This is a genomic window from Paenimyroides viscosum, from assembly GCF_003858535.1.
GTDB classification, from domain to species: Bacteria; Bacteroidota; Bacteroidia; order Flavobacteriales; family Flavobacteriaceae; genus Flavobacterium; species Flavobacterium viscosum.
Genome location: NZ_RQTJ01000008.1, coordinates 1 through 56,270 on the forward strand (window position 1 = coordinate 1; position 56,270 = coordinate 56,270).

Sequence of the window (56,270 nt, forward strand, 5' to 3'; positions counted from 1 at the left end):
CAAAAAGAAATGAACCTTTTGTAAAATTAATTACTTGATTACTTGTTTTTATCTTAGAATGCTTAGTAACCACAGGCTCAGTGATCGTGTGAATGTTTGGCTAAAGCCTATTCTACATTGTTTGGTAACATCGGGCTAAAGCCCGACGCAATTTACTTTTTGACCACAGATTGCATAGATTTTAAAAGGATTGAGATTAAACGTGAGCAAACCAACATCCAACATTCAACATCTAGCATCAAACCGCAATAGGGATAGAGCGCTTGTTGGAGCTCTTTTGTTGGTCCCTGAGCCTGACGAAGGGCAACAAAAAGCGACTCGCGAAAGCCCGACCTGCAGCGTTAGCGGAGGGGATTGCCCATATAAAGTTGTTGAGTTTGAATTTGACTTGGTTAAATAACAATAAAGGTTGTAAATTAGGGCTTGATTATTTGATTATGGATAAAGCAAAAATTTTAGAGAGATGTAATAACTTAACGAGAAACACGTTAATGGAAACTTTAAACATTGAGTATGTTGATTTAGGCAATGACTTTTTGATTGCCAAAATGCCTGTTAATGAACGTGTGCATCAGCCAATGGGTTTGCTGCATGGCGGAGCATCGGTTGCTTTGGCGGAAAGTGTTGGTAGTGCAGCGTCGATGATTTTTGTAGATATTGATAAGTATGAAGTTCGTGGTATTGAAATTTCGGCTAATCATATTAAAAGTAAACGTGAAGGTTTTGTTTGTGCTAAGGCTAGTTTAATTCATAAAGGAAGTAAACTGCATTTGTGGGAAATTAGAATTACAGATGAAAACAACCAGCTTATATCGCTTTGTAAATTAACAAATATGATTTTACCTAAATAATTATGAATGATTTACTAGTAAAGGCTTTGTCTAAGAATTATCCGTTTGTAATTTATCGAAAGCCGAATGATACAACTCGGTTTGGTTGGTTTCAAAATGAAAATCATTTAAACAAAGTTACCGAGTTAACGAAGAGTTGTTTTGTTTTCGCTCCGTTTTCAAACGATGAGAAAGTTGTTTTTTATCCTGATGAATGTCAGTTGGTTCAAGAGGATCAAGATTTTAATGTTGATTTTTCTGAAAAAGAGGAATCACTTGAAAACGCAAACGTTGATAAATCATTCCATATTCTATTAGTTTCAAAAGGGATTAAAGCGATTGAAAATGGATCAGTAGAAAAAGTAGTTCTTTCAAGAAAAGAAGAAGTTTTAATCAATGAAAATTCTTACGAAATTTACTTTAAACGTTTCCTTAAAAAATATCCTACGGCTTTTGTTTATTGGTTTTATCATCCCGAAATTGGTATGTGGATGGGTGCAACGCCTGAACAATTAGTAAAGATTGAACATAATAAAGTACAATCTGTTGCTTTGGCTGGAACAATGGTTGATTCGGGTTTTAATTTAAACGATGTTGTTTGGGGCGACAAAGAACGTAACGAACAGCAAATTGTTACTCAGTTTATCGTTGATGGCTTAAAACCCTTTTCAGAGCAGGTTAAAGTTTCAAAACCATATACAACAAAAGCAGGAAGTTTGTTACATATTAAAACTGATATTCAGGCAGAATTATCAAACAATGAGAATGCTTTTAAAGTTGTAGAAGCCTTGCATCCTACGCCAGCATTATGTGGATTTCCAAAAAGGGAAGCTCAGCATTTTATTATTGCGAACGAAGGGTATAACAGAGAATATTACGGGGGATATTTGGGCGAATGGAAATTTAATAACCTAGATTATTCCGAGAACACCAATCTGTTTGTAAATTTGCGCTGCATGAAGATTGAAAAATCTAAAGCTTATTTGTTTTTGGGTGGCGGTGTGAATAAAGACAGCAATCCGGAAAATGAGTATTATGAAACGGTAAACAAAAGCAAAACAGTAAAAAATATTTTATGAAGTTAGATATATTGGCTTTTGGGGCACACCCAGATGATGTTGAGTTAGGATGTGGTGCAACAATTGCAAAAGAAATTTCGTTAGGAAAAAAAGTAGGTATTGTAGATTTAACTCGGGGTGAGTTAGGCACTCGTGGATCAGCAGAAATTAGAGATAATGAAGCTGCAAAAGCTGCGAAAATTTTAGGCGTATCTGTTAGAGAAAATCTTAATTTTCGTGATGGTTTCTTTGTGAATGATGAAACGCATCAATTAGAAATTATTAAAATGATAAGAAAATATCAACCTGAAATTGTGTTATGTAACGCAATTGATGACCGACATATAGATCATGGAAAGGGAAGTAAATTAGTTTCGGATGCTTGTTTTTTATCAGGTTTAAGAAGAATTGAAACTACTTTAGAAGGAGTGCATCAAACTGAGTGGCGACCAAAATTAGTGTATCATTACATTCAATGGAAAAATATTGAACCAGATTTTGTAGTTGATGTATCAGATTTTATGCAAATTAAAATTGATGCCGTTATGGCTTACGATTCTCAGTTTTACAATCCAAATTCAAACGAACCTATTTCGCCAATTGCTACTAAAAATTTTACCGAAAGTATAGAATATCGTGCAAAAGATTTAGGTAGATTGATTTTTGCCGAGTATGCCGAAGGTTTCACTGTAGAAAGGTATTTGGCTGTCAATAGCTTAGCAGATTTAAAATAAAAAACTAAAAAAATGTTTGCGAAGCATTGAAATATCTGTATATTTGCACTCGTTAAACAAACACGGTGATTGTAGCTCAGTTGGTTAGAGCGTCGGATTGTGGTTCCGAAGGTCGCGGGTTCGAGACCCGTCTTTCACCCAAAAGCTCAGAGTTGGCTTTTTAAATAAAACTCCTATACGGTGATTGTAGCTCAGTTGGTTAGAGCGTCGGATTGTGGTTCCGAAGGTCGCGGGTTCGAGACCCGTCTTTCACCCAAAAAAGCGGTTCGTTTTGAATCGCTTTTTGTATTTTTACAATATAATGAATGAGATTATGGGCAATATGGTAGAAGAGATTTTAAATGTAGAAATCTGTAAAGAACTTAGAAACGAGATTTTACTTGCTAGAAATGAAGAACAGCAGGTAATTGTTCATTGTTCTATTTACGCAATGGATTTTGGTGATGCCGCACGTATTTGGAAAAGTACTTATTTAATTAATAAGCAATCAGGTAAAAAATACAAATTACTTTTTGCGGAAGGTATTAGTTTTGCTCCGCAATGGACGTTGATCCCTTTTAAAAAACCTTTAGAATTTACTTTAATTTTTAAAGGATTGCCTAAAAGCTGCACTTCTTTTGATTTGGTTGAAATTATACCCGAAGAAGGTGGGTTTGAGGTTTTAAATGTACCAAGAAACGCATCGGATGTTTACTATGTAACAATATAAAAAAAACCGAAAGTTAACTTTCGGTTTTATCAATATTATTGCCTTGCTGTTCGTCTTCAATAAACAGCTGCACTTTGCTAACAATACTTCGGAGAATTTCTTCTCTCTTGTTTGCAGTTCCTATTTCTTGGATTGATAATTTATTGGGTAAAGTAGTACTATCTGTAGTAAGTTGTTTAGCCATAATGTTAACTCTTATACCAATAGTTGCATCTTCAGGAACATTTTTAAAAACCTCTGTTAAATGTGTTCGCCAATCAAATGATTTTAAATCTTGAAAACGGTCTGCGTTAACAGTCATAAAAACAGTTTTAACTTTGTCAACAATTTCAATGTCAGTCTGTACTTCTTGTGCACTAACAACTGGTGCTGCTGCTAATAAAAATGCTATTATTACAAATTTTTTCATAACTATTAATTTTTTATTAAAAATACAAAAAAATCGGTATTAAACCGATTTTTTTCTCATTTTCATATTTATAAATTCAACTGCTAATGAAAAAGCAATTGCAAAATAAAGATATCCTTTGGGAACTGCACCAATTTCTTGATCTGCTAAAACAGCTTCAGACAAGTGCATTGATTCTGTTGTTAACATAAAACCAATCAAGATTAAGAACGATAAAGCTAAAATTTGAATCGAAGGATTTTTGTTTACAAATCGTCCAACTGGTACTGCGAAAATCATCATTACCACAACCGAAACAACCACTGCGGCAATCATAACAAATAATTCAGGTCGTTGCCCCCATAGTTCAACATTTGCTGGATATAATCCATTCGTCATACCAACTGCAGTTAAAATACTATCGACAGAGAAAATCAAGTCAATCATTAAAATTTGAGTAATTACCGAAGCATAAGATACCGAACGTTTTTGTGTAGCTTCTTTAGAATCGGTAATGTGTTCTATGTGGTTTACTTTTTCATGAATTTCTTTAGTTGATTTGTAAATTAAAAAGATACCACCAGATAACAAAATTAATGCTTGCCCGTTAATGTGTGCGGTAAACCAGCCCCAATCAATAGTGAATAAAGGTTCTTTCATTTGCGTTAACCAAGTAATGGCAAATAAAAGGGCAATACGCATAAACATTGCTAAAAACAAACCAATTTGAGTTGCTTTTTTACGCTGTTCTTCGGGTAATTTACCTGTTACAATTGATATAAAAATTACGTTATCAATTCCTAAAATAATTTCAAGAAAAGTTAATGTTAAAAAAGCAATAAGTACATCGGTTGTCAATAATATTTCCATAGCTAAAAAATTTATTTAATTTTCTTTATTTCTCCTTTTTGCTTGTTTGCATCGCCAACAATATTGTATTCAAATATATAGCTATCTGCATTTGTAGTTAGTATTTTCATTTGCACCGCTTTTTTCTCTGCCATGTTTTTTGGATGTAATTTTTGTAGAATGTATTCACAATCGTTCACCCAACGTATACTGGCAGTATCTGTTTTGCCATTGTAGGTTTCAATTTCGTATTTATCTGTTCTAATAAAGGTAGATGTATGTTTTTCGCCATTAATCTCTTGCTCAAAAACGAACGTTCCTATTTTAAAATCGGTGCAATTTCGTTCTTGGTTATAACAGCTAAAAAGCACGAATGCTGTTGGTAATAAAAGTAACTTCTTCATAATTAATCGTTAAATAATCCGTTTACTATGGTTCTTAAACCCTTAAAAAATAAATACATTGAAAATAAGCATATCAAACATCCTAAAATTAAAACCGGATAATATAAAAAATGTGTTTCGTTTTTAAAAGAGGAATAAATAATAATAGGACCTACAAACATTAACGGAATGGCAATAAATATTTTTTGCAAACCTTTGTATATTCTAACTTTATCTGTTTTTGGTGTTTCCATTATTTTGTGTAATTATTAATGGCATTGCGTACATTGCCGTAGATATTTATTAGTTCTGTTGCTTTTTCTGTTGATACATTTAGTTCGTTTACCACCATTTGTACCGCTCTGTTTACTAATTTATGGTTCGATAGTTTCATATCTACCATTTTATTTCCTTTTACGTGCCCCAATTGAATCATTGTTGCAGTAGAAATCATATTTAAAACCAGTTTTTGAGCCGTACCAGCTTTCATGCGCGAGCTTCCGGTTACAAATTCTGATCCTACAACTACTACAATTGGAAAATCGGCTGCCAAAGCCAACGGACTTTCATCATTACAGGTAATTCCACCTGTAGGAATATTGTTTTTTCTACAGAAATCTAATCCGCCTAAAACGTAGGGCGTTGTTCCCGATGCTGCAATTCCGATTACAAAATCGTTTGAATTAATCTGATATTCATTTAAATCAATTTCGGCTTGATTGCTATTGTCTTCGGCATTTTCAACTGCTTTTCTAATCGCTGTATCGCCACCGGCAATTAATCCGATTACTTTATCATACGAAACTCCAAACGTTGGCGGACATTCCGAAGCATCAACAATACCTAATCTGCCCGATGTTCCCGCACCAATATAAAATAATCTACCGCCGTTTTTTAATTGCGATACAATTTTGGTCACAGCAGCTTCGATTTGTGGCATTGCTTTTTCAACGGCAAAAGGTACCGTTTGATCTTCTTTATTGATATTTGTAAGCAAATCTGAAACACTCATTTTTTCTAAATGATGGTATTTTGATTCAGATTCTGTGATTTTATCAAAAGACATAGTTTGCATTTTACACAAATTTACAGAAAATTTGATAAGCTTGTGTATTTATAAGGATAAAACAAAATTTCGCTGTACTTTTGCAAACAAGTAGACCGCCTTATCGCTGGCTTTAGTCAGAGGAAAGTCTGGGCACCATAGAGCAGAATAGCGGGTAACGCCCGTCCGCCGTGAGGTGAGGACAAGTGCAACAGAAAGTATGTACAGTTCGGCTGTAGTGAAACCAGGTAAACTCTATTCGGTGAAATGCCATGTAAACCAACGTTAAGTGCTGCTCGCGCAAGTTGGAGGGTAGGCAGATAGAACTTTTGAGTAATTGAAAGTATAGATAAATGATAAGGAAAAGATTCGTCTTTTACAGAACCCGGCTTATAGGTCTACTTTTTTATTTTAATACTTCTTTTAGAAACAATTTCACATGTTTCCATGCACGTTCGGTCATTAACGCATTATAATCTTTTGATTGCGGATTTGTAAAGGTATGTTTGCTGTTACCATAATTGAAAAATTGCCAGTCGGCACTGCTCTTGCGCATTTCGTCCATAAATAAATCAATGTCTTGGTTTGAAACCGAAGCATCTTCTGCCGGATGGATCACTAAAACTTTAGGTAAAATGGTGTTATATCTTCTATCGACTTTTTTTAACCCACCGTGAATAGAAACTACACCCGTAAAAGGCATATTCGCACGGGCTGCTTCAAGTGTTCCAGTGCCACCAAAGCAATATCCAATAACGGCTATTTTGTCTTTATTAGCCCCCAATTTTATAAGTTCATTTAATGCCAATTGAATTTTTTGTATGAATTTATCTGGATTTTCTTTATAAAAGCTCGATATTTTCTTTGCCGATTCCATATCTGTCGGAGTATCAACACTGCCGTATATATCAGCAATAAGTACATTGTATCCTTGGTTAGCTAAATCTTTAGCTGCAGTACGCGATTCGTCATCGATTCCCATCCAGGCAGGAAGAATTAAAACAGCAGGTGCATTTTGCTTTATAATAATTGTTTCAGCTTGATGCTTTACGGAGTTATCAAAATAAGATATTTTTTTAATTTCTTGAGCCATTGTAGTTAAGGTTGCTAGAAAAGTAATAATGAGCAAAGATTTTTTCATAATAAGATTTTTTCAAACCTAAAGATACAAAACAAAAAGTTGTGATTAAAGTGTTGGATAAATGGTCGCTATTTGAAGATGTTTATTTCACAATAATTTTTTGAGTATATTTTTTGGTTTGATTAGATTTAATAGTTACAAAATATATTCCGCTTTTTAAGTTAGATATATCAATAGAATTGTCAGAATTTAGTTTTTTATTCAAGATAATTCTTCCTTCTAAAGTAATAAATTCGGCAGTTAGGTTTTCTTGATTTATTCCTTCAACAAAAATTTCATCAGACGCTGGGTTAGGATAAATCTTTATTTTGTTTTGATTATCCATTTCTTCAACACTAGCATCTGGAGCTATAATCTTATAAATTGTTCCGTTTTGGGCCGATGCAACGTACAATTCATTTTGAAAATCAACTCCAAAAGATGTAAAAGAAACATTAGAAAAAGTAGAGCTCCAAGTAATAGCATCGTTAGCATCCATTGTTCCAATTTGGTCGGCACAAAAATCTGCAAAAAAGTAAAGTCCTGTTAAAAAGGGATACGTTGCACCGCGGTAAACATAACCACCAGTAATAGAACAATAAATACCAGCCAGACTATAAGTGGCAACAGGAAAAGTCATAGTGGTTGCAGCCGCACAGCCCGTAGTATTGTAAGGGTCATTACCTTCATAACATCGCCAACCGTAATTAACACCTGCTTGAGTTGCAGGAACTTTGTTTATTTCTTCGGATGTATTTTGCCCTACATCTGCAATTAGTATATTTCCTGTTATTGTATCAAACGAAAAACGCCAAGGATTACGCAATCCGTAAGCCCAAATTTCATCTAAACCTGTAGTTGATCCTACAAAAGGATTATCATTTGGAATGGTATAACCTGTAGTTGCATTTACATTAATACGTAACATTTTTCCTAAATACGAACTTAAATTTTGAGCATTGTTCTGTGGGTCACCACCGCTGCCACCATCACCGGTTCCGATCCATAAATAACCATCGGGACCAAATTTTAAACATCCTCCGTTGTGATTTGTAAATGATTTAGATATATTCATTAAAACTTCTTCGGAATTTACATCAGCAACATCGGGGTTTGTAGTGCTCACTGTATATTTTGCAATAGTGATATTACCTGTACCTACCGCATTGTAATATACATAAAATCGACCATTGGTGGCATATTGCGGGTGAAAAGCCAGACCTAAAAGTCCTTGTTCACCACTGTTTAAAACTTTTGAACTGATATTCAGGAAATTAGTAGTATTTACAGTGCCATTTGGTTGAGCAATACGTATAATTCCGTTTTGTTGAACAATAAACACCCGAGCATCACCTGCATTTGCAATATCAACAGGGCTACTAAAACCAGTGGCAAAGCTTTGTATGTTGAAATTTTGTGCAAATAAAAAGGGCGATATTGTAAAACAGATTAAAAGTATAATCTTTTTCATAGCTATAAATTTTAAAATTTACATAAATTTAGCAAAAATTAACTATAAAGCATTTTTATTTAACAAATGTGTAGTTGTTTTAGTATGTAAAAGGTTTGGTTATGAAATAAGGATAAAATAGTTCAGCGATTTTTTGACACAAAAAAAGAGGAAATCTATTCCTCTTCGTTATTGTAATCCTCTTCGTCAAAATCGTCGTCATCATCTTCATCGTTTTCTACTTGTTCGTATTCAAAAAATGAAAAGATTGATCCACCGTATTTTCTGCTGTTGCTAAAATGTTCCAAGTGTTCCATTTTTGTCTGGCTAGAATGTTCAATAATCAGCAAACCGTCTTCTTGCAATAATTCGTTTTCAAAAATCAATTCATAAATCTTATCAAACTGTTCTTGAGAAAAATGGTAAGGTGGATCGGCAAAAATAATATCGTATTTAACTTTACTGCGTTCTAAAAACTTGTAAACATCGCTTTTTATCGCAGTAATATCCATTTCAAATTCTTGTGCCGTTTTCTTAATAAAATTCACACAGCCAAAATCGGTATCAACAGAAGTAATAGGTTCGGCACCGCGCGATGCAAACTCATAACTAATATTGCCTGTTCCTGCAAAAAGATCCAAAATCTTTAATTCGTGAAACGAAAACTGGTGGTTTAATATATTAAAAAGCGCCTCTTTACTTAAATCGGTAGTAGGGCGAACGGGCAGATTTTTTGGAGCCGTTATACGTCGACCTTTAAATTTTCCGGAAACTATTCTCATGCGTTCAGTAAAATGTAATGTTGTTGTACTTGTTCGGTGGTTACAGAAAGTGTTTGCGCAATGGTTTGTAAATTGGCAATTTCTACGTTTCTAATAAATTTGTAGACAATTTGGTATAAATCACTTTCGGGCGAAATATTGCCGTACAGTTTCACAATTTGCGTTTGCGTGTTTAGCTGTAACTGTTCAAATACAAATAAAATATAGTAGATAAAATCTTCTTGGGTTTGATACTCGTAACTGTTAAAAAGCAGCAGTTTTTTGTTTTGAAGCAATACTATTTCAAAATGATTTTCAGCTACGTGCACAAAAAATTCAACCGAATTATTGTTAGCAGATTTATTTATGAAATGCTGAACCAAACTGGTGTTTATGTGCTGAAAATTAAAACTGCCAAATACATCTAAAAAGTAGTTGTTAAAGGCAACATACGGCACATAAATGTTTTCCATTTGTTGTTGCGTTAGCGAATCAAAATCAAAATAATCGGTAGGAAAAACCTTTGTGTTGTACTGCAAATAGCTTCCTAACGAAGTTTTATCGAACAAAGCTGTTGGTACAAACGTATTTAAATTATTGTCGTGTAAAACCAAAACATCCTGAAAACCGGCTTGCAGTGCTTCTTCTTTATCAAAAAAAACATCTAACTGCTGTTCAATGGTTTTGTACGGATCTAAAGCAAACGATTTAAACTGAATAACCTGATTGTTTACCTGATTTTTAACGCAGTAACTAAAATTTTGTAACGATACCTGTATGTATAATTTTTGAAACGATTCGTTCAACATAATCATCAAATGTATAAGGTTCAAAAGTACAATTTTTTTGTTGATTAATAGTATCTTTGTGAAAACCCGCTTTTATAAAAATGACCATTACCGAATTTTACCTGCAGTTAAAAACCAGCTTTCCATTTGATGTTACCTTAAAACAAGATGCCTTTTTAAAAAAAATATCGCAGTTTGTTTTAAACGATAATCAAGACGAAATTTTTGTTTTAAAAGGTTATGCCGGTACCGGTAAAACCACGTTATTGTCGGTTTTGGTGAATCAGTTGCCGCATGTAAATAAAAAGTACGTAATGCTGGCACCAACGGGTAGGGCGGCAAAAGTAATATCAAATTACGCCAAACAGCCAGCGTTTACCATTCACAAAAAAATCTACTATCCTAAAAAGGATAAAAATTCGGGCATGGCGTTTACCATGCAGGCTAACAAGCATAAAAACACGGTTTTTATTGTTGATGAATCGTCCATGATTTCCGATAATGTAACCGATGCCACCATGTACACGCACGGTTCGTTGTTAGATGATTTACTGTATTACGTATATTCTGGGCAAAACTGTAAACTGATTATTGTGGGTGATACCGCGCAGTTGCCACCTGTAGGAATGGACGAAAGTCCGGCATTGAATGAAAGTAAACTGGCGTTGAATTATCACATGAAAGTTGATTTTATTGAATTGACCGAAGTAATGCGTCAGGAAGAAGATTCTGGGATTTTATATAATGCAACCGAATTACGTGAGCAGCTTCAGCAGGAATTTTACGATTTTTTTGAATTTGACATCAAGCCGTTTAAAGATATTATTCGATTACAAGACGGATACGAAACGCTTGATGCAATTACCGATGCATTTTCAAAAAAAGGATCCGAAGAAACAATTTTTATTGTTCGATCTAATAAAAGAGCGAATCAGTACAATCAGCAAATTAGAACTCGGATTTTAGATAACGAAAGTGAAATTAGTGCGGGCGATTACATAATGGTTGTAAAAAATAATTATTTTTGGTTGAAAGATTCAAAAGTAACCGATTTTATTGCGAATGGTGATGTAATGGAAGTTATGCAGATTTACAAACATCACGAATTGTACGGTTTCAGGTTTGCATCGGTAAAAGTCCGCATGATTGATTATCCAAATATGCCTGCGTTTGATACTATTGTTTTGTTGGATACGTTGCATTCCGAATCGGCAAGTTTAACGTATGAACAATCTAACAAACTGTATCAGGAAGTTTTGTTGGATTATCAAGATGAAATAACGGCGTTTCGCAGAATGCAAAAGGTTAAGAATAACGAATATTTTAATGCCTTACAGATTAAGTTTGCGTATGCGGTAACCTGTCATAAATCGCAAGGTGGACAATGGGATACCGTTTTTATAGAACAACCTTATTTGCCAGACGGTATCAGTAAAGATTATATGCGTTGGTTGTACACGGCATTAACGCGCGCAAAAGAAAAAGTTTATTTAATAGGATTTAACGACGATTTTTTCAGTGAATAGTTTTCGTAGTTTTAATACAATAGCAATCATAGATTTATAGTTTTATCATATTCTCGTCAGTTCGAGCTTGTCGAGAACTTATAATTTAGAACTTCTCGATACGCTTCACTTTGTTGCGCTACTCGAAGTGACGATATATAAAACAAAACTATATAATCTTAAAATTGTAAACATCGTTAAGTATAATTCTAGGTAGTTAAAAAAGATAAAATGAATAATTTAAAAATAATAGCAGTAATTCCGGCAAGGTATGCATCTACACGTTTTCCTGCAAAATTGGTTCAAGATTTAGGCGGAAAACCCGTTGTGGTTCAAACATATTTGGCAACAGTTGCAACACAGTTGTTTGATGAAGTTTTAGTAGCAACCGATCATCAGATTATTTTCGATTTACTAAAAGTGCATAACGTAAATGTGGTCATGAGCAGTGATTCTCACGAAAGTGGAAGCGATCGTATTGCAGAAGTGATCGAAAATATTAATTGTGATATTGTAGTAAATGTTCAGGGCGATGAACCTTTTGTGAATAAAGAAAATCTAGAAAGCTTAATTGGTATTTTTAAGAAGGATATCGAACAAAAAATCGATTTAGCTTCACTTATGTTTGAAACTACTGATTTGGAAACAATCAATAATCCGAACAACGTAAAAGTGGTTGTAGATCAAAACTTAAAAGCATTGTATTTTTCTCGTGCAGCAATTCCTTTCCCGCGCGATGGCAAAAGTTTTGTTCCTTATTATCAGCACATTGGTGTTTATACTTACCGAAAAAATGCCCTTTTAGATTTTACACAATGGGAAATGAAAGGTTTGGAAGCGACCGAAAAATTAGAACAATTACGTTATTTAGAATACGGCAGAACCATACAAATGGTGCTTACCAACCACACCGGCGTAGGTATTGATACCAAAGAAGATTTAGATAAAGCACGATTGCTTTGGAAGTAAACAGAGCCAGCTTGGTTAACTAAAAATCCTCCGATTTAATCGGAGGATTTTTAGTTATATTTAAGCCATTGTGGTGTACACGTTTTGTACGTCATCGTCTTCTTCAATTTTTTCCAACAATTTCTCTACATCGGCAATTTGTTCTTCTGTAAGTTCTTTTGTTACTTGGGGAATACGGTCAAAACCAGATGATAAAATATCCATATTACGTTCTTCTAATTCTTTTTGAATAGATCCAAAACTACTAAACGGAGCGTAAATTAAAATTCCGTCTTCGTCTTCAAAAATTTCATCAACACCGGCATCAATCAGTTCTAATTCAAATTCTTCTAGGTCTAAACCTTCAACTTTTGCAATTCTAAAGTTACAAGTATGATCAAACATAAAATCAACAGAACCTTGTGTACCCATTGTTCCGTTACATTTATTAAAATAAGAACGAATGTTTGCAACCGTTCTGTTGTTGTTATCTGTTGCAGTTTCAATTAATACGGCAATTCCGTGAGGTGCGTATCCTTCAAATAAAACCTCTTTATAATTGGCAGTATCTTTATCTGATGCTTTTTTAATTGCACGTTCAACGTTTTCTTTAGGCATGTTAGCAGCTTTTGCATTTTGCATAACAGCACGTAAACGGGCATTTGTTTCAGGGCTAGGACCACCTTCTTTAACAGCCATAACGATATCTTTACCAATACGCGTAAACGTTTTTGCCATTGCAGACCAACGTTTCATTTTTCTAGCTTTTCTAAATTCAAATGCTCTTCCCATTTCTATTTATTTTTTTTATTTGTTGCAAAATTAACTAAATTGAGTTTTTAATAAAAAAAAAACACTTTTTTTTTGAATTTTAAATGAATGAAAAAACGAAGCCATTCAGCTTCGTTTTTAGAATCGAAAAAACCGATTATTTTTTATAAAAAGGAGTTTTAACAACTTGTGCTTTTACATCGTTTTTACGGATGCGGATAAAAATTTCGGTTCCTTCTTTTGCAAATTCTTTGTTTACATAACCTAAACCAATTCCTTTGTTTAAAGATGGAGATTGTGTTCCTGATGTTACATGACCAATTACGTTTCCGCCTGCATCAACAATTTCGTAATCGTGACGTGGAATTCCACGTTCAATCAATTCAAAACCTATTAATTTGGTTGCAACACCGTTTTCTTTGTCGGCTTTAATGTTTTCGCTGTTTACAAAATCTTTTGTGAATTTGGTAACCCAACCTAAACCTGCTGCAATTGGTGAAGTGGTATCGTTAATTTCGTTACCGTATAAACAGTATCCCATTTCTAAACGCAAGGTATCGCGCGCAGCTAAACCAATTGGTTTAATTCCGAATGATTCACCAGCTTTCAAAACTTCGTTCCAAATATGAACAATGTCTTCGTTTTTAGCATAAATTTCAATTCCGCCCGATCCTGTATAACCTGTTGCAGATACAATCACGTTTTCTTTGCCTGCAAAAGTTCCTACTTCAAACGTATAAAACTTTAAGTTTGCTAAATCAACATTTGTTATAGCTTGCATAGCTTCGTTAGCTTTTGGACCTTGAATTGCCAATAGTGAATATTGATCTGATAAGTTTTCAAACGCAGCATTCATTGAGTTGTTCGAAGCGATCCATTCAAAATCTTTATCGATGTTAGATGCATTTACAACCATTAAATACTCATTATCGCTAACTTTATAAGTAATAATATCATCGACAATTCCACCTTTATCATTAGGTAAATAGCTGTATTGTGCTTTTCCAGGAACCAAAACAGAAGCGTCGTTACTTGTTACTCTTTGAACCAAATCTAAAGCTTTATCTCCCGAAATTTTAAATAATCCCATGTGCGATACATCAAAAACACCCACGCTGTTTCTTACCGTTTCATGTTCAATATTAACGCCTTCGTATTGAACAGGCATATTGTATCCTGCAAAAGGAACCATTTTTGCTCCTAAAGCAACGTGAACGTCATTTAAAGGTACTTGTTTCATATTATTGATTGATATTATTTTTTACAAAGCGAAAATACATCAATTTTAAACGATTAACAATTTTATTGATTTTATAATTTTACATTTCGTAAACGCACCGCATTTCCAATAACCGAAACCGAACTTAAACACATTGCCAAAGCAGCAATCATAGGCGAAAGCAGCATTCCGGTTGCATAATACAGCACTCCAGCAGCAACCGCAATACCAATGATATTGTAAATAAAGGCAAAAAACAGGTTTTGCTGAATATTTTTCATAACACGTTCGCTTAAATTGTATGCTTTTTTTAGGTTGGCAAACGAACTATTTAGCAGTGTGATTTTTGCAAAATCCTGCGCCAAATCTGATCCGTTGCCCATTGCAATACCAACATGGGCTTTTGCCAATGCGGGTGCATCGTTAATTCCGTCGCCAATCATGGTAATAATTTTTCCTTCTTTTTGGATCGATTCAATCATTGCTAATTTATCTTCTGGGAGCTGTTGTGCAAAGACTTCGTCAATTCCCACTTGTTTTGCAATGGCATTTGCCGTTAGCTGATGATCGCCGGTTAACATGATGATTTTTATGTTTTTTGAATGAAGGTACGCTATAGTTTCTTTTACTTCGGGTTTTACTGCATCGTGTATAACTGCCAAACCAACCAATTCCTTATTTATAGCGATGTAAGAAACCGTTTTCCCTTGATTTTGAATTTCGGTTACTTTTGATTTAATTTCTGTTACTATTTCTAACTGATTTTGATTTAGTAATGCTTCATTACCTAAAAATACTTTTTTTCCATCGACCATTCCTTGCATACCTTTTCCTTGAATATTCGCCACCATTTTCAATGGTTTAAAGTCGATATTTCGTTCTTTTGCTTTATCGGTAAACGCTTTAGCAATCGGGTGTTCGCTACTTGCATTTAAATCGGCAGTAATTTTGATCAATTCTTCTTCTAAAAAATCTTTTAATGGAATGATCTGTTCTAACGATGGTTTTCCTTCGGTCAACGTTCCGGTTTTATCGGTAATAATTACATTGGTTTTTTGTAGCAATTCCAACGCTTCAGCTTTTTTTATCAGGATTCCGTATTCAGCTCCTTTGCCAATTCCAACCGAAATAGAAACCGGAGTTGCCAATCCCAATGCACACGGACAAGCGATGATTAATACCGAAATGGCGTTTTGCAAACCGAATAAAAGTGATGCTTCGGTTGAAACAAATCCCCAGTAAAAAAAGGTGCAAACCGCAATTAAAACAACGATAGGTACAAAATAACCCGAAATTTTATCGGCTAAACGTTGAATTGGTGCGCGCGAAAGACTCGCTTTATTTACCATTTCAATAATCTGCGCAATGGTTGTTGTTTGGCCAATTCGGGTTGCTTTCATGGTAAACGATTGATCGGTATTGATACTTCCTGCCAAAACCTCATCGTTTTCTTTTTTATTTACCGGTAAAGGTTCGCCCGTTAATAATGCTTCGTTTACCGATGTTTTTCCGGATAGAATGATACCGTCAACAGGAATTTTCTCACCGGGTTTAACCAACAATTCATCATTGATCTGAACTTTATCAATATCAATTTCTGTCGCATTTCCGTTGATTAAGATGGTGGCTTTCTGAGGAACAAGATTCAATAGATGTTCTAACGATGATTTTGTTTTCTGATGGGCTCGAGCTTCTAACCATTGTCCTAAAATCATTAGCGTAAAAATCACGGCAACGCTTTCAAAATAAATAGGTAAATGATCGTTTGCGTGAAATGTATGCGGATTTAAAAGTACGTAAACCGAGAAAACATAAGCTGCAACCGCACCTAAACCAATTAAACTGAACATGTTTAAATGCCATGTTTTAAAAGAAACATACGCGCGTTTTAAATATTTTCTGCCTAAAAATAAAACTGCGGTTGTTCCAATAAACTGCAACCAAAGTGCAACGTTAAAAGGAATTATTTTGTAGATAAAGCTATCATGACTCATACCAAACATAGCAATAAAAAACACGGGAATAGTTATGAATGCTGATTGTATCAACAGTTTTTTCAGATGATTCAGTTCATCGTTATTATTGGTTGATCCGCCAATTTGTACCAAATCCATTCCGCAAACAGGGCAACCTACATTACTGTCGTAAACCTTATCGCCTTCGCACAACATGGGGCAATAATATTTACCAGCTAGATGCTCTAACTGTTTTGGTGGTTCGTTATGATTGTTGTGATTGTGTACGGCATGATGTGCAACTTCAGAAAACGTTTCCGTTCCGTCTGCATTAACTATAATTTCCTGAATAGTGTACGGACCTTTGTTAGAAAGTGCATGCTGTAAATTTTCTAAAGTAACTGGTTTGTTCGATTCTACAACTGCTTCGGCAGGATTCAGACGGACTTCAACTTTGTCAGCAACAGTTTGTAATGCTTCGGTAACTTTGGCTTGGCAGCCGCTGCACGTCATTTCGTTTATTTTATATCGAGTTTTCATACGCTAATTATTTATGTAAAGATACTTACATTTGGCGCGTGAGGTTTTACATCTTTTCTAAAAAGGTTTGTATAATTTTGTAAACTGCTAAATAAAAAGATAAAACCTCTGTAAAAGAGGTTTTATTTAGTTTCGGTATTTTGTAAAACTTCTTCTTTAGAAATCTTTACTTCTTTAAAGTGGGTAGGAGCCAAGCCGGTAACTTTTTTAAACTGATTGCTTAAATGTCCAACCGAACTGTAATTCATTTTGTAGGCAATTTCGCTCAAGGTTAATTCATCATAGACTAGCAATTCTTTTACCTTTTCTATTTTTTGAAGAATGTAGTATTGTTCAATCGTCTGCGATTCTTGTGTTGAGAAAAGTGAACTTAACGTATGATATTCCGTTTGTAGCTTACTTGCCAAATATTCAGAAAGCGTAATGGTTAAATCGTTCATATCTTTAGAAACCAATTCAATGATTTGATTTTTAATACGTTCAACCGTCTGACTTTTCTTATCATCTAAAATTTCAAATCCAAGTGCTACTAATTTTGCTTCAATCTTAATACGGTCTTCCTGCAAAATAGGATCGTGAAATTCTACCAGTCCAAGCTCCACATCGTTCACATCATATCCCAAATCTTCAAGTGTTTTTTCAACAGCCATAATACATCGTGGGCAAACCATGTTTTTAATGCGTAGAGTTTTCATAGATTTTTACTTTTATTGTGATTTTTTCAAATATATCATAAACACCTCGGTTTTTCAAATTATTTAGGGTTTATTTCGTTCAACAGTCAAAATTACGCTTTTATTTTTCAGCAGAAATATTTGGCATAAATTTCATCTAAAATTAATATGGAAGCTGTAAATTTGAGTAAAACTAATTAAAATGAAAGTACAGATTTGGTCGGATATTATGTGTCCGTTTTGTTATATAGGAAAGAAAAATTTTGAAGCAGCTTTAGAAAAACTTCCTTTTAAAGATGAGGTAGAAGTTGAATGGAAAAGTTATCAGTTAGATCCGGAATTGAAGGAAATATCGGGTTCTAAAACAATTAACGAATACCTTGACGAACGCAAAAGAATGCCCGCTGCACAGATTGAACAAATGCAAATGCGTATAAAAGATATGGGCATACAGACGGGAATTGATTTTAATATGGAAAATGCCATTGTTGCAAGTACCTTTCCAGCACACAAACTGATCCATTTTGCTGAAAAAAGCAATAAAGCAAATGAAGCAGAAGAATTGTTGTTTAAAAGCTATTTTACTGACGGAAAAAATATTGCCAATCACGAAGTTTTGGTAAATATTGCCGAAGAATTAGGATTGGATACCGATCAGGCGCACTTTGTTTTAAATTCCGATTCGTTTGATTACGAAGTAAAGCAGGATATTTTAGAAGCACGAAATATTGGAGTTACCGGTGTTCCATTTTTTCTATTGAACAATAAATACACACTTTCGGGTGCACAACCTGTAGATTTGTTTGTGGATGCTTTAACGCAAACGTACAATGAAACCAACGCAAATAATTCAGCAGAAGGAAATTCGTGTACAATTGATGGTTGTGAGTAATTTTTAAGTTTAAAGTTTAAACCTGCAAGATTTCAATAATCTTGTAGGTTTTTTTATAAATAGACAGCCTTTTTAAATCTTTCAATTATTAAATCTTTTAATTTGATTTCAAAAAAACTACTTTTGCAAAGCTTTAAATTATACAATCATGTACAAGTCAATAATTCGTCCGCTTTTATTCAAATGTGATCCAGAAAGAGTGCATCATTTTACTTTTTCAATGATAAAAACCATGCACGCTATTCCGGGTATGAAATCGGTTTTTAAATCGATTTATCAGGTAAACGATAAAAGATTGGAACGAGAAGTTTTTGGCTTGAAATTTAAAAATCCGGTTGGTTTGGCTGCGGGATTAGATAAAGATGCAAAAATTTATAATGAATTGGATGCGTTTGGTTTCGGATTCATTGAAATTGGAACCATTACCCCAAAACCGCAAGAGGGAAATCCTAAAAAACGTTTGTTCCGTTTAAAAGAAGACTTTGGAATTATCAACAGAATGGGCTTTAACAATGGCGGAATTGATTTAGCAATTGAACGTTTAAAGCAGAATAAAGGTGTTTTAATTGGTGGAAACATCGGTAAAAATAAAGTCACTCCAAACGAAGAAGCCGTAAACGATTACATGATTTGTTTTGAAGCGTTGTATCCGTATGTTGATTATTTCGTTGTGAATGTAAGTTCGCCAAATACGCCGAATTTACGTGCGTTGCAAGACAAAGAACCGTTGACGGAATTGTTATCAGCTTTACAGAGTAAAAATCTTCAGCAACCAAAACAAAAACCAATTCTTTTAAAAATTGCGCCCGACTTAACCAATGAGCAGTTGCTGGATATTGTCGATATTATAAACGATACCAAAATTGCCGGTGTGATTGCTACAAATACCACCATTTCACGCGATGGATTACAATCTGCAAACCAAACAGAAATGGGCGGATTGTCAGGTAAACCATTAGCTAAAAGATCAACTGAAGTCATTCGTTTTCTATCAGAAAAAAGCAATAAATCGTTTCCTATAATCGGTGTGGGTGGAATACATTCCGCTGCCGATGCGCTAGAAAAATTAGATGCTGGTGCAGCATTGGTTCAAATTTATACAGGCTTTATTTACGAAGGACCGGCGTTGATTAAAGAAATTAACCAAGCGATTTTAAAGCGCAGTTAATGACGTTAGAAACCATTATATCGTTCTTTTTAACAAGTCTGGCGTTAACCATTTCGCCGGGACCCGATATAATGTATGTTTTATCGACAAGTTTAGCCAAAGGAAAACAATTTGGTATTGCAACCGCAATTGGTTTAAGTTCGGGCTTGCTGTTTCACACCACATTGTTGGCGTTTGGAATATCAACCTTAATTGTAGCTATTCCGTGGCTTTTTATTGCCATAAAAGTTTTCGGAACGTTGTATTTGCTTCGAATCATCTACCTTTTATATAAAGCTCCAATTGAACCTATTGCGGTTAGTGTTGATCACGCACCAATTTCAAGAACTAATGTATTTCAACAGGTTCAGCAAGGTTTAATAATGAACATTCTGAATCCGAAAATAATGCTGTTCTTTTTGTCGTTATTTCCTTCGTTTTTACATCCCGAATTAGGAAACATTAAAATGCAGGTTTATACTTTGGGCAGTATTTTTATGTTGCAGGCATTGATTGTATTTTGTTTGATAGCGGTTTTAAGCGGATACGTCAGCAAATTCTTAATGAAAAACAAATACGTACAAGGTTACATGAATTATTTTCAGATAGCTATCTTTATTGCACTTATCGTATTTATGTGGATTAAATAGGTAAACATTAATTGTTTATTTTTTTGCAGATATTTTATCTTTCTATTATCTTTGAAACTTATGAAGCCAGTAAAAATAATAGAATGTCCGCGCGATGCCATGCAAGGCATTAAAATGTTTATTCCTACCGAACAAAAAGTTCAATACATTCAATCGTTGTTGCGTTGTGGTTTTGATACGTTAGATTTCGGAAGTTTCGTTTCGCCTAAAGCCATTCCGCAAATGCAGGATACTGCTGAGGTTTTGGCACAGTTGGATCTATCGGAAACCAAAACAAAATTACTGGCTATAATTGCAAATACTAAAGGTGCCGAAATGGCATCGGTTCATAACGAAATTCAGTATTTAGGCTTTCCTTTTTCTATTTCAGAGAATTTTCAAATGCGTAATACGCACAAAACTATTGCAGAATCTATCGTTACCTTACAAGAAATTTTAGAAATCGCCAATAAAACCAATAAAGAAGTGGTGGCTTATCTTTCAATGGGGTTCGGAAATCCGTATGGCGATCCTTGGAATGTTGATATTGTTGGGGAATGGACAGAAAAACTGGCAAATATGGGAGTGACAATTTTATCACTTTCTGATACCGTTGGATCTTCCACTGCAGAAGATATTGATTATCTTTTTTCTAATTTGATACCGAAATATCCTAATATCGAATTTGGTGCACATTTGCATACAACTCCCGATGCTTGGTTCGAAAAAGTTGATGCTGCATACAAAGCCGGATGTATTCGTTTTGATGGAGCAATTAAAGGATTTGGAGGCTGCCCAATGGCAAAAGACGATTTAACAGGAAATATGCCAACCGAGAAAATGTTGAGTTATTTTACGGCAAACAAAGCTGCAACCAACGTTCAGATGACTTCTTTTGAAGCTGCTTATAACGAAGCCTTGAAGATATTTAATTTTTATCATTAAAATTTTATTATATCGCGAAAAATCATTAAATTCGCATGCAATTCAACTACAATTGCAACATGAAGGCACATACAACTAAAATTGTCGGACAAGGATTAACCTATGACGACGTACTTTTAATACCTGCTTACTCAGAAATATTACCGCGCGAAGTAAGCATTCAATCAAAATTTTCTAGAAACATTACCTTAAACGTTCCTGTGATTTCAGCTGCAATGGATACCGTAACAGAAAGTGCTATGGCAATTGCTATGGCTCGCGAAGGCGGAATTGGCGTTTTACACAAAAACATGACGGTGGAGCAACAGGCACAGGAAGTGCGTAAAGTAAAACGTGCAGAATCGGGGATGATCATTGATCCCGTAACGTTGCCTTTAAACGCAACTGTTGGCGATGCGAAAACGGCGATGAGAGAGAATGGTATTGGCGGAATTCCTGTGGTGGACGAAAACCAGATTTTAAAGGGAATTGTAACAAACAGAGATTTACGTTTCGAGAAAAAGAACGAACGTTCTATTTTAGAAGTAATGACTGTTAATAAATTGGTTACTGCTTTAGAAGGAACTACGCTTGCAGATGCGGAACAAATTCTTCAAGAGAACAAAATCGAAAAATTGCCAGTTGTAAACGGCGATTATAAATTGGTAGGCTTAATTACTTTTCGCGATATTACCAAACTAACCTTAAAACCAAACGCAAACAAAGACAAATTTGGTCGTTTACGCGTTGCTGCTGCTTTAGGTGTAACTGCCGATGCGGTTGATCGTGCAAAGGCGTTGGTTGCTGCAGGTGTTGATGCATTAATTATTGATACAGCGCACGGACACACAAAAGGAGTGGTAAATACTTTGAAAGAGGTTAAAGCTGCATTTCCAGAAATTGATGTAGTAGTAGGAAATATTGCTACTGCCGAAGCTGCTTTGTATTTGGCTGAAGCAGGTGCAGATGCCGTTAAAGTAGGTATTGGTCCGGGATCGATTTGTACAACTCGAGTTGTTGCAGGTGTCGGATTTCCTCAATTTTCTGCTGTAATGGAAGTTGCTGCTGCTTTAAAAGGAACAGGAGTTCCGGTTATTGCCGATGGTGGTTTACGTTATACAGGTGATATTCCTAAAGCATTAGGTGCAGGTGCAGACTGTGTTATGCTAGGATCTATGTTGGCAGGAACAAAAGAATCTCCGGGTGAAACCATTATTTTCGAAGGTCGTAAATTTAAAACATACCGTGGAATGGGTTCAGTAGAATCTATGAAACATGGTTCTAAAGACCGTTATTTCCAAGATGTGGAAGACGATGTTAAGAAACTGGTTCCAGAAGGAATTGAAGGTCGTGTTCCTTACAAAGGTGAGTTAAACGAATCAATGACGCAGTTTATTGGTGGTTTACGTGCCGGAATGGGTTATTGCGGTGCTAAAGATATTCCCACGTTGCAAGAAACGGCTCGTTTTGTGCAGTTAACAGCATCAGGTATCGGTGAATCACACCCGCATAATGTGACTATTACAAAAGAAGCTCCAAATTATTCGAGATAAATAATAAAAAAAACTGGTTTTAAAACCAGTTTTTTTTTGCAGTATTATTAAAATACTTATTCATTCATTAAAATTTTTATTCTACTTGCAGCGATGTACGAAGCAATTATACTTAAAATTAAGATAATTATAGTAACTACTGTTCCGTTTTTCCAACGGAAGACAACAGGATAAGGAAAATCCCCGTTAGCCTTAACAAAACCGAAATGCTGTTGCAGTAAAGTAATAGTAATTCCAAGTATTAATCCGATAACAACGCCACCAACAGAAAGAATCAAACCTTGATAAAGAAAAATACGTTTTAGTTTTTTTTGCGAAAAACCAATATCATACAAAGTTTTAATATGATCTTTCTTTTCAAGAATAATCATAATTAAAGCACCGGTTAAACAAAACAATGTGACAATAATAATCAACGTAAAAATAAGATAGATTGCCAAACTTTCGGTTTTTAGCATTTTGTACAGACCTTCATTTAATTGAGATCGATTTTTGATTATTTCGTTCGGAAAAATTTCTTTCAATAAAGAAGTTAATTCTCTTTCCGAAGTTCCGTTTATAAGTTTAAATTCAATTTTAGAAAATTCGTTTGCTTTAAAACTCAACAGATCTTTCCCAACATTAATATCGGCATAAATATACTTGTTATCTGTTTCAATATTGTTAAGACTGTAAATTCCGGCTGTGTAAAGTGGCAGTTTAACATAAGCATCTTCGGGCATCGTAATCATGCCCTTGCCGGGTTTCATAGCTAAAACCTCTAAAAGCTTGTCGTTAGAATACATTCCTGCCGATAGTTCGTTTGCTAAAACATCACCCATAACAGCATCATTCGTATTAGGCTGTATCCATTTTCCGTGCGGAATGTTTTCTGTAATTGCTACTGTTTTAGGATAATTACTATCAACAGCCTTTAGAATGGCAACAATCTGTTTATCGCCATAAGTGAAAATAACACGGTCTTCAATGATGTTTGAATGATTAGCGATTTTGCTTAAAGACTTTAATTTTTCCTGTTGATTCACAGTTACTGTAATACTTTTTCCTTTCGATGGAAGAACAACCAAATCAGGATCTATTACATTAGTGAAAGAAACCAACGAATTTTCCAAGCCGCTGAAAACCGACAAAACAACAAACAAAGCCATACTGCTTACAATGATTCCGATAGCCGAAATTCGCGTAATGATATTTATGGCTTTTGTTCTGCTTTTACTGAAAGCGTAACGTTTGGCTATGTAAAAAACGGTATTCAAACTTATTTTTTCTTTCTATGAGCCAATAACTCACGGTTTTCAATCGGGTTTTCATCGCCTTTTAAAGCCGTGTCTATTTTTTCAATATAATCTAAACTATCATCAATATAAAAGACCAAATTTGGAACTTTTCTTAATTGATTTTTAACCCGTTGCGATAAATCATGCTTAATTAATGGAGCGTTTGATTGAATAGCTTTTAACAATTCAGGAGCTTTATCAGTTGGAAAAACACTTAAATATACCTTTGCAATAGATAAATCGGTAGTTACACTTACTTTCGAAACTGAAATAATTAAATTAGAAATTCCGTTTTTACGAACTTCACCCTGTAATATATCAACCAGGTCGGCTTGTAGTAAAGCCCCCATTTTTTTTTGTCTGTTTGTTTCCATTGTGCAAAAATACAAAATTCATACAGATATATATTTATCTTTACAAAAACAAAATTTTTAGTTTATGATGCGTAAAATTGAACATATTGGTATAGCAGTAAAAAGTTTAAAAGAATCGAATGAATTATTTGAAAAACTATTGGGAACGCCAGCTTATAAAGAAGAAGAAGTTGCAAGCGAAGGTGTAAAAACATCTTTCTTTATGAACGGACCCAACAAAATTGAACTTTTGGAAGCAACAAATCCAGATTCGCCAATTGCAAAATTTTTAGAAAAGAAAGGCGAAGGGATACATCACATTGCTTTTGATGTAGAAGATATTGTTGTGGAGATAGAACGATTAAAAAAGGAAGGATTTACTGTTTTAAACGAAATGCCTAAGAAAGGAGCTGATAATAAATTAGTTGCATTTTTACACCCAAAAACAACAAACGGTGTTTTAATAGAACTGTGTCAAGAAATAAAATAAAATTGAAAATTATTTACTGAACGCTTGCAAATACTAAAAAAACATAGTAATATTGCACTCGTTAATAACAATTGACGCCGGTCCTATAGCTCAGTTGGTTAGAGCACCTGACTCATAATCAGGTGGTCCCTGGTTCGAGCCCAGGTGGGACCACAAAAAAAACCCTTAATACATTGTATTGAAGGGGTTTATTTTTTTTAAGGGGGTGGTTAGGGGGCTATTTTTTATTAAACATATCTAGCATTATATGTACTATTTCTAATGTATCACCATTATTTTCATGTCTTGATATTCCAACCCTCATTGCTCCAATATTATTATGTAAATCACTTTTTAGAGCAAAACCAGAATATGGGTATTTGTCTTCATAATCCATTTCTTTGATATATTTAGTATAATTAGCCCATAAATTATCCAATCTGTTGCTTTCAGCAAAAACAATAACAAACTTTCTTTTCAAATAATGAGTGTCATATTTTGATAATAATTTGTTTATATGATCAGATACAACAGTGTTCTTTTGACCACAACTATTTAATCGAAAGCATTCAAATATTGTGATAGGTATACCATTATTTCTTCTAATCATGATATCCAATTCTCCTGCACTAATACCAGAACTTGAAGATCCAGACCTAGTTTGATCTGCAACATTATGTCCTTTCGTTCTTAAAAGATCTACGATATCATCGTTAAATAGATCTTCAATTTTCTTTTGGTATTTTCTTTCTAAGATTCTAGATGAAATTTCAATTATATCTGTTAATATTTTATCCAGAGAATATATTGGGTTGTCATCATGTTCTGTATTTTCAATATGATAAAGACCTAGAAGTTTGTGAACATTAATTCCTGTATAACTTATTTCACATGGAATTGTTTTAAAAACATTACTTACACCAATTGCTCTAACGAACGAATAGTTAAACAAATGGGGTGTTTTAGAATTTATACAATCAGAACAAATACACGGAATTCTCTCAGGCACGTCATGATAGTTTAAAGATTGATGAATGTCATTTAATTCTTTACGAATTATTTCTAATAGAAAAGATGCATTATCTCCATTAATCCAAATAAATAATTTTCTAGAATATTGATCTGTAGTGATAAGGGCTCTCGTATTTTCTCTTTGAATAATCACTCCATTTTTCCAAAATGTGTTGTCATGAATTAGATTTCTTGTTCTTACAATAAATCTAGCCATAATTCCAGCAGGCATAAAATCATAATGATATTCAAAACGTAAGTTGTTATTATAATCCCAATCAAAATCAATTATTTCAGGTTTTAATAATTCAGGAATTAGAAATATGTTTTTATCAATTTCGAAGCATAACTCGAAGTTTTTCATTAATGTTACAATATAAGGTCTCTTATCAGATTCAAATTCAAATAGAACTGCATCTAAAAGTTCTGGGTCAAATTCACCATTTCTTTGGATAACTTCTTTAGAATCTAATATCTTATAAACTGCATTTGTAGCCCATTCTGGCTTTAAGAAGATAATTTGCCTAAGTAAACTATCCTCTTGGAAATGAAGGAAAACCCCTAAATCATGAAAATATTGACTTAAAAATAACGCCCGTTTATTAGACAAACCACACTGATTACATATTCCTAAATATTCAGATAATGAAATATAATTTGATTGTAGTGATTCTAAAATTTTTCTAATTTCTAACCAAACTTTTGGAAGTTTATCACCAATTAGTGGTAAAGAGTTAATTTCATTACTAATGTTTTCTGATAATAAGTCTATATTTTGACCTGTTATTGCACTAACTTTATGAAATGATACGATATTTTTAAATTTAGCTTTTAAAGATTTTTCATCTATATTAGCGATTCTTTCATCCATCTTATTAAGTACGATGATTACAGGAGAATTGTTACTCAACAATCTGATTACATTTAGCCAATAATCAAAACTTATTTGATGTTGATCGGTTCTTGCTTCCCAAACTAACAGATAAAGTGATCTATTTGTTAAAAAGAATTGGTGTGTAGAATGGTAGATTTCTTGCCCTCCAAAATCCCAAATATTTACTCTAAAATTAGGTGAGGATAGGGTTTTTATAGCCCAATTTTTTATGTCAATTCCTTCTGTTGAACAGGTTTCTGGGGTGTCGTTACTTACTAATCTATTCATTAAGAAAGTCTTGCCAACATTTCCTTGTCCTACGATCAATAATTTAGCTTCAAACAACTGTTCATTATCACCTAATGACAGATAATAATTAATAATACCAGATGCTCCTTGTGCTGAAATTTCTACAGGAACTCTCCCGATTGGATTGTTGTCGAAGTCAAGATATTCAAGAGTAGCTAAATTTTCAAATTCTACAGGTAAATGATTAATTTTATTTCCGCTTAGAATTAATCTCTTTAATTTTTTTAGTTTTCCGATACTTGTAGGAAGATAGGTTAAATTATTAAAGCTTAAATTAAGCTCTACTAAATTTTCTAAATTGTCAAAAATATTATCATCAATTTCAGAAATGTTATTTTCAGACAAATCTAACTTTTCCAAGTTATTACAATCTTTAAGAGCAATAGGGAATTGTTCTAATTTATTACCTTTTAAATTTAAGTTAGTGCATTTTGAATATGTTATTTTGTCGTCAGATATATATGATATTTGATTATAGCTTAAATCTACTTTTTCAATACGCATTAAACTTGTAAAATAATGATCTGTTATTTTTAAAATTTGATTATCAGATATGTTAAAGCAATTTAAGTTTTCTATTGTAAATACTATAATTGGTAAATCTTTGAAGTAATTATTCTTTAAACTCAAATTTTCAAGATTCTTAAATTCGTAAAACCAATCTGGTATGATATTAATAGAATTACCAAATAAATCAAGATATTTTAACTCCTTGCATATTCTAAGTTTATAAGGTATTTCTTTTAACCTACCAGAATTTAATTGAACTTTAGTTGTATTTACTTTTAAGTCTTGTATCTTATCTTTTATGTGCGGTTTCATGACTATTTTATTTTTTTTTAAATATTAAATTTACAATTATCGAATTATTTAGACTAGTATATCTTATCAATCTCTTTCATCAATCTGTCTGTTTCTGTAAGAGCAACAATTATTTTATTGTAGTGCATAATGTCATCGAAATCAAGTTCGATGTCTTTGCGGTCTTTTAACCATTTTTGAGCAGGTTGATATCCTCCGATGTAGAAATTCCAAGCTACTTGTGGAACGTTATCAAAATATTGTGTTTCGTTAATATAAACTCTACCCATTGGCTCAAATGTGTCATTATTTGAAATGCTATCTACTTCGACAACATAATTACGTTGTTCGTATTTTGGTTTACCTACAATGTTAGTACCTTCAACAGGATATGAAGAAATAAAATCTTCTACTTCTGAAGATTCTAATAGATGTATCTCTCTAATCTGTTTTCCTAAAGCTACAAGTTCCCAAAATTGTTTTTGGTCTATTGGATAAGGTACACGTGGAAAATCTATTTTAAGAAATTCCTTATAAGTTTCTCTGTATGTAGGTGAATGTAATACTGCATAGATATAATCTAAAATATCTATTGGTGCGAAAGTCCCTTCTGTAATTTCCTTTTCGTTTGTAAATATTAAGCCTAATTTATCTGCTATTTCGTTTACACTTTCTACGTTTAAATTTGGGGTGCGTTCTGGTGTTTCTTCAATGCTGGTTTGAATGGAATAGTTGTATAAATATAATGGGAAAATTGAAGTTATTTCACTTGTTTTATTTGAAACAAAAGAACTTTCTATAATTTTATCTGATATAAAAATATGTTGGTAAGTATCCCCTGATTTAAACTGTTTACATAATGTTAACCCTAAATTTTTAGCTTTCAAGAAGTTATTAGCTGTTTCTTTTCTAGGGCGTTCAATAAAAAAATCATTATAGTAAATAAATTTTTGATCGAAAAGTCTATATGAAATTGTAGTAATATATTCTGAATTAAACTCTTTAGATTTAATCTTTATATCATCTATTTTCCAAGTTGAATTTTCTTTAATTGGGTACTTATTCTTTAGTTCACCTTTATCTAATAGATAGAAATCTTTAACTCTATTCATTAATGTTTCTTTATCAGAATCAATAACAAATGAATCTCTTGCAGTTACAATACCAACATTATTTAATGGAAATAACTCATTCAATTTAAATCCATTATCATATTTTTTCTGAGCACCAAAATCTTTTTGCACCATAAAATAATTAGGTGCAATATTTTCTAAAAAATTAAAATCAATTGAATGTATATTATTTTTATTGAAAAAACTTTATTAGATAGCAAAAATAAGCAAAACGATTAAAACCTTTGCTATACAGCAGCTTATAAAATAACAGGTGAGAATTAGAAGACTCTGTACAATAGGTTTACACCTTAAATTGACAAGGTTAGGTTACTAAATCATTACTGATTTGTTTTAATTAGACAGCCTTATAACTGTCTATAATTCAAAACTTTGCGTTCTTTTTCTTATACCCTTGTAACTCAATAAAAATTAATTTTAAACATTAAAATTTGAGTTATGGAAAAGGAAAAAAGATCCACGTTCAAACTGCTATTCTATTTGAAAAAGAACGAACCAAAGAAAAATGGAAACGTACCTGTTATGGGACGCATAACCATCGATGGAACACCCAAATCCTTTAGTACAAAATTAGAAATTAATCCTAATAATTGGGATCTAAAGCACGGAAGAGTATTAGGGAAAAGTACCCAGGCACTAAGCATTAATCTTAAATTGGATAATATACGAGTGCGTATAAATAAAATTTATGATGAAATGCTTAAGGATGAAGGTTTTGCTACTGCACAAAAAGTAAAACTCTCATTCTTGGGTGTTGGTGTTATGGACGATGCCCTGTTAAAAGTTTTTAAAATCCACAATGAGGAATTTGAAAAATTAGTAGCTAAGGAAAAACGCTCTCAAAGCACCTACAATAAGTATATTACAGTCTACAATCATCTTTGCGAATTTATAAAGGAGCGTTATCATCGTGAAGATATGGCTTTCCGGGAGCTAACTTCTGATTTTATCAGGGAGTTCGACTTTTTTCTGCGATATGATAAACAGTGTGCCCATAACACGGTTTGGGTATATACGATGCCGGTTATTAGTATGGCAGAACTTGCTATTAAAAAAGGCTTGATAAGGGATAATCCTTTTGAAGATTATGAAATCTCAATGGAAGAAACTGATCGGGGTTATATTCTTAAAGAAGATGTGGAAAAGTTGATGAAATGCAAACCGGAGCATAAAAGGTATGAGCTGGTAAAAGATATTTTCATTTTTAGTTGCTTTACAGGACTTTCTTATGTTGACATTAAGAAAATGAAACAAAGTAATATACAGTCATTTTTTGACGGGCATCAATGGATTATCAGTCGAAGACAGAAGTCCGATATTGCATCCAATGTTCGATTGATGGAAATCCCTAAACGTATCATTGAGAAATATCAGGGTGTTACCCGAAATGAATTCATTTTCCCCGTTCCGACAAACGCAACCTGTAATGCTCACGTTAAGAAACTGATTGAAAAAGCAGAAATTAATACAGAGCAAAAAGTAACCTTTCACACGGCAAGACATACTTTCGGAACAATGTTTCTTACTGAAGGTGTTCCATTGGAAAGCCTCAGCAAAATGATGGGACACAAAAATATTTCTACCACACAGATTTATGCCAAGATCACAAGTCAGAAAATTAGCAAGGATATGGATTTGGTATCACCAAAATTCGCAGGAATGGAAGCCGCATTTATTGAAATGGAGCAAGAAGATTTAGCTATCTAAATTATACTAATCAGTAGTAAAGTTTAAGCAGGATTTAACGATCCTGCTTTTTTTATACCCATACTTTTTGTAGCCTAAGCACATTTACCCCCTTTCACGTTCCCCTCGCAGTAAAAGAGCTTACGACTACTCTTTGAATAGAAAATTGAAAAACACAGCCCTGCTTTTTCTTCTCTTTATATTTTTCAAATCTCTATCACAGGCTTTAAAAGCCTTGTCATTTATCCCAAAAATTTATTACAAGAATATTTCCATAATCAACCGGTAAAAAGGCAGCCAAAGTACGGCGGTCACCCACGCTCAATCCCAGCCAAAAGACTACGGCATAAACGGTTTCCTCCCTAAAGGTACCCTCCAATTATTCCGTTTCCTTTTGGCTTTTCCTCTTGACCGCCTTAATAGTCTGCTTTCTTTTTTCCGGTTTTTCTTTTGGAAAAAATTATGCGAAGCGAAGCGGAGCAAACCACAACAGGAAGCAGGGAACGAGAAAAGCGAACGTAACAAAATGTAAAACTTTTAAAACAGGAACGATTATGAACATCATCGGAAGACTGACAAGAGATGCGGAAGTACGCACAACGTCACAGGACAAACAAGTAGTAAACTTTTCAGTAGCGACAAATGACAGCTACAAAAACAAACAGGGCGAACGCATAGAGCAAACCACCTATTTCGACTGCTCTTATTGGATTTCTGCAAAGGTAGCCACATTACTCACAAAAGGCACTTTGGTAGAACTCACAGGACGAGTAAGCACAAGAGCGTGGACAGGCAATGACGGAGAGCCTAGAGCAGGACTGAATTTCCATACCTCACAAATCAAACTGTATGGAGGTGGCAAGAGAACCGAAACCGTACAGGCTACTGCACAAACAGGAAGCAACAGTACAGCAGGAAAAGGCACAGAAGACGACCTACCATTCTAACAAAGAGTATTCAATCATTTTTTAACATCAAAATTTTAGCATTATGGCACATAACATTCATTTCAACGAGAGAACAGGAAAGCACAGTTTCTTTTCAGTACAGCAAAAAGCGTGGCACGGTTTGGGGCAAATAGTCGAACAATATCCAACGAGCGAGGAAGCCATAAAACACGCAGGGTTAGATTATGAGGTGGTTAAATCCCCTCTATTTACCAAAGGTTCGGGCATTATCGAAACTGCTAATGGTATCGAGATAGGTAGTAGCGAATTGGAAGTGCCTAACTATTTCGCCAACATACGCACCGATAACAATGCTGTATTGGGCGTAGTTGGTAAGGACTACCACATTGTACAAAATAGAGAAGCCTTTAATTTCTTTGATGCCATTGTAGGCGGTGGCGAAGGTATTCTATACGAAACCGCAGGAGCATTGGGCAACGGAGAACGCATTTTTATCACAGCCAAATTGCCCGACTATATCCGTGTAGGTAATGGCGATGATGTAACGGAAAAATATATTTTCCTTACCACTTCGCACGATGGTAGCGGAAGTATCACAGCCGCTTTTACTCCCATTAGGATTGTATGCCAAAACACGCTGAATGCCTCATTACGCAGTATGACCAATGTAGTCCGTATCAAACACACTTCGGGAGCAAAGCAACGCATCGAGAACGCCCACAAGATTATGGGATTGGCTAACACATTGAGCAACCAATTAGAGGGCATTTTCAACGAGTGGACGAAAGTAAAGGTTACAGACCGAGAAGTAAGAAAGCTAATCCAATTGGCACTTTGCCCGAATAAGGAAACGCTTGACCTACTCAAAAAAGGTGCGGAAGGTGAAGTTTCCACCGTGTTCAAAAATGTGGTTGATGATGCTTTCAGCTATGCTATGATGAGCGATACCCAACAAATGAACACGACAAAAGGCACTTTGTTCGGAGCGTATAACGCCGTGACAGGCTACTATCAGAACGTAAGAAATTACAAGAACGATGAAGCCAAGCTACAGAGCATTGTACTCGGTGGTACTGCCCAACTGAAATCGCAGAAAGCATTTGAACTGTGTACCTCATTTGCTTTGGACGGTGCGGAAATCTTCAAACTTAATTAAATAACCACAGGCTACCGCCTTAAACGGTGGTAGCCTACTATAAACAACAGCTATGACAATAGAGATATATGAAGCAACGCTGAAGCACGACACAGGTACGACAATGCTAAGAGTATTTTCACTTAGCGGAAAGCAGGGAGCGATACAGCAGATAACAACCGTAGAGGGTTGTCCCGAATGTGCCATTGTGGATATAGTGAAGATTGATAACGATACAAAACAGCAGGATATGAAAGCAAAAACCATAGAGGAAGCAAAAGAATTGGCTAAAGGCAAGAGCCTTGAAAAGAAGCACAAGGACGAAACAGTACATATTATCTACTGCAATCGGACGGAGTATTTCTACATAGACACAGACGGTTTAATACGCCTTTGGGAGCAGTCATTCGGCTACTATGTAAATGGCGTTTACACCGCTGAAAAATCACATTCATAACCTTTAAACAATAAACGATTATGGCTAATTGGTGCAGTAATACGGTTGTTTTCGAGGGAGAACCCGAAGCAATCGAACAGATACAACAGCTATTCAAATCAATGGCTGAAAAACAACAGGAAGAAAATTGCGGACAACTGCCCGACTTCGTAGAGGACAGTAACGGTGGCTATTTCTTCGACATCTACCAAGACGATGATGTTACAGGCATATTTCAGTATGAAACAAAATGGTCGCCCAATATTGAGGTAGTACAAGCGATAGCAGAACACTACAACGTGAATTTCACACAGGACTATGAGGAATTAAGTAACGGTGTATGTGGCAGGGCAATGTTTTCTGACAAGCTACTCACAGATATTTATTTGGACGATGAAGAATTTGAGCAATACGAGTTTGATGAAGAAACAGACACCTATCATTTTGAGGGCAACGAATACGAAAGCGATTACGAGATATTGGAAACCCTATTGGAACGGAAAATCGCCATTTATCAATCTTAAAAGCAAACACAATGGAAACAAAAGTAATAGCCACAAAGTTTGTCCGCCACAATGTTCCCGAATTAGAAACTCTGCAAAATGCAAAGGTCTATCTGTTAAGGGAAAAACTGAACAAGGGCGAAAAGATGAACCGAGCCGAAAAGAACTGGCTTGCAGAAGCTGTAAACCGTAATGCTTTCTTCAAACGAGCCGTTCCCTTGCAGGGTTATCGCTTCGGGTTTGAAGATGTATTAAAAACCTATGTGGTAAAACAGTACGGTAGTTGGGCAGAATACAACTCCCCCGACAAAACAAGCCTTAGAAGCATTGTTTACGGCAGGATTGACCAGATAGCAGAAATCAGTAAGTAACAATTTAAAGCAATCTAAAAATGAAACTATCAGATAAACCAACAGCACATTTACTGCTAAAAGCAGGTACTAACAGCGAATGGGATAATTGCAGTTTTGCCATTGTCCACATTACCGAAGATTGGAAAAAGGAACAGCAAAAACGGCTTGAAATGGTTAAGCCGTTTGCAGAAGATTACTTCTTACAATCACTGAACTATTACGATACGGCAGTAGATTTTTATACGGCTGACGAAGACGACAATCCCGATTTATACAAATGGCTTGAAAATAAGCCTATGGTATTCGTGGAAGTGGATAAGGACGAATTAGAAACCCTTTCCGTACCCGAAAACCGATTGGACTGTTATAGGCTTGTAATGTACAAAACAGGAACAGCTATGTACAAGGCTTACGGAAAGCATACGAGCGAAGAATTTTGGACAGAAGAATTTCCATTAACCCCATTAATTCAACAATTATGACACGTTCAAACCTCCATATCAAATTGAGCAACGGCAAATCAATTATATGCGTTGCGGACAGCAGTTCAGCACCCGAACAGGGATATATCGTAGACCAACTGCTATTGCCACTTCTTTCGCTTGACGACAGCGAACAGGAAATGGCTTTACTATCTGAGCATTGCACAATGGATGAAAGACGTTGCAACGCAACCTACCGCTACACCATTGACCTAACTACCAAAGAAGTAAAGTTTTTTGAAGAGCATTACAGTTATACTAAAGACAATTTCAGAAAGGGCAAGGATATAACGAAGCGGTATAACGATTATGTAAAAACAATTAGATAACAATTAAAATTTCAGAACGATGAATACCAATTTTTTTAATCAGATACAACAGTTAGACTTTACAGGAGTATTGCAACTGAACATTTCCAAAGGAGCAGAAAACAACCTTATCGTATCGGTACTGCTCAACAACGAACAATGCGGAGATAACGCCAAAAACCTAATTCCCCCATTGACGTTTAACGCCACACCACAGGAATTTGACGAGGGATTTTTTGAGCAAATAAAAGCACCTATCAAAACCGTTTCGGGCGTTATGGTGGATATGGAGAAATTTCTCAAACAAATAGAGGAAGTCAAAAAGCAATCGGCAATGGAGAAAGAAAAAACCGAGAAAGCAAAAAAGGAAAAAGAAGCCAAAGACAAGAAGTTTAAAGACGGTATGGCAAAGGCTGACGAACTCGAAAAAGAGGGCAAATTCCGTGAAGCGTGGATAAAAGTACCCGACATCACCGAGTTTCCCGAAAAGGCGGACGAGATACGTAAACGCAAAACGGCATTGTCTGCAAAATTCGCCACACCAAGCCTTTTCGGAGAAGCGGAAGAACCGCAACCCGAACCGAGCCAAGAGGAAGAAGTTACAGCCGATTATCCTATTGACGAAGCGGAAGAAGAAACAGAGTATTAACAATAAAAACGAACATTATGTTATTAGCAACGCAATTAGAACGAGTGTTTATACTCAAAGATAAAGGACAGGACATCAGACTGACCGACCCCGAACCACGTTGGAGCGTGGAAGCCGTAATGAATTTTTACGCCAATATGTACCCGATACTCACAACGGCAAAAGCATCTGCACCGCAGATAAAAGATGATGCGGTAGAGTACAAATTCGAGAGCGTAATGGGAACGAAAGGTTAATCCAAAATTTAAAACGATGAATTATGCAACGCAACATCATATCGGGAACTATCACAATACCCGAACAGCAACGCCAACGGCAATTACACCGACAGTTGGGCGAGTTCGCCAATTGGCTACAAAGACCAAAGGATGCAAACCAAGTACGAAAAGACAAACAGAAATCCGTACCGATAGCAATGCTACCAATGGTATTCTAAAGTGTACGTTTCTGCCTAAACTGAAAATGGAACAATCCGTACAGGCTTGTAAGAAATCAGCAAAAACGGAGAGGGATTTTTATAAGTCCCTTTCCAAACTTGCCGAACATTACAACATTGAGCCGATGCAATCTAAAGAATTTACATTTCCCTACAATATCGTATTGGGTATGTGGGATATGGAAACCAAACTAAAACGTACCCATATCAATTGGGATAGTTTACGTTTGGTACAGGACAGCAAGAAAGCGTTTTTGAAAAGTGAGGAACGGTATGACACAGGTACAACCTTGTATTACATTCCTATTGTGCCACTCTTTAAAATGCTCAAAGACCCGAAACGGAAAAAGTCGGCACAGTTGCTTGTTTCGGTTTGTAGTTATCTGTACCATATAGCCGACATTCCGTATTACAGACAGGAAAACACTTATTTGTATTGGTTGTATGAAATGCACAAAGATTGGGTAGAACAGGACGATGACACGGAAGAAACCCAATACTACAAGCGAGAATTTGCCAAAGCGGAATTGATAGGCGATTGTATAGAACAAAGACTATTTAACCGCATCAATTTAGAAATGTTTGAAAAGCGTTTAAGCAGTTTTGTAAGCCGTGATGTGTTTGAAATAGAATGTTGGCAGTTGGCTTGTAACGCCTTTGCTCTTTATACGGAATATCCCAAAGCAAGCATTTTCAGAAACGCACCATTGCCCGAACAAGACCCCTATGACGATGATTACGACAAGGAAGCAATCGGAATGGAAAAGTACATTTCGTTTATCGCAGACACAAAAGGTTGGCTCTATGAAAATCTTTCGGACAGCATAAACAATGAGTTTAACGAATACGGAATAATGGAAGAACCAAGCATCAGCAAATCCTTTGACGGAAGTAAAGTAACACAGGAAAGCCTTGATTTTGAAAACCGACTTTTTGCTGTATTGGACGACTTATGTAGCCTATTGTATAACTATAAAACAACAAGACAATGAACCACACAAACGATATAACCGAGAATTTTGGAACATTGTATTATCCAAAATCCGCTTTGGTTTTCTACGAAACCATAGGAACAGATACCGCAACCTATGTGGAGCATTTTGATATGGACAAGAACGGCAATCCTATCAACGCCCACCCATTGACCGTAAGGGAAGCCAATGTATTGGCAAAATCCTTACAGACCGATGATGAAAAGAACCAAGCCTTTTTAAAGCCAAAGGGAATTTTACCGACCAATGTTTTACACATTAACCCCAATGCGGAAAAAGGTACGGTATTATGGTACACCAAAGCACAACAAAGACAACTGTATTTTGTGAATAGTTTGGAGATACCCAACGGAAAGGCACAAGTACCGCCAATGCTATGGTTAGCAGATAAAAACAGTCTTACCGTATTTGCTTTGGCAAACAACAGAAGACCAATGGCAAAAACGCTTTTGCATCACGCACCGTTCTTTAATATCTATGAAAAAGGCAATGTATGTATGGGAACGGTAAGTATAGACATTAAAAATTCCGCTTCGGTAGAAGAATTTATACAGGCTTGGGAAGACTATTTTTTTAACAGCTATTTCAGTCATTCATTGAGTGCAAATTTGACAAAAAAGAACATTGTAACCCTTTGGAAAAGCCTTGTCAATACAGATAAACCCTTTCCTACAGAGGTATTGAAAACGAATAACAAAACCCTTAAACACCTATTGTAATGGAAACGACAAAAACAGCAGTCCATTTTACGGACAATTATTTACTCAATCCGACCAACCCGATTTCGGTAAACCTTATCGGAGCAGGTGGCACAGGTTCAAAAGTATTGACCGCCTTAATGGAGATAAACGAGAGTTTGATAGCTTTAGGACACGCAGGGCTACAAGTCCGCCTTTGGGATGATGATGTTATCACAAGTGCGAATTTGGGCAGACAGCGATTTTTTGAAAGTGAAACAGGCTTGTACAAATCCGTAGCCTTGATAAACCGTATCAATCGTTGTATCGGTACAAATTGGAAAGCAGAAACCCAAAAATTTGAAAAGGATAAATTTGGCAGATTGCCCGAAAATACAAAGGCTATCATTACCATTACTTGTGTGGATAATGTAAAGGCAAGGTTTGGCGTTGCAGAGATATTGAAAGAAATAAGTTACCGCAAAAATTACAGGGACGACCCTAAATATTGGCTGGACTTCGGGAACAGCCAAGATACAGGACAAGTGATACTATCTACTATTGGAGAGATAAAGCAACCCAATTCAGAGAAATACCAAACGGTGGCAAGTCTGCCATTTGTTACCGATGAATTTGGGGAATTGCTGAAGCAATCCGAACAGGAAGACAACACGCCAAGTTGCTCACTTGCTGAAGCATTGGAAAAACAGGATTTGTTTATCAATTCATCATTGACACAAATGGGTTGTTCTTTACTTTGGAACTTGTTTCGCAGGGGAATGACCGAATACAAAGGATTTTTTCACAATCTGAAAGATTTCCGAACCCACCCGATAAAAGTTGCCTGACAGCCAAAGTCGGGCGGCGAAAAGACGCATCCTTCCGTTGGTCGGAACCGCCTATTCGCGATTAAAATCGGTGCAACCACTTTTCTAAAATGTACCATTCACACCATTCCTTCCTCTTCATTTTATCAAACAGGTTGCGACATTATTTTCGTGGGATATTCAATATCCCTATCGTTGTTTTAGCAGACTTCTTTTCTTTTCAGATTGCGACCAAGAAAAGAAGCAAAAGAACGTCGCTTATTAATTAACTAAAATTGTCTGATATTTCATTTTCACATCTGTATATTATACTTTTTTTGTAAGTTAGCTTTACAGAAAGCACATTTTTCAATGTTTGATCTAAATTCATATTTTCTTAATTTATAAGGAAGCTTAATCAGTTTGTTTTCTCAATATAAGCCATCTTAAACACGATATATTAGAAATGATAGTTGGAACAAGAATATTTAACGGACTACTTTTGACCATAATTATAATTTTAGTGATTATGTCTATAATTGCATTGGTAGCAATTCATTGTTTATTACATGACAAATACATTCTTTCATTTTCACCAGTTGGGATTAACACATATCTATCTGCTTTTGGACAATACAAAGCATTATTTACAGCAACCGTTGCAACAATCGCAGCTTATTTAGGACTTCTTCGTTTAAAAGTGGCTACAGACGCCAATAACGATAAATTAAAACAAGACAGGTTTTCTGAATGGAAAATGGTTCTTGATATTAGATTTATAGAAATTGAAAAATTAGATCCCTATATGAAAAGGGAATTTATAAGAGTTCGCTATAATCTTTTCAAGCAACTTTACGATTTACATTTTTCAATTTCAGACAAAAACCAGTTAACACAAATTTTCCAAACAAACTTTGGAAATCTTGTAAGTTTCTATGAAACCCAAAACAATAAACATATTGATATGGGTGGGGCTTATCCTGATGACAAATACTCATATTCATTTGACTCATTTCGCTTCTTGTTACTTGGGTGTGTTGATAAAACTTATCCTGATATAGTAACAGATTTAAAAGCTATGTATTTATCAGCCTTATCAACTGATAGATATATTAACCCTGAATTATATAAAGCAGCATTGACCGATAATCTAAAGAATAGACAGAAGTAATTTCTATTTTGTGTTTTACATCTTGGAAAATATCCCTTAATCCCTTTTTTTCATTAAGTTAGCTTAACGAAACCTCTTAGGTTACTCTTTTCATGAATTGTCAATTCAGATTAATTCGCCTAATGCTTCGCCAATTCGTTTTCCGTAATAGATTATAAGTCAGAATCGTTAATATTAGCTTATTCCAGAACGGTCTTTAATTGCCTGTTTGAACTTAGTAACTTTTATAACCTTATAAATTGAGAATCATGAAAACAAGAGATTTACGACTAGAAATTAAAATTTGGGGATCAATGCTTGAATGCAGAGTATTCCTTGAAACAGATGAAGTAGGACTATGGGCTTACAACGCATCAAAAAAGATTTTCTTTAAAGAACTTCCTGATTATCCGATTGAAGGAGAACTAGATGTTAGAATGTTTTGTAAAGGAAAAAATGGAGCAAGTGCAAAGCTGACTGTAAAAATTAAAGACCAGGCTGACGATTCGTTGGAATGTGTTATCAATAAAGGCAATTCCGAAACATCTAAATCAATAACCATTATCCAAACCGCTGACTTATGAAAAAAAACATTACTCTTATAGCTATAACTATCTTATTTCCTGCCCTATCATTCGGACAGGTATTTTTAGAAACTCTTGAAGGTGACGAAATAACCTTAAACCCTATTGGCATCAATAATGGAGCAATTCTTGGAAGTCTGAATTCCTCAGAACAAAGTCTTCAGTTTAAATCAGTTTTTACCCTACCAAACAAAAATGGTGTATTACCAAATCAGTTTGTAACCCTTAGTGTAAAAGGAAAACCCTCTGATGGAATAGCAACTCTTTTTTCCGGAGGAAATTTTAACCCCAGCACTGCAATAAATCTTGCCTATTCTAAAATACATTTATTTTCAGATAAGGATAAGGCAGATGCCAAGTTTATAGACTTCTTTACTTTAAAAGCAGGTTACAACGTAAACAAGCAGACATTGTTCAAATCTGATACATTGTTTAAAGACCAAATTAACGACTTTACATTTGAGGGGCTGGACTTGTCTTTTAACTATAACGCTTTACTATCAGGGAAGAATTTATTGACTGTCTCGATCGGTTATGCTCAAAAAAACAATTATTCAAAATTAGACAAGGTAGAAATCAAAGATTTCGCAACAATTACAGATTCCCTATCCGGCACATCGAGAACATATAGCGAAACCATAAATGGTAGAATGGGGAATTATAAAGAATATGAAAGTTTTCCATTCCGGATTGCTTACACAAGTTGCCCTTCTGAATTTAAGGAAGATGAAAACAAAATGAAGTTTGGCTACACGTTATATTATTCCAGTGAATTTGGGAATAATACACCCGCTCATAACTTAGGAGCCTTGTTGTTTTTGACTAAACAAAGTGAAAAGACAGGAATAAGAACTCCTGTTATTGGATTGGGGATTCAGGCAAATGATATAAGTGACAATTTAAATAAGGGAAATAACCTTACCAAACGGGTTACTTTTAATCTTACAACAACATTTAATCTTACAAGTCTTTAAGATGATTGGATTTATAACTTTCACAACAGCACCTATAGTGCTGTTTTTTTATAACTCTTCAGCAAAGGCTAAAATATGTCCGTCAGGATCGCGAAAATAGCAGGCTTTATGCCCCCAATCTCTATCTTCAATCTCACTAACCAAAACCGCCCCCAACTCTAGGGCACGTTTATAATAAGGTTGCAAATCCTCTAATACAAGATAAATTTCACAACGGGGAATACCATTTCCATTTGCAGGATGCTGGGTTTTTTCTGCTATTATTTTGGCAATGCCATTTTCGGGCATTATTCCAAGTTTCAGTGTAGAAGACAATTCAAACTCTGTCATGCCAGACACTTCCAATGTTGGTTCTTTTAATAATAATTTGCGATAAAAGTCTGTACTTACCTTCTGGTCTGCTACATATATAATAAACTGGAAAAGCTTCATAAACGGAAAGAATTATTTGTTTTTTTGTTGAGATACAAATTACAAAATTAAATTTACTGCAAATACTTTCCTGCTATTTCATAAACTCCCACACTAAAATATTTTTTCCCATTAGAAACGGTTTCAATAGCTTTTCTAAAATCGTCAGCATCACTACCAACCAGCAGATACCCACTAAAGCCTATTTCTATAAGAACCCTTACAACTTTTTCAGCATCAATATCGCTATGGGCAATAAGATGTAAAGAAGGGTATTCCTTTTTTAATTTTTGAATCTGTGTTAATACATTTTTGTCGTAAAAATCAAGGTCAATGATGCAAACATCAGGCAAGTCCTTTAATGCTGATAGTTGGGATATTCCGTCCTCAATATTTTCTAAACGGAATAACACTTCAATTCCCAAACCTGTAAGATCGTTACAGGTCAAATCTAAAATTGGGCTTTTATCATTGATAAATACCGTTGTAATTTTTTGTTGTGCAATACTGGTTCCCATATTATTTCATTTTTAAAGTTATATAGCAGCCCTGCACAAAAAAAGAAGCGCAGGCAACAACACTTACCGATACTGGGGCACTGGTATACCCGAACCACGAATAAGCGAGTACCCACGCCTATAGCGTGAGTATTCCTACTTATCGTCTCGGGTTCGCAAAAATTACCAGTTTTCAGTATCGAGACTTAAAGCAAAAACACTTTAAGATTTTTATATTTTCAGATACAAATATACTAAACTCGTTTTGATACGAAAACACATCTGCGCTAAAATTGATTATATAAAAAAACAGGTCAAATTTCACATTGCATTGGGTGTATAAAGTGCATTTTTCACTATCTTGCATTGTTCTTAATTAATTGCTTCAGGCAAATAAAACAGATACTTTAAATACAAGACAATGAAGACATTGCTTAATCTTCGTTAAGAAATGTAAACGCTGTTTTTATTTCTTAACAGAATAAAAACAGGCACTATGAAAATACCTTATACCCTTCGCTTTTCCGGCGAACAACATAAAGAGAAAACAGTAGCATCGGGTAACTTACCTGAGTGGTGTAGTTTCCCACTAGAATTTACACAAAGAAAAAGGGGCAAATGCCCCTTTTGTTTATAATAGGGCTATTGTGGTACTGTTTTTGAGTAACGTATGTAAGTTCAATTTCATTTAACCTTATCGACTTTTCCAAGTCTAAAAACAGACCATAAATTGTTATTTCCAACCATTTATGTGATTTTATCATCTAAGTATATAGGGATAAATCATACAATAAGTTTTAGTAATCAGTTTACCAAGTGAAACACATACTTCACCAAGTATGCCCGAAAATTAAAAAGATACTGACTACTTTAACCGCTAAAATATAAACCAATGAAGCACAAACTTTTTATATTAATTTCTTTTTTGCTCTCATCGGGAACGATTTTAAATGCTCAAAAAAACGATGTAGCAATCCGTAAAGAATATCAACGAATTGAAAACCTGAAAACTTTGAAGATTGACAGTCTGACTCATATAAGAGGAATTGACTTCAATCGAGGAAATAGTGTAGATGAGAAAAAATATAAAATTTTCAAAGAAAAAAGGAAAATTGTAAAGATTCAGTACGAAGAAATTGGAAGTATTGGAAATAGCAATCGAGAATGGAACAAAAGAACTATAGTATACTTAAAAAATGACATCCCATTCTTTATAACCGAAAATACTAATGGAATGATGACATTGTATTTATTGGAAGGTGGCGAAAAATCAGAGCCGTACAATAAAACAGAAGAAATCTATGTTTATGACTGGAATAATGAGAAGATTAAGAGAATGTATAATGGAAACGAAGCAAAACCTCAAATGAATATATGCAAATCCTGTTATGAAGAATTGATTGAAAAAATCAAACTGGAATTTAATTCAAAAAAATGATAATATTATTCTGCTGTAATGAAACACAAACTATACATACTAATTTCTTTTATCCTCTTATCGGGAATGGCTTTCGGGCAGGATACACTGAAAGTCAAAAATCACATTGAGGGTGTTGTACTTCCCCCAATGACAGGAGAGCCAGGCAAAGTGAACAAAGACCTTGTTTTAGTCAGAAAGCATAACACGTATGTTCTGTCACAACAGGAAAAAGATTCGGTCTGGAACTCAATATACAATAATGCCGTTACTCAAAATCTGCTGAAGGATGACCCTGCAATAGTTAAAGATAATTGGTATCTGCCGGAACATACGCAAAACCTATTAGCAGTACTTAATTTGGGAACACTCAGCTATAAGGAGAAAAGCGAAGTTTTTATCAAGAGGATATATGCGGATAAAGAAAGGGAGTTAGTGATGGTGTATGGAGGAGGAAGATCGTCATACAATGTAAAAACAGACACTATACATTCCAAAGAACTTGCTTTGCAAAGCTTTTTGAATAGGCAACTGAACCCAGACGTTAATTTTAGTAAATATGTAAACGGCATTATTTGCTATGAAGTTGATTTTGCCAAGAATCAACCAATAAGGGCAAATGTCTATAAATACAATTCGTCATCACTAAAAAAAATCGTTAGAATAATCAAAAGAACCAAGATAGAAAGAATTGATTTAAGCGGTGGATCTGAGAACCAGCCACCTAATACACTGATAATTTATTACAATAAGAAATAACCCCAATATATTTACAAATGAAACAAATTTTTACATTGATGGCTATGTTTTGCATCACCATTTCTATGTCGGCTCAGAAAGTCGAATACAAAAAGAACATGATAAGTGTGGACGGTAAAACCGTCGCAAAGGTTGAGGTGCAAAAAGAAAAACTCGGACTTACCAAAAATTTCAACCTGTATTCTATGAATGGTGAGAAGTTGGTAATTGCCGTATTAAGTACCGAATATCAAAGCGATCCCAATGACAATATGGGTATGTATTACCGTTTTACTTTTGTACCAACCAATCAGGTAGGAATATTCCGCATTCCTACTTTGGGAATGGAGAAAGGATTTGCAAACCTGATCGGAAAAGGACAGGTTGTGGAGGGAAACAGCCTGAACGCTGATAAGGTAGCTGACCTCATCGCATCCAAAGGTGTAACACCGAGAACGGTAGTTAATTACATGCTTGTTTCAAGGAATAAAAGAGGACCGATTGAGCTAAGAGAGGGTAAGACGATTGAGCAAGGTGGTGAGCAAATCGGATTCTTTAACCATACGGGACAGGTAAACGGCGTGGATATGTACGAATTTTTTGTACCCGATGGCGTTATGATTGCCAGAGTGAGCTTTGCAGGTGGTAATAATGCACAGAATTTTGAACTTTTTACAGCTCGTGATAATGTAAGGAAAGTTGTATCAATTCCACAAAAAGAGAAAGTTGATTTCCACACATCAGCTATAGATCCTAATGCACTTACACTAAAACGTATTACGGCTTGGCTGGTAGAGAATAATTATTTGTAAAGTGGTGCAGAAACTAGTTAGGCAATTCATAAAAAGGTAATCAATTTAATTTGATTACCTTTCTTTCTCTTATCCTTCAAATTAAACTACCTTTTGCTATATAATTTTCTTCCAAAACATTTATTATATCGCTTTCCTTATAAATTATCTTTCCCCCTATCTGAATGTAAGGTAATATCTTGTCATCACGATATTGCTGCAAAGTACGTTTACTAATATGGAGCAATCCGCACACATCCTCGCCCGACAGGTAAATCTCCCCGTTCATTACAGGACGGTAGTTCTTCAGTATTTCTTCAATTCTGTTTCTCAACTGTATTATCATACTCTGATAAACAATGATTTCTTCAGCTTCATTAGTCAATAAATCCATTGTCGTTGGTATTATACGGCTGTCCGGCTCTAAGCAAAGCCTGTACATCCGAAAGTTTAAAATAATTCTTGCGGTTCAGTTTGGAATATGGCAGTAAGCCCTTGTCTTTATAGGTCTGTAGGCTTCTTTTGGTAATACCCAGCATCAGGCACACTTCCTGGTTATCGAGCCATTTCTCCTCCTTGAAAATTGGTGTGTATTTCTTCGTTGTATTTTCGGTCAGTTCCAAAAGTGTTTTTAACTCGTTTGTCAGTCCTTCAAGTACGGATTTTTGTATTGCAATAACTTCCATTTTTGTTTAATTTTTCGATGAAAGTTCAATTTAGAAAGGCTTTCTAAGAGAATGCACAATGTTGTAGTCATTGGCTTTGAAAGGCAGTGTTTGGCATAATAGTTTCACAAAAGTGATTATGAATCTCTTTGAATTTAATTCTCCAAAGCCCTAATTTGACAATATAAGGAGTTGTAAAAAAAACTTAATTATTTCATTTGCAAATGAAATAAAATGGAGTAAAATTATTATGAAATTCATTTATTTAAAATATTTTAAGGTTTGTTTTGTTTAAAATATTATTCTCTATTCAAAGAAATATATATTGTTTTTTGATTATTATTTCACTACATTTAACGAAGTGAAATTTTGTTTAATAAAAACTTTCAAGATCATGAGAAAAATTTTAGCAACAATGTTTGCATTAGTGACTATGCTGTCATTCAATGCATGTTCTGATACCGAGATGGATCAAGAGCTAAACTAAAACGAAAAATTGATGGCAAAATCACAAATTGGTGAGCCAGGAATTGAAGCGGACGCCTCGCACCAATGGGAAGCGAATGAGAACCTCACTAAACTTATTGAATCTTTCGGTACAACAACGAATCGATTTCAAGAAGAAGTGCCAAAGTATCCTGAGTATTATGGGGGAGCTTTTATTACTGATAAGGGAAACTTAACAATACTTCTGCACGGTAATCAGGAGAAGGGGAAGCAAAATGTTACGTCGGTAATAGGAAACGGAAATATTGAATTTAAGGAGGCAAAATATTCTTATGGATACCTAACCTCCCTAATGGATGAATTCAATGAATTTGCATTGGATAAAAAAGATCCTCATCTTTTGGAAATTCTATCCAGTTTTTCTTTGATGGACGAAACCAATGAGATTGAAGTACAAGTAGTGGGATTAAACGATCAGAAAATCACAACTTTAAAGAAGTCAATTTTCAATAAGTCTGCTGTAAGATTCACTGAATCTTCTGGAAAAGTAAAAGCAGAAGTCACTATTAATCCTGGATGTGAGGTTTCCCGTAATTCATCAATGGCTGGATCAGGTTCGGTTGGGTTCAAAGCAAAACGGAATTCTGACGGGAAAATAGGATTTGTAACTGCGGGGCATGCTATTCTTGTAGGAGAAACAGCTTATTATGGCAGTGGAACTGCTGTAGGCACTTGTGTAAACTCTCAACAATCAGGTACAGTTGATGCTGCGTTTGTAATACTAAGTAATCCAACGTCCGATAATGTTAGTAATACATTATGTGGAACTTCAAACCTGCTTTCAGTTAGCACTACTTTACCTGGTGTTGGTACAACTGTAAATAAAATTGGACAATCCACAGGTGCAACTTCAGGTAAAATAATTAGCACAAATGTTTCAGTTATTGGTGGTACTGGTAGCACAATTACTAATATGACCTCCGCTGGCTATACAAGTGCTGGTGGTGATAGTGGTGGTCCGGTATATACTTATATTAGTAGCACGGGAACAAGACCTACAGCAGGTATTCACATGGGAGCAAGTGGTTCTACACGATACTATACCAAGGCAACTAATATTTTGAGTACTTTTGCTATATCAAGAAATTGATTTTTTCAATCATTATGAATGCTAATATAAAGATAGTAGCTATGTTTAAAGTGAATTGTTTGATATTAATGTCCGCTATAGGTTTTGGTGCGTGCCAAGATTCTCGAGGAACAAAAAACTCGGAATTGCCTGCCCAAGAAGTTTTAATGAATGATACCATGAAATCAAAAAATAAATCAGAAGCAATCGAATTATTAGTATCTCCCTCTACATTTGATATAAACAACAAAAATAAAACGGGGAAATATACGCTTTATAATAACTCGGATAATGAAGTAATTGTTTCCAGTTCTATTGTAATTGAAATTTGGAGTGGAAACGATTGGCAAATAGTGCCACTTGTCAAAAACTTTGTTTTTGAAGACATTACCTATGCCACTCGTCAAAAAGAATCACAAGACTTTACTTTAGCTTTATCAAACATTCTAGAGGACGGGGGAACTGTAAAAGGCAAATACAAAATTACCAAAGAGGTTTGGACACTAGGAAAAGAAAGTCAAAAATCTTTGCTAAGTGCAGAGTTTGAGATCAAGTAATTCTTTATTTGAGACAAATCTATTTATGAAAAAGGGTGTCATTTTATGAACACCCTTTTTTAATTATTGTTTTGTAATAAATTTTAATCACCACTGTTAAACTGAAAGCTTAATTGCTTTTCGTTCCCGAAGCTGTCTGAAATCCAAACCTCAAAGGATTGTGATACCGTTGATGCCGAAGTATAATACAGCCAAAACTGTTCCGTTGGCAACGGATATAGGTCATTAGGCAAATACGGTGGTTCATTGTAATACTGCAATGTTCCAGTACCGTCAAACTGAAAATAGCGAAGAAAATACTGTGTGTTCGTGTAGTTCCCTGTTCGTTGTATGGTAATGCGTATTTCTACCGTCTGCCCATCGGCAACATCTTTGGGTACGGGCATTACGTTTACCTCAAAAGGAAAATCGTTCTGTATTTCGAGGTCATCATCTTTGCTACAAGATACCAAAGAAACCGAAGCTGTGAGGATTGCCAATATAAAGTATATCGGCAGTAATCCTATTCTGAAAATATTAATAAATGAAGTCATTATTTTTATGTTTTTAAAAGTTAAACCTTAATCCTACACCTGCTGATGGTCGGAACTGTTTCATATCCGTACCCCATACTACCTTTGTACGTCCTTGCAGGACTAATACAAAACGGTCGGACAGGTAGGTTTCAAAAGCGAGCCTTCCACCAGCTCCGTAAATGAAGTTGTCTTCATTCAAAATCTTGGCTCCGTCATACAACATTGCTTCACCACTGTTAATGGTTTCATAACCCACTACGCCTGTTATAGCTGCATTCAGTGCAATGTTTTTACGGGCATCGCCTAACAGGAATAAACTGTAACCACCTTCGGCAGTATAAGTTTCCTGTGGTATGCGGAGATTTTTGTAGTCGTGGTACTGATGCGTGTATTCCAACGCCCAAAGTTGGTAGTTACCATTTTTACCGTTCACGGTCATACCGATATTGACGTAATAATCATTCCCGATCTTATCATCGGACAATACACCAACATTTACTTCCAATCCTTTCTGTTTAGGCAGCATCCGTTGTGCCTGGCTGGTTGTGATGCCTAAAAGTACAAGCATCACGGTATAAATATGCTTTTTCATTTTATTGCTATTGTTTTAAAAGGTTATTAAAATTTAAGGTGCATATCGTTAATCAAACGAGCTTTGATTAAATCCGAATTTTCCACCTGAAGCGTTTGATGTCTGCCACCGTTTTTCTCAAAAATTTCAATCAGGAGCACTTTGTCATCGCTAATTGTAAACTGGTCTAACAGGAACACATTTTGCTCGGTTAATTTTCCACCAATTTCATCCAATGGCTTGTAAGTCCGAAGCGGTATCATTGGACGCTCCTGCACTACGGTACGTTTAGCTACCTTTTTATCTACTACCTTGAAATTGATAAAATCAATCTGAAAAGGCACATTGGTACGGTTTCTTAATTCTGTGTGGAAATAGTATTTACCATTATGGATATAAATTCCTTTCAGGATAAACTGGATACCGAAACTTTTAGCCCCGACATGCTTTACAATACGTTTGTCTTTCTTGTAAATGGTTTCCAACAGCAGACCCGCCAATGACGGAGAATTGTTACCCAATTCTTCAAAAAGCACATCGTTACCGTTGGCTTTATCAACCGCCTTTTGCATTGTCAGCAGGTTATAACTCATCACTTCGGGATACCCGCTGTAATACACATTAAAGCTGTAAAAACGTCCGTCATTGGTAATGACGGAAAAATTGGTTTCTGCTTCAAAATCCCTTACCGTTGCTTTTACACGTAACACATTTTCTGCATCTTCCGCTTTACCTGCTATCAGGTATTCGCTTCCTAAATCCACGTAACGAATGGCAGTTGGGAAAATCAGATGCGAAGTTTTATCGTAGGTAACTTCCATATGGTACGGTTCTATTTGACCCAATTCAAGTTTGGTTCTTATACTGTCCTGAGCATAAGATTGTACGGTGAAGCCGAGTATCAGGGCAAATGCCCAAAAGGTTTTTAAATGATTTTTCATTGTTTTATTTATTTGAGTTCAACATTATTTTTTTGACAGAAGAAAGACCTGATGTCCTGCTTTCAGTGTAACTTTTGGTGTTCTTACTTTTTTGGCGAAATAGCCTGAAATTCCCTGCACCACACCACGGCTTAAATCCGCCGCAACCTGTTGTCCGGCATTTTGCGTGAGCATTACACTCGTTCCACCCGTCTGGCTCATATTACCCGCCATTTCGGTAAGGGCATTCATTTCCGGTGAGTATGGAACGTATAAACCTTGCTGTCCATCTAAATCGTAAATAGTAATATCTACGGGAATAATATTACCTTCTAATTCTATAGATGTAATTTTCAACTGCAAACGTCCGCCCTGAAATTTGCCGTTAGCAGTTACGATCGTTCCTTTGGGAATGGTACACTGAGGCGTTTGGGCTGTTTCCAACAAACGCAGTCTTACACCTGTTTCACCAACAACCGTTTGTTCATCGTGTACGCAGGCTTTGATACTGTTTTTCGGTTGTACCACCTGCTCTGTGGAACCTGCTGTATAAAAACCCCGGTTACGGGTTTCGCTCCAATTGTCTAAAAACTCTGCATAAGAAGGCTCACGGTACAAGGTGGATACGGTGTTTTTTCTCGCAGCTGTAAACGCTACAAAATGTTCCTTTTGAGTGGAAACATTTGAAGTTGTTGCGGCATTAGCGTCCCCCTTAACAGCCGGGGCTTCGGGTGTACTTGTACCCGTGGGAAGATATTTTGCCGCCATTTCGTAAGACTTTTCCATTAGGGTAAGTTGGTCATCGATGGTTGCAGCTTTTGGTACATCTTTTTCTGCTAATTGCTCTTTCAATTCATCCAATTGCCTGCGGAGTTCCACTGTTTCCGAATTATCGTCCTGATAAAAAGAACCCAATGTACTTTGTGCATTGCGGTAACTGTTCAATGCAGGATTGCCGGATCTTCGTCTATTGTTACCACCACTAAAATCATAGCCTTCCTCTTCTTGGGGTAGATCTTCTTCCGTATTCAGTGAGCTGTCCGTATTCCAGTAATCGGAAAGTGTTGTCAGGGCGTTTCGTTTTTCCTGATTTTTCTGCTCCAGCATTTCCAGCTCATACGCCTTTTGCTTGTCCGACTGTAACCCTGCTTCCGTAGCCTGTGGAACGACATCGTTTAGTCGAAGGTTTTCGATTTCGTTCTTATCTTCCGATGGTTTAAATATGAGGTACATACAACCTACGAATACAATGCCCATCAAACCGAATATGAGTGGCTTTTTAAGCTTTTCGGCTTTATTCTGTGTACTGTCTTGCAGCACATCAGCGGTTTCTTTCGGATTACCCTCGGTTACCCGAACAACCGTTTTTTTGTTCTCATTTTCTTTCATAAATCTTATTTTTTAAAATGGTTGATATACTGTCCTGCAAGCTTACAGGATTTTCATTCTTTTTGAGGACAGGGTTTTCGATATGTTCGATGTGGAGGTCATTTTTCGAATTTCCTGCATCGTACCATACTTTGGCAATGACCCCTGCGGTAAGCAACAGATACCCCAGGAAAAAGTAAAGGGTATATTGGTGCTGTTTCCGCACAGGCATTTCCCGCCAGCGGTCGTCTAATTGGTCAAAGTACCTGTCCATATTTGCTCTTAATTTTTTCATACTTTAATGATTATCGGTTATCGCATTCTGAACCGTTTGTTTTGGTTAGACAACTGTTCTTTGGGCTTTTCGGACACCTGTGCAATGGCTTCTTTTCTTGTCGGAACCGAATTTGTAGACAGATCTGTTAATTTCGATTGCTTCAATAGTAGCCCGTACTGATCTATTCTTTCAATATTCATTTTCTGCACATCGAAAAGACCGTTTTAATACTTCACCCACATATTGCATTCTACCTTTGGCTTATCATCACCATACCATTCCAGATAGGTTTTCAGCATCATAATGTTAGGTAACATTGGTTTGTCTGCTCCGGCATTACAAGCCTCCAAAAATCGGCTGATGCTATCTTTGATTTTATCGGTATAAGCTGCTTCTGTATGGAAGTAACCGTCATATCCCTTATCTGTCAGGGTTTTGGCGAATGTGTCTAAATCAAGTAACTGTTTCATAACTTCTGGTTTTAGCGTTCAATCACTTCGATGTCCCTGTTTTCCGTTACGGCAAACTTTTCAATATTAAAGCCTTGCGGATTATTGTCCGAACGGACAGAGTTCACGAGATAACAGGAGGTAATCAGGTTACGTCGGGTTACGTTGCTCGAGCGGATAATGAACTGCTTGGCATAAGTTTTTACCGCATACGGATAAGTGTCGAAATTGCAGACCACGCTGTCCACTTCGATACGTTGCTGTACATTACCTGATATGATACGGTTGTAATAGCCTTTTTCTGAAAGGTCTTTGTAATAATCAAAGGCACTTTTGTCTGCAAGGTTAAATGCCCGTTTCATATTGCTTTCGATGGCATTCTTATCGGGAGCAAGCGTAAAGAACAGCTCGTGAAAACGTCTGACGTGTTCCCTTGCTTCCACAGGGCGGTTGATACTGGCATCCTGCGAGAGTGCCAGCATTAGTGATTTCCCATTGTCCAGCACATACACTTTTTGGCGTTGTTCTTCTGCAAAACGGTAGGACTGCCATACGGCATATCCTACCACACTAATGCAGAGAACGGCAAACACGATGGCATAAAGCCTGATCTGTCTGAAACTGTTTTCTATATTTCTGAGTGTTTTAAATTCCATTTTTTAGATGATTAATTATTTTACATTATTTCATTAGCTGACCACCGATATTACCTGCGGCTGAACCGGCACCGGCACTTGCTACATTTCCGGCTTTCTTTGCATAGCTGTCCACTTGTTTCATATAGTTTCCTGCACCGCCTGCCTCGATAATCCAGCCTGTAACTGTTGGAATGGTAAGGTATCCGATAATTCCAATGATCATAAATATGATGTACACCGTATGGCTTGTGTCAGGGATGTAAGATGGATCTGCGAGCATCTGAATATCACGTTCCAATATGAGCGATTGTATCCTTGCCAGCATCGAGCTGAACAAATCCGAAACAGGTAACCAGAGATAGACACTGATATACCTCGTGATCCATTGGGTGAGCGTGGACTGAAATCCATCCCACACGGAAATGGCAAAGGCTATCGGTCCGAGTATAGAAAGCACAATCAGGAAAAACGTTCGTATGGTATCAATCACCAAAGCGGCTGCCTGAAAGAGTATTTCCAATAAATTTCGAAACCAGTCCTTTATCACTTTTTCCAATTGGTAAGCGGTTCTGTCCATATACATTCCTGCCATTGTTCCAATGTCAGAGGGCGACCATCCCAGCTCTTCAAGCTTCTTATCAAACTCTTCGTCCGATACCATGTAAGCGGTTTCGGGATTTCTGACCATTGCTTCATATTCCAACTGGTCTTTTTGTTGTTGCAACAGGTTCAGGTCAAGTACCTGATTTTCTAATATGGCATGGGTTCCGGTAACCACAGGGCTTAATACTGCATTGATTGTTCCCAATACGATGGTCGGGAAAAACATGATACACAGTCCTAAAGCAAACGGACGTAAAAGCGGAAACACATCAATAGGTTCGGCACGGCTTAAAGCCTGCCAAACCTTTAATGCCACATAGAATAATGCACCCAATCCCGCAAGACCTTTTGCCACTGCTGCCATATCGCCTGCAAGCGGCATCATATCATCGTAGAGCGACCGCAGGACTTCGTGAAGATTATTCCATTCCATGATTTACCAGTATTTTTGGTTAGAAGTTCCGTAGAGATCAAGCACTCTTTTAGCATCGTCTTTCTTTTTCGCTCTTAAATAGCTTACAGAAATATTCTTGTTGGTGTAATAGCGGACAAGGCTGTGGTATTCCTTTACTTCTTTGTACACACGGTCGATGATGTCCATACGTTCTTTGTCATTCAGCGAAAGGCTTGAAGAAGTGATGATCTGCTTTAATTCCTTCAACAGTTCGGTACTTTCATTGAGCAGTGCCGAATAGCCATTGCCGATAGCGACCAGTTCCTGTGGTGTGAAATTGGGATCGTTCATCATCTTGCCGAAATTCTGAACATACATTTCAGATACATCGCCCACCAGCAAAACAGTCTGCTGCACTTTACGGGCATCCTTTACCAGATTGTTGATCGCTTTCAGCTTATCGTAATACTCTTTTCCCTGCTTATAGACTTTTTCAACTTCTTTGAAATTCTTCACCACATTACTTACCGTAGAGGAAGTCTGTATGATTTCATTTGCAGAGTTGAGAATACCTGATGCAAGGTTTGCCGGATCGGCAACTATAAACTGGGCTTTTGCGGAGGGTGCTACGGCAAGCATTAGTGCCGTACACACCAGTAACATTACTTTTTTCATTGTTTTAAAATTTTAAATGATTAATAATTATTGATTTACTTGTTCACGCCTGTGCATAGCGATATGCTTGATGGCGAGTTCGACGTTACCGTCGAGTTCCGATGCGAGCTGCATCACTTCCATTTTTTCGGTTTCTTCCGTGGTGTAGGCAAGGTATTCCTCCAAGCTAACTTCGGTGGCATAGACTGCCGAGTGCGTACCACCTAAGCCAATCCAAACCTCTTTGTACAATCGGCTTGGGTCGTTGTTCATATTGATGGAAAGTACCTGTGCTTTTTCCTTATCTGTTAACCCGAGCATAGCCTGTATATCATCAAACTTGTTCATATACTTTCTCTGGTCTAATAGGATTTTACAGTCGGAATTATTGATGATACTTTCCTTCACTATAGGCGACTGGATGATGTCGTCCACTTCCTGCGTTACCACGATGGCTTCACCAAAGAATTTTCTGACGGTTTTAAACAAATATTTTATGTATTCTGCCATACCTTCCTTCGCAATCGCTTTCCAGGCTTCTTCAATCAGTATCAGCTTTCGGATACCTTTGAGCCTACGCATCTTGTTGATGAAGACCTCCATAATAATGATGGTCACGATGGGAAAAAGAATTTTATGATCCTTGATCGCATCAATTTCAAACACAATGAAGCGTTTGGAAAGCAGGTCTAACTGCTTGTCGGAGTTCAGCAAGTAGTCATATTCTCCACCTTTGTAATAAGGTTCGAGTACGTTAAGAAAATTGGCAATATCAAAGTCTTTTTCCCTTACCTGTTTTTCCTCCAATACCTTGCGGTAATCGCCTTGCACATACTCATAGAAGCCATTGAATGACGGAAAAATCCCCTCGTTTTTAATGCGTTGGATATAACCGGAAACCGCATTGGAAAGTGCAACCTCTTCCGAACGGGTTGGTGGCTCATCGTCTCGTTTCCATAGCGTGAGTATCAAAGTCTTGATACTTTCCCTTTTCTCGATGTCGAATACGCCATCATCGGTATAAAAGGGATTGAACGCAATGGGGTTGTCTTCGGTATAAGTGAAGTAAACCCCGTCTTCGCCTTTGGTCTTTCCTTTGAGGAGTTCACATAATCCCTGATAACTGTTACCCGTATCCACGAGTAGCACGTGAGCACCTTGTTCGTAGTACTGCCTAACCATGTGGTTGGTAAAAAAAGATTTCCCGCTTCCTGACGGACCCAAAATGAATTTGTTGCGGTTCGTGATAATACCACGCTTCATCGGCAAATCGGAAATATCCAAATGGATAGGCTTTCCGGTCAGGCGGTCAGCCATTTTGATACCGAACGGCGAGGGCGAATTGTGGTAATTCGTTTCTTCCGTAAAGAAGCATAAGGCTGGTTCAATGAACGTGTAAAAACTTTCCTCACTCGGAAAATCGCCTGCATTGCCCGGCATTCCTGCCCAGTACAAAGTGGCTACGTCCGTCGTGTTGTGTCGGGGTTTACATTCCATCAGTGCCAAGGCACTACCGCAATCGTTCTTCAACTGCTTCAGTTCCGCGGGATCTTCCGACCAGGCTATGATGTTGAAGTGTGCCCGTATAGATGAAAGACCAAAACTGTGGGCTTCATTCAGATACCTTTCTATCCACTCTTTGTTAATTTGGTTGGCACGGCTATACCGAGCCAGCGAATGCATATTCCTTGCAGACTTCTCAAACTTTTGCAGGTTGGCTTCGCTGTTGTCCAGAAACAAATACTGGTTGTAAATGTGGTTACAGCTTAACAGCAAACCCACAGGTGCAGCAAACGACAAACGACAATCACTACGGTCGGTAGATAGTTTTTCAAAACGGGTATCTGCCGAAACCGTTCCGGGTAAATCATCCGTATCGGATAAGGTGTGCAAGGACAATCTTTTATTGCCGATACGCACTTCTTCTGCACCTAAACCAATATCCTGCATTGGTGTTCCCGCTTCCCTTGATAACGTTAGGTATTGCTCCAACAAACCCTGCTTTTCGTCCGTACCAATGATTTCATCTTCGGTTAAACGTTGCAGAGTAA

64 protein-coding genes, 3 tRNA genes and 1 other RNA gene (1 of these 68 running past the window's edge) are annotated in these 56,270 nt (G+C 35.9%); 37 read left to right on the forward strand and 31 right to left on the reverse strand.

Going from position 1 to position 56,270, the window contains the following annotated elements; translation table 11 throughout:
• The first annotated feature begins 491 nt into the window (after positions 1-491).
• From EG242_RS05085 to EG242_RS05110, 6 genes are all read left to right on the forward strand, one after another.
• Positions 492-851, forward strand: a complete 360-nt coding sequence (locus EG242_RS05085) for a PaaI family thioesterase (RefSeq protein WP_397258017.1) — start codon at positions 492-494, stop codon at positions 849-851.
• 2 nt (positions 852-853) lie between these two features.
• Positions 854-1,909 (forward strand): chorismate-binding protein, encoded by a 1,056-nt coding sequence (locus tag EG242_RS05090; protein WP_124898829.1) that lies wholly within the window; start codon positions 854-856, stop codon positions 1,907-1,909.
• Positions 1,906-2,622 carry a bacillithiol biosynthesis deacetylase BshB1 gene (bshB1, locus tag EG242_RS05095; protein ID WP_124898830.1) on the forward strand — a complete coding sequence of 239 codons (717 nt, stop codon included), beginning with the start codon at positions 1,906-1,908 and terminating at the stop codon, positions 2,620-2,622. Before EG242_RS05090 ends, bshB1 begins: the two co-directional genes overlap by 4 nt.
• Before the next feature lie 64 nt (positions 2,623-2,686).
• Positions 2,687-2,762: transfer RNA gene (locus tag EG242_RS05100), tRNA-His, on the forward strand.
• A gap of 39 nt (positions 2,763-2,801) precedes the next feature.
• Positions 2,802-2,877, forward strand: a tRNA-His gene (locus EG242_RS05105).
• 46 nt (positions 2,878-2,923) lie between these two features.
• Entirely contained in the window at positions 2,924-3,331 is a 408-nt protein-coding gene (locus tag EG242_RS05110) for a hypothetical protein (protein ID WP_235831872.1), read from the forward strand.
• A gap of 13 nt (positions 3,332-3,344) precedes the next feature.
• Here EG242_RS05110 and EG242_RS05115 read toward each other — a convergent pair whose 3' ends face one another.
• Genes EG242_RS05115 through murQ form a run of 5 tightly spaced genes read right to left on the reverse strand, consistent with a single transcriptional unit; the run spans position 3,345 to position 6,017 of the window.
• Complete coding sequence (locus tag EG242_RS05115) at positions 3,345-3,740, reverse strand: hypothetical protein (RefSeq protein WP_124898831.1); 396 nt, start codon at positions 3,738-3,740, stop codon at positions 3,345-3,347.
• Positions 3,741-3,779: 39 nt separating this feature from the next.
• Positions 3,780-4,589 carry a TerC family protein gene (locus EG242_RS05120; protein ID WP_124898832.1) on the reverse strand — a complete coding sequence of 270 codons (810 nt, stop codon included), beginning with the start codon at positions 4,587-4,589 and terminating at the stop codon, positions 3,780-3,782.
• An 11-nt stretch (positions 4,590-4,600) separates the two neighbouring features.
• The gene (locus tag EG242_RS05125) at positions 4,601-4,972 is read right to left on the reverse strand and encodes a DNA topoisomerase IV (protein WP_124898833.1); all 372 of its coding nucleotides are present in this window, start codon (positions 4,970-4,972) and stop codon (positions 4,601-4,603) included.
• Positions 4,973-4,974: 2 nt separating this feature from the next.
• Positions 4,975-5,205, reverse strand: a complete 231-nt coding sequence (locus tag EG242_RS05130; protein WP_124898834.1) for a DUF6095 family protein — start codon at positions 5,203-5,205, stop codon at positions 4,975-4,977.
• On the reverse strand, positions 5,205-6,017 hold the full coding sequence (murQ, locus tag EG242_RS05135; protein ID WP_124898835.1) for an N-acetylmuramic acid 6-phosphate etherase: 813 nt from the start codon (positions 6,015-6,017) through the stop codon (positions 5,205-5,207). The genes EG242_RS05130 and murQ overlap by 1 nt, the downstream gene beginning before the upstream one ends.
• A gap of 87 nt (positions 6,018-6,104) precedes the next feature.
• Between murQ and rnpB the strand changes: the two genes are divergently transcribed.
• Positions 6,105-6,405: RNase P RNA component class A (rnpB, locus tag EG242_RS05140), an RNA gene on the forward strand.
• Here the strand turns inward: rnpB and EG242_RS05145 are convergent.
• The 4 genes from EG242_RS05145 to EG242_RS05160 form a co-directional block, all read right to left on the reverse strand.
• Positions 6,403-7,137, reverse strand: a complete 735-nt coding sequence (locus EG242_RS05145; protein ID WP_124898836.1) for a dienelactone hydrolase family protein — start codon at positions 7,135-7,137, stop codon at positions 6,403-6,405. The two genes, rnpB and EG242_RS05145, sit on opposite strands and share 3 nt — an antisense overlap.
• 82 nt (positions 7,138-7,219) lie before the next feature.
• Entirely contained in the window at positions 7,220-8,587 is a 1,368-nt protein-coding gene (locus EG242_RS05150; RefSeq protein WP_124898837.1) for a PQQ-dependent sugar dehydrogenase, read from the reverse strand.
• A 155-nt stretch (positions 8,588-8,742) separates the two neighbouring features.
• The gene (gene rsmD / locus EG242_RS05155; protein WP_124898838.1) at positions 8,743-9,348 is read right to left on the reverse strand and encodes a 16S rRNA (guanine(966)-N(2))-methyltransferase RsmD; all 606 of its coding nucleotides are present in this window, start codon (positions 9,346-9,348) and stop codon (positions 8,743-8,745) included.
• Complete coding sequence (locus tag EG242_RS05160; protein WP_124898839.1) at positions 9,345-10,160, reverse strand: DUF3822 family protein; 816 nt, start codon at positions 10,158-10,160, stop codon at positions 9,345-9,347. The genes rsmD and EG242_RS05160 overlap by 4 nt, the downstream gene beginning before the upstream one ends.
• 56 nt (positions 10,161-10,216) lie before the next feature.
• On the opposite strand from EG242_RS05160, the gene EG242_RS05165 reads away from it, so the two are divergent.
• Both EG242_RS05165 and kdsB read left to right on the forward strand, forming a co-directional pair.
• Positions 10,217-11,641 carry an ATP-dependent DNA helicase gene (locus EG242_RS05165; RefSeq protein ID WP_124898840.1) on the forward strand — a complete coding sequence of 475 codons (1,425 nt, stop codon included), beginning with the start codon at positions 10,217-10,219 and terminating at the stop codon, positions 11,639-11,641.
• Positions 11,642-11,851: 210 nt separating this feature from the next.
• Positions 11,852-12,589 (forward strand): 3-deoxy-manno-octulosonate cytidylyltransferase, encoded by a 738-nt coding sequence (gene kdsB / locus EG242_RS05170; protein ID WP_124898841.1) that lies wholly within the window; start codon positions 11,852-11,854, stop codon positions 12,587-12,589.
• A 60-nt stretch (positions 12,590-12,649) separates the two neighbouring features.
• Here kdsB and EG242_RS05175 read toward each other — a convergent pair whose 3' ends face one another.
• From EG242_RS05175 to EG242_RS05190, 4 genes are all read right to left on the reverse strand, one after another.
• Entirely contained in the window at positions 12,650-13,360 is a 711-nt protein-coding gene (locus EG242_RS05175) for a YebC/PmpR family DNA-binding transcriptional regulator (protein ID WP_124898842.1), read from the reverse strand.
• A 136-nt stretch (positions 13,361-13,496) separates the two neighbouring features.
• The gene (gcvT, locus tag EG242_RS05180; RefSeq protein WP_124898843.1) at positions 13,497-14,579 is read right to left on the reverse strand and encodes a glycine cleavage system aminomethyltransferase GcvT; all 1,083 of its coding nucleotides are present in this window, start codon (positions 14,577-14,579) and stop codon (positions 13,497-13,499) included.
• 71 nt (positions 14,580-14,650) lie between these two features.
• Positions 14,651-17,053, reverse strand: a complete 2,403-nt coding sequence (locus EG242_RS05185) for a heavy metal translocating P-type ATPase (RefSeq protein ID WP_124898844.1) — start codon at positions 17,051-17,053, stop codon at positions 14,651-14,653.
• Positions 17,054-17,175: 122 nt separating this feature from the next.
• Entirely contained in the window at positions 17,176-17,748 is a 573-nt protein-coding gene (locus EG242_RS05190; RefSeq protein ID WP_124898845.1) for an AraC family transcriptional regulator, read from the reverse strand.
• 181 nt (positions 17,749-17,929) lie between these two features.
• Here EG242_RS05190 and EG242_RS05195 point away from each other — a divergent pair, with 181 nt between their 5' ends.
• The 5 genes from EG242_RS05195 to guaB all read left to right on the forward strand — a co-directional run bounded on the left by EG242_RS05195 (position 17,930) and on the right by guaB (position 22,872).
• Entirely contained in the window at positions 17,930-18,619 is a 690-nt protein-coding gene (locus EG242_RS05195) for a DsbA family oxidoreductase (RefSeq protein ID WP_124898846.1), read from the forward strand.
• 148 nt (positions 18,620-18,767) lie between these two features.
• On the forward strand, positions 18,768-19,787 hold the full coding sequence (locus tag EG242_RS05200; RefSeq protein ID WP_124898847.1) for a quinone-dependent dihydroorotate dehydrogenase: 1,020 nt from the start codon (positions 18,768-18,770) through the stop codon (positions 19,785-19,787).
• Positions 19,787-20,416, forward strand: a complete 630-nt coding sequence (locus tag EG242_RS05205; protein ID WP_124898848.1) for a LysE family translocator — start codon at positions 19,787-19,789, stop codon at positions 20,414-20,416. The genes EG242_RS05200 and EG242_RS05205 overlap by 1 nt, the downstream gene beginning before the upstream one ends.
• Positions 20,417-20,476: 60 nt before the next feature.
• A complete protein-coding gene (locus EG242_RS05210) occupies positions 20,477-21,340 on the forward strand; it encodes a hydroxymethylglutaryl-CoA lyase (protein ID WP_091525706.1) in 864 nt (287 codons plus the stop codon).
• Positions 21,341-21,399: 59 nt separating this feature from the next.
• Positions 21,400-22,872 carry an IMP dehydrogenase gene (gene guaB, locus EG242_RS05215; RefSeq protein ID WP_124898849.1) on the forward strand — a complete coding sequence of 491 codons (1,473 nt, stop codon included), beginning with the start codon at positions 21,400-21,402 and terminating at the stop codon, positions 22,870-22,872.
• Positions 22,873-22,928: 56 nt separating this feature from the next.
• Here the strand turns inward: guaB and EG242_RS05220 are convergent, their stop codons facing one another.
• A complete protein-coding gene (locus EG242_RS05220; protein ID WP_124898850.1) occupies positions 22,929-24,128 on the reverse strand; it encodes an ABC transporter permease in 1,200 nt (399 codons plus the stop codon).
• Positions 24,129-24,130: 2 nt separating this feature from the next.
• On the reverse strand, positions 24,131-24,523 hold the full coding sequence (gene rbfA / locus EG242_RS05225) for a 30S ribosome-binding factor RbfA (protein WP_124898851.1): 393 nt from the start codon (positions 24,521-24,523) through the stop codon (positions 24,131-24,133).
• A 67-nt stretch (positions 24,524-24,590) separates the two neighbouring features.
• On the opposite strand from rbfA, the gene mce reads away from it, so the two are divergent.
• Together mce and EG242_RS05235 are read left to right on the forward strand one after the other, a co-directional pair.
• Positions 24,591-24,992: a methylmalonyl-CoA epimerase gene (mce, locus tag EG242_RS05230; protein ID WP_124898935.1), complete on the forward strand. Its 402-nt coding sequence runs from the start codon at positions 24,591-24,593 to the stop codon at positions 24,990-24,992.
• Positions 24,993-25,071: 79 nt separating this feature from the next.
• Positions 25,072-25,145, forward strand: a tRNA-Ile gene (locus EG242_RS05235).
• Between the two features lie 64 nt (positions 25,146-25,209).
• Here EG242_RS05235 and EG242_RS05240 read toward each other — a convergent pair.
• Positions 25,210-27,987 carry a COR domain-containing protein gene (locus EG242_RS05240; RefSeq protein ID WP_124898852.1) on the reverse strand — a complete coding sequence of 926 codons (2,778 nt, stop codon included), beginning with the start codon at positions 27,985-27,987 and terminating at the stop codon, positions 25,210-25,212.
• Positions 27,988-28,040: 53 nt separating this feature from the next.
• Entirely contained in the window at positions 28,041-29,213 is a 1,173-nt protein-coding gene (locus EG242_RS05245; RefSeq protein ID WP_124898853.1) for a type ISP restriction/modification enzyme, read from the reverse strand.
• Between the two features lie 324 nt (positions 29,214-29,537).
• On the opposite strand from EG242_RS05245, the gene EG242_RS05250 reads away from it, so the two are divergent.
• From EG242_RS05250 to EG242_RS05325, 16 genes are all read left to right on the forward strand, one after another.
• Positions 29,538-30,806: a site-specific integrase gene (locus EG242_RS05250; protein ID WP_124898854.1), complete on the forward strand. Its 1,269-nt coding sequence runs from the start codon at positions 29,538-29,540 to the stop codon at positions 30,804-30,806.
• 533 nt (positions 30,807-31,339) lie between these two features.
• On the forward strand, positions 31,340-31,732 hold the full coding sequence (locus EG242_RS05255) for a single-stranded DNA-binding protein (protein ID WP_124898855.1): 393 nt from the start codon (positions 31,340-31,342) through the stop codon (positions 31,730-31,732).
• Between the two features lie 43 nt (positions 31,733-31,775).
• Positions 31,776-32,849, forward strand: a complete 1,074-nt coding sequence (locus tag EG242_RS05260; RefSeq protein ID WP_124898856.1) for a DUF932 domain-containing protein — start codon at positions 31,776-31,778, stop codon at positions 32,847-32,849.
• 52 nt (positions 32,850-32,901) lie between these two features.
• Positions 32,902-33,285, forward strand: coding sequence for a hypothetical protein (locus tag EG242_RS15040; protein WP_235831873.1), 384 nt, complete (start codon positions 32,902-32,904; stop codon positions 33,283-33,285).
• 20 nt (positions 33,286-33,305) lie between these two features.
• Positions 33,306-33,788, forward strand: coding sequence for a DUF1281 family ferredoxin-like fold protein (locus tag EG242_RS05270; protein WP_124898857.1), 483 nt, complete (start codon positions 33,306-33,308; stop codon positions 33,786-33,788).
• An 11-nt stretch (positions 33,789-33,799) separates the two neighbouring features.
• Positions 33,800-34,138, forward strand: a complete 339-nt coding sequence (locus EG242_RS05275; protein WP_124898858.1) for a molybdenum ABC transporter ATP-binding protein — start codon at positions 33,800-33,802, stop codon at positions 34,136-34,138.
• A 20-nt stretch (positions 34,139-34,158) separates the two neighbouring features.
• Positions 34,159-34,602, forward strand: coding sequence for a hypothetical protein (locus tag EG242_RS05280; protein ID WP_124898859.1), 444 nt, complete (start codon positions 34,159-34,161; stop codon positions 34,600-34,602).
• A 140-nt stretch (positions 34,603-34,742) separates the two neighbouring features.
• The gene (locus tag EG242_RS15045; RefSeq protein ID WP_235831874.1) at positions 34,743-34,931 is read left to right on the forward strand and encodes a hypothetical protein; all 189 of its coding nucleotides are present in this window, start codon (positions 34,743-34,745) and stop codon (positions 34,929-34,931) included.
• Positions 34,932-34,950: 19 nt separating this feature from the next.
• Positions 34,951-35,559 carry a PRTRC system protein E gene (locus EG242_RS05290; RefSeq protein ID WP_124898861.1) on the forward strand — a complete coding sequence of 203 codons (609 nt, stop codon included), beginning with the start codon at positions 34,951-34,953 and terminating at the stop codon, positions 35,557-35,559.
• Positions 35,560-35,576: 17 nt separating this feature from the next.
• Positions 35,577-35,795, forward strand: coding sequence for a PRTRC system protein C (locus EG242_RS05295; protein ID WP_002978317.1), 219 nt, complete (start codon positions 35,577-35,579; stop codon positions 35,793-35,795).
• A gap of 16 nt (positions 35,796-35,811) precedes the next feature.
• Positions 35,812-36,987, forward strand: coding sequence for a hypothetical protein (locus tag EG242_RS05300; RefSeq protein ID WP_124898862.1), 1,176 nt, complete (start codon positions 35,812-35,814; stop codon positions 36,985-36,987).
• The gene (locus EG242_RS05305) at positions 36,984-37,706 is read left to right on the forward strand and encodes a PRTRC system protein B (protein WP_124898863.1); all 723 of its coding nucleotides are present in this window, start codon (positions 36,984-36,986) and stop codon (positions 37,704-37,706) included. Before EG242_RS05300 ends, EG242_RS05305 begins: the two co-directional genes overlap by 4 nt.
• Positions 37,706-38,512, forward strand: coding sequence for a PRTRC system ThiF family protein (locus EG242_RS05310; RefSeq protein ID WP_124898864.1), 807 nt, complete (start codon positions 37,706-37,708; stop codon positions 38,510-38,512). The genes EG242_RS05305 and EG242_RS05310 overlap by 1 nt, the downstream gene beginning before the upstream one ends.
• A gap of 424 nt (positions 38,513-38,936) precedes the next feature.
• Complete coding sequence (locus EG242_RS05315) at positions 38,937-39,641, forward strand: hypothetical protein (protein WP_124898865.1); 705 nt, start codon at positions 38,937-38,939, stop codon at positions 39,639-39,641.
• 293 nt (positions 39,642-39,934) lie between these two features.
• Entirely contained in the window at positions 39,935-40,204 is a 270-nt protein-coding gene (locus EG242_RS05320; protein WP_124898866.1) for a hypothetical protein, read from the forward strand.
• Complete coding sequence (locus EG242_RS05325; RefSeq protein WP_124898867.1) at positions 40,201-41,178, forward strand: hypothetical protein; 978 nt, start codon at positions 40,201-40,203, stop codon at positions 41,176-41,178. The genes EG242_RS05320 and EG242_RS05325 overlap by 4 nt, the downstream gene beginning before the upstream one ends.
• A gap of 48 nt (positions 41,179-41,226) precedes the next feature.
• Here the strand turns inward: EG242_RS05325 and EG242_RS05330 are convergent, their stop codons facing one another.
• Both EG242_RS05330 and EG242_RS05335 read right to left on the reverse strand, forming a co-directional pair.
• Positions 41,227-41,610, reverse strand: a complete 384-nt coding sequence (locus tag EG242_RS05330) for a VOC family protein (protein WP_124898868.1) — start codon at positions 41,608-41,610, stop codon at positions 41,227-41,229.
• Between the two features lie 53 nt (positions 41,611-41,663).
• Complete coding sequence (locus EG242_RS05335; RefSeq protein ID WP_124898869.1) at positions 41,664-42,107, reverse strand: response regulator; 444 nt, start codon at positions 42,105-42,107, stop codon at positions 41,664-41,666.
• Positions 42,108-42,978: 871 nt separating this feature from the next.
• Here EG242_RS05335 and EG242_RS05340 point away from each other — a divergent pair.
• Genes EG242_RS05340 through EG242_RS05350 form a run of 3 tightly spaced genes read left to right on the forward strand, consistent with a single transcriptional unit; the run spans position 42,979 to position 45,053 of the window.
• Positions 42,979-43,524: a hypothetical protein gene (locus EG242_RS05340; protein ID WP_124898870.1), complete on the forward strand. Its 546-nt coding sequence runs from the start codon at positions 42,979-42,981 to the stop codon at positions 43,522-43,524.
• A gap of 18 nt (positions 43,525-43,542) precedes the next feature.
• Complete coding sequence (locus EG242_RS05345) at positions 43,543-44,262, forward strand: hypothetical protein (RefSeq protein ID WP_124898871.1); 720 nt, start codon at positions 43,543-43,545, stop codon at positions 44,260-44,262.
• Between the two features lie 44 nt (positions 44,263-44,306).
• On the forward strand, positions 44,307-45,053 hold the full coding sequence (locus tag EG242_RS05350; RefSeq protein WP_124898872.1) for a hypothetical protein: 747 nt from the start codon (positions 44,307-44,309) through the stop codon (positions 45,051-45,053).
• 76 nt (positions 45,054-45,129) lie between these two features.
• Here EG242_RS05350 and EG242_RS05355 read toward each other — a convergent pair whose 3' ends face one another.
• Positions 45,130-45,378 carry a helix-turn-helix domain-containing protein gene (locus tag EG242_RS05355; protein WP_449578421.1) on the reverse strand — a complete coding sequence of 83 codons (249 nt, stop codon included), beginning with the start codon at positions 45,376-45,378 and terminating at the stop codon, positions 45,130-45,132.
• Between the two features lie 31 nt (positions 45,379-45,409).
• A complete protein-coding gene (locus tag EG242_RS05360) occupies positions 45,410-45,718 on the reverse strand; it encodes a helix-turn-helix domain-containing protein (RefSeq protein WP_124898874.1) in 309 nt (102 codons plus the stop codon).
• Positions 45,719-46,196: 478 nt separating this feature from the next.
• On the opposite strand from EG242_RS05360, the gene EG242_RS05365 reads away from it, so the two are divergent.
• Both EG242_RS05365 and EG242_RS05370 read left to right on the forward strand, forming a co-directional pair.
• Positions 46,197-47,294 carry a S1 family peptidase gene (locus EG242_RS05365; protein WP_124898875.1) on the forward strand — a complete coding sequence of 366 codons (1,098 nt, stop codon included), beginning with the start codon at positions 46,197-46,199 and terminating at the stop codon, positions 47,292-47,294.
• A 41-nt stretch (positions 47,295-47,335) separates the two neighbouring features.
• On the forward strand, positions 47,336-47,830 hold the full coding sequence (locus EG242_RS05370) for an immunoglobulin-like domain-containing protein (RefSeq protein WP_124898876.1): 495 nt from the start codon (positions 47,336-47,338) through the stop codon (positions 47,828-47,830).
• An 83-nt stretch (positions 47,831-47,913) separates the two neighbouring features.
• Here the strand turns inward: EG242_RS05370 and EG242_RS05375 are convergent, their stop codons facing one another.
• The 10 genes from EG242_RS05375 to EG242_RS05420 all read right to left on the reverse strand — a co-directional run.
• Complete coding sequence (locus EG242_RS05375; RefSeq protein ID WP_124898877.1) at positions 47,914-48,363, reverse strand: DUF3872 domain-containing protein; 450 nt, start codon at positions 48,361-48,363, stop codon at positions 47,914-47,916.
• A gap of 13 nt (positions 48,364-48,376) precedes the next feature.
• The gene (locus EG242_RS05380) at positions 48,377-48,937 is read right to left on the reverse strand and encodes a conjugal transfer protein TraO (RefSeq protein WP_124898878.1); all 561 of its coding nucleotides are present in this window, start codon (positions 48,935-48,937) and stop codon (positions 48,377-48,379) included.
• 26 nt (positions 48,938-48,963) lie between these two features.
• Positions 48,964-49,857: a conjugative transposon protein TraN gene (gene traN, locus EG242_RS05385; RefSeq protein WP_124898879.1), complete on the reverse strand. Its 894-nt coding sequence runs from the start codon at positions 49,855-49,857 to the stop codon at positions 48,964-48,966.
• A gap of 24 nt (positions 49,858-49,881) precedes the next feature.
• Entirely contained in the window at positions 49,882-51,225 is a 1,344-nt protein-coding gene (gene traM / locus EG242_RS05390) for a conjugative transposon protein TraM (protein WP_124898880.1), read from the reverse strand.
• Entirely contained in the window at positions 51,212-51,499 is a 288-nt protein-coding gene (locus EG242_RS05395; protein ID WP_124898881.1) for a nitrogen regulatory IIA protein, read from the reverse strand. Before EG242_RS05395 ends, traM begins: the two co-directional genes overlap by 14 nt.
• A 206-nt stretch (positions 51,500-51,705) precedes the next feature.
• Positions 51,706-51,951 carry a hypothetical protein gene (locus tag EG242_RS15190; protein WP_317124937.1) on the reverse strand — a complete coding sequence of 82 codons (246 nt, stop codon included), beginning with the start codon at positions 51,949-51,951 and terminating at the stop codon, positions 51,706-51,708.
• A gap of 11 nt (positions 51,952-51,962) precedes the next feature.
• The gene (traK, locus tag EG242_RS05405; protein WP_124898882.1) at positions 51,963-52,586 is read right to left on the reverse strand and encodes a conjugative transposon protein TraK; all 624 of its coding nucleotides are present in this window, start codon (positions 52,584-52,586) and stop codon (positions 51,963-51,965) included.
• A 25-nt stretch (positions 52,587-52,611) separates the two neighbouring features.
• On the reverse strand, positions 52,612-53,604 hold the full coding sequence (traJ, locus tag EG242_RS05410; RefSeq protein ID WP_124898883.1) for a conjugative transposon protein TraJ: 993 nt from the start codon (positions 53,602-53,604) through the stop codon (positions 52,612-52,614).
• Positions 53,605-53,607: 3 nt separating this feature from the next.
• A complete protein-coding gene (locus EG242_RS05415) occupies positions 53,608-54,240 on the reverse strand; it encodes a DUF4141 domain-containing protein (RefSeq protein WP_124898884.1) in 633 nt (210 codons plus the stop codon).
• A 27-nt stretch (positions 54,241-54,267) separates the two neighbouring features.
• A protein-coding gene (locus EG242_RS05420; RefSeq protein ID WP_124898885.1) for a TraG family conjugative transposon ATPase crosses the window boundary here: on the reverse strand, positions 54,268-56,270 show its 3' portion. It continues 502 nt past the right edge of the window; only the last 2,003 of its 2,505 coding nucleotides appear in the window; the start codon falls outside the window, past its right edge — the gene reads right to left on this strand; its stop codon occupies positions 54,268-54,270.

Bases quoted from the DNA above. Each gene is read 5' to 3' on its own strand.
- mce (WP_124898935.1), top strand. From the start codon at position 24,591: ATGCGTAAAATTGAACATATTGGTATAGCAGTAAAAAGTTTAAAAGAA.
- EG242_RS05250 (WP_124898854.1), top strand. From the start codon at position 29,538: ATGGAAAAGGAAAAAAGATCCACGTTCAAACTGCTATTCTATTTGAAA.
- EG242_RS05165 (WP_124898840.1), top strand. From the start codon at position 10,217: ATGACCATTACCGAATTTTACCTGCAGTTAAAAACCAGCTTTCCATTT.
- EG242_RS15190 (WP_317124937.1), bottom strand. From the start codon at position 51,951: ATGAAACAGTTACTTGATTTAGACACATTCGCCAAAACCCTGACAGAT.
- EG242_RS15045 (WP_235831874.1), top strand. From the start codon at position 34,743: ATGGCTTTACTATCTGAGCATTGCACAATGGATGAAAGACGTTGCAAC.
- EG242_RS05145 (WP_124898836.1), bottom strand. From the start codon at position 7,137: ATGAAAAAATCTTTGCTCATTATTACTTTTCTAGCAACCTTAACTACA.
- EG242_RS05115 (WP_124898831.1), bottom strand. From the start codon at position 3,740: ATGAAAAAATTTGTAATAATAGCATTTTTATTAGCAGCAGCACCAGTT.
- EG242_RS05290 (WP_124898861.1), top strand. From the start codon at position 34,951: ATGAATACCAATTTTTTTAATCAGATACAACAGTTAGACTTTACAGGA.
- EG242_RS05345 (WP_124898871.1), top strand. From the start codon at position 43,543: ATGAAACACAAACTATACATACTAATTTCTTTTATCCTCTTATCGGGA.
- EG242_RS05190 (WP_124898845.1), bottom strand. From the start codon at position 17,748: ATGAAAACTCTACGCATTAAAAACATGGTTTGCCCACGATGTATTATG.
- EG242_RS15040 (WP_235831873.1), top strand. From the start codon at position 32,902: ATGACAATAGAGATATATGAAGCAACGCTGAAGCACGACACAGGTACG.
- traJ (WP_124898883.1), bottom strand. From the start codon at position 53,604: ATGGAATGGAATAATCTTCACGAAGTCCTGCGGTCGCTCTACGATGAT.
- EG242_RS05350 (WP_124898872.1), top strand. From the start codon at position 44,307: ATGTTTTGCATCACCATTTCTATGTCGGCTCAGAAAGTCGAATACAAA.
- EG242_RS05310 (WP_124898864.1), top strand. From the start codon at position 37,706: ATGGAAACGACAAAAACAGCAGTCCATTTTACGGACAATTATTTACTC.
- EG242_RS05205 (WP_124898848.1), top strand. From the start codon at position 19,787: ATGACGTTAGAAACCATTATATCGTTCTTTTTAACAAGTCTGGCGTTA.
- EG242_RS05360 (WP_124898874.1), bottom strand. From the start codon at position 45,718: ATGGAAGTTATTGCAATACAAAAATCCGTACTTGAAGGACTGACAAAC.
- bshB1 (WP_124898830.1), top strand. From the start codon at position 1,906: ATGAAGTTAGATATATTGGCTTTTGGGGCACACCCAGATGATGTTGAG.
- traN (WP_124898879.1), bottom strand. From the start codon at position 49,857: ATGAAAAATCATTTAAAAACCTTTTGGGCATTTGCCCTGATACTCGGC.
- EG242_RS05280 (WP_124898859.1), top strand. From the start codon at position 34,159: ATGAAACTATCAGATAAACCAACAGCACATTTACTGCTAAAAGCAGGT.
- traK (WP_124898882.1), bottom strand. From the start codon at position 52,586: ATGGAATTTAAAACACTCAGAAATATAGAAAACAGTTTCAGACAGATC.
- EG242_RS05415 (WP_124898884.1), bottom strand. From the start codon at position 54,240: ATGAAAAAAGTAATGTTACTGGTGTGTACGGCACTAATGCTTGCCGTA.
- EG242_RS05315 (WP_124898865.1), top strand. From the start codon at position 38,937: ATGATAGTTGGAACAAGAATATTTAACGGACTACTTTTGACCATAATT.
- EG242_RS05395 (WP_124898881.1), bottom strand. From the start codon at position 51,499: ATGAAAAAATTAAGAGCAAATATGGACAGGTACTTTGACCAATTAGAC.
- EG242_RS05120 (WP_124898832.1), bottom strand. From the start codon at position 4,589: ATGGAAATATTATTGACAACCGATGTACTTATTGCTTTTTTAACATTA.
- rbfA (WP_124898851.1), bottom strand. From the start codon at position 24,523: ATGGAAACAAACAGACAAAAAAAAATGGGGGCTTTACTACAAGCCGAC.
- EG242_RS05255 (WP_124898855.1), top strand. From the start codon at position 31,340: ATGAACATCATCGGAAGACTGACAAGAGATGCGGAAGTACGCACAACG.
- EG242_RS05260 (WP_124898856.1), top strand. From the start codon at position 31,776: ATGGCACATAACATTCATTTCAACGAGAGAACAGGAAAGCACAGTTTC.
- EG242_RS05330 (WP_124898868.1), bottom strand. From the start codon at position 41,610: ATGAAGCTTTTCCAGTTTATTATATATGTAGCAGACCAGAAGGTAAGT.
- EG242_RS05150 (WP_124898837.1), bottom strand. From the start codon at position 8,587: ATGAAAAAGATTATACTTTTAATCTGTTTTACAATATCGCCCTTTTTA.
- EG242_RS05320 (WP_124898866.1), top strand. From the start codon at position 39,935: ATGCTTGAATGCAGAGTATTCCTTGAAACAGATGAAGTAGGACTATGG.
- EG242_RS05090 (WP_124898829.1), top strand. From the start codon at position 854: ATGAATGATTTACTAGTAAAGGCTTTGTCTAAGAATTATCCGTTTGTA.
- EG242_RS05355 (WP_449578421.1), bottom strand. From the start codon at position 45,378: ATGATAATACAGTTGAGAAACAGAATTGAAGAAATACTGAAGAACTAC.
- guaB (WP_124898849.1), top strand. From the start codon at position 21,400: ATGAAGGCACATACAACTAAAATTGTCGGACAAGGATTAACCTATGAC.
- rsmD (WP_124898838.1), bottom strand. From the start codon at position 9,348: ATGAGAATAGTTTCCGGAAAATTTAAAGGTCGACGTATAACGGCTCCA.
- murQ (WP_124898835.1), bottom strand. From the start codon at position 6,017: ATGTCTTTTGATAAAATCACAGAATCTGAATCAAAATACCATCATTTA.
- EG242_RS05245 (WP_124898853.1), bottom strand. From the start codon at position 29,213: ATGGTGCAAAAAGATTTTGGTGCTCAGAAAAAATATGATAATGGATTT.
- EG242_RS05365 (WP_124898875.1), top strand. From the start codon at position 46,197: ATGGCAAAATCACAAATTGGTGAGCCAGGAATTGAAGCGGACGCCTCG.
- kdsB (WP_124898841.1), top strand. From the start codon at position 11,852: ATGAATAATTTAAAAATAATAGCAGTAATTCCGGCAAGGTATGCATCT.
- traM (WP_124898880.1), bottom strand. From the start codon at position 51,225: ATGAAAGAAAATGAGAACAAAAAAACGGTTGTTCGGGTAACCGAGGGT.
- EG242_RS05305 (WP_124898863.1), top strand. From the start codon at position 36,984: ATGAACCACACAAACGATATAACCGAGAATTTTGGAACATTGTATTAT.
- EG242_RS05300 (WP_124898862.1), top strand. From the start codon at position 35,812: ATGAATTATGCAACGCAACATCATATCGGGAACTATCACAATACCCGA.
- EG242_RS05240 (WP_124898852.1), bottom strand. From the start codon at position 27,987: ATGAAACCGCACATAAAAGATAAGATACAAGACTTAAAAGTAAATACA.
- EG242_RS05380 (WP_124898878.1), bottom strand. From the start codon at position 48,937: ATGAAAAAGCATATTTATACCGTGATGCTTGTACTTTTAGGCATCACA.
- EG242_RS05130 (WP_124898834.1), bottom strand. From the start codon at position 5,205: ATGGAAACACCAAAAACAGATAAAGTTAGAATATACAAAGGTTTGCAA.
- EG242_RS05085 (WP_397258017.1), top strand. From the start codon at position 492: ATGGAAACTTTAAACATTGAGTATGTTGATTTAGGCAATGACTTTTTG.
- EG242_RS05110 (WP_235831872.1), top strand. From the start codon at position 2,924: ATGAATGAGATTATGGGCAATATGGTAGAAGAGATTTTAAATGTAGAA.
- EG242_RS05200 (WP_124898847.1), top strand. From the start codon at position 18,768: ATGTACAAGTCAATAATTCGTCCGCTTTTATTCAAATGTGATCCAGAA.
- EG242_RS05325 (WP_124898867.1), top strand. From the start codon at position 40,201: ATGAAAAAAAACATTACTCTTATAGCTATAACTATCTTATTTCCTGCC.
- gcvT (WP_124898843.1), bottom strand. From the start codon at position 14,579: ATGAAACAAGTACCTTTAAATGACGTTCACGTTGCTTTAGGAGCAAAA.
- EG242_RS05375 (WP_124898877.1), bottom strand. From the start codon at position 48,363: ATGACTTCATTTATTAATATTTTCAGAATAGGATTACTGCCGATATAC.
- EG242_RS05195 (WP_124898846.1), top strand. From the start codon at position 17,930: ATGAAAGTACAGATTTGGTCGGATATTATGTGTCCGTTTTGTTATATA.
- EG242_RS05335 (WP_124898869.1), bottom strand. From the start codon at position 42,107: ATGGGAACCAGTATTGCACAACAAAAAATTACAACGGTATTTATCAAT.
- EG242_RS05340 (WP_124898870.1), top strand. From the start codon at position 42,979: ATGAAGCACAAACTTTTTATATTAATTTCTTTTTTGCTCTCATCGGGA.
- EG242_RS05210 (WP_091525706.1), top strand. From the start codon at position 20,477: ATGAAGCCAGTAAAAATAATAGAATGTCCGCGCGATGCCATGCAAGGC.
- EG242_RS05370 (WP_124898876.1), top strand. From the start codon at position 47,336: ATGTTTAAAGTGAATTGTTTGATATTAATGTCCGCTATAGGTTTTGGT.
- EG242_RS05185 (WP_124898844.1), bottom strand. From the start codon at position 17,053: ATGAAAACTCGATATAAAATAAACGAAATGACGTGCAGCGGCTGCCAA.
- EG242_RS05270 (WP_124898857.1), top strand. From the start codon at position 33,306: ATGGCTAATTGGTGCAGTAATACGGTTGTTTTCGAGGGAGAACCCGAA.
- EG242_RS05175 (WP_124898842.1), bottom strand. From the start codon at position 13,360: ATGGGAAGAGCATTTGAATTTAGAAAAGCTAGAAAAATGAAACGTTGG.
- EG242_RS05275 (WP_124898858.1), top strand. From the start codon at position 33,800: ATGGAAACAAAAGTAATAGCCACAAAGTTTGTCCGCCACAATGTTCCC.
- EG242_RS05295 (WP_002978317.1), top strand. From the start codon at position 35,577: ATGTTATTAGCAACGCAATTAGAACGAGTGTTTATACTCAAAGATAAA.
- EG242_RS05125 (WP_124898833.1), bottom strand. From the start codon at position 4,972: ATGAAGAAGTTACTTTTATTACCAACAGCATTCGTGCTTTTTAGCTGT.